Annotated in this window: 50 protein-coding genes and 2 tRNA genes (2 of these 52 running past the window's edge); 18 read left to right on the top strand and 34 right to left on the bottom strand. The window is 71.7% G+C overall.

The annotated features are described in order from the left end of the window. Window positions 1–681, bottom strand: the 5' portion of a protein-coding gene (locus tag ACFYTT_RS24710) for an ABC transporter ATP-binding protein (RefSeq protein ID WP_387262651.1). The gene continues 231 nt to the left of window position 1, outside the view; only the first 681 of its 912 coding nucleotides appear in the window; it begins with the start codon at window positions 679–681; its stop codon lies off the left edge, out of view. After that, window positions 678–1,049 (bottom strand): GntR family transcriptional regulator, encoded by a 372-nt coding sequence (locus ACFYTT_RS24715; RefSeq protein ID WP_236145711.1) that lies wholly within the window; start codon window positions 1,047–1,049, stop codon window positions 678–680. Before ACFYTT_RS24715 ends, ACFYTT_RS24710 begins: the two co-directional genes overlap by 4 nt. A gap of 130 nt (window positions 1,050–1,179) precedes the next feature. Here ACFYTT_RS24715 and ACFYTT_RS24720 point away from each other — a divergent pair, with 130 nt between their 5' ends. Further along, a complete protein-coding gene (locus ACFYTT_RS24720; RefSeq protein WP_176095005.1) occupies window positions 1,180–1,704 on the top strand; it encodes a SigE family RNA polymerase sigma factor in 525 nt (174 codons plus the stop codon). Continuing rightward, complete coding sequence (locus ACFYTT_RS24725; protein ID WP_387262655.1) at window positions 1,701–2,864, top strand: hypothetical protein; 1,164 nt, start codon at window positions 1,701–1,703, stop codon at window positions 2,862–2,864. Before ACFYTT_RS24720 ends, ACFYTT_RS24725 begins: the two co-directional genes overlap by 4 nt. A gap of 3 nt (window positions 2,865–2,867) precedes the next feature. On the opposite strand, the gene ACFYTT_RS24730 is transcribed toward ACFYTT_RS24725, so the two are convergent. After that, a complete protein-coding gene (locus tag ACFYTT_RS24730) occupies window positions 2,868–3,905 on the bottom strand; it encodes a hypothetical protein (RefSeq protein WP_387262657.1) in 1,038 nt (345 codons plus the stop codon). Beyond that, entirely contained in the window at window positions 3,905–4,174 is a 270-nt protein-coding gene (locus ACFYTT_RS24735) for a hypothetical protein (RefSeq protein WP_131053009.1), read from the bottom strand. The genes ACFYTT_RS24730 and ACFYTT_RS24735 overlap by 1 nt, the downstream gene beginning before the upstream one ends. A gap of 284 nt (window positions 4,175–4,458) precedes the next feature. Between ACFYTT_RS24735 and ACFYTT_RS24740 the strand changes: the two genes are divergently transcribed. The 4 genes from ACFYTT_RS24740 (at window position 4,459) to ACFYTT_RS24755 (ending at window position 8,999) form a co-directional block, all read left to right on the top strand. Continuing rightward, window positions 4,459–4,827 carry a YciI family protein gene (locus tag ACFYTT_RS24740; protein ID WP_176095007.1) on the top strand — a complete coding sequence of 123 codons (369 nt, stop codon included), beginning with the start codon at window positions 4,459–4,461 and terminating at the stop codon, window positions 4,825–4,827. A 2-nt stretch (window positions 4,828–4,829) separates the two neighbouring features. Then, the gene (locus ACFYTT_RS24745) at window positions 4,830–6,086 is read left to right on the top strand and encodes an RNA polymerase sigma factor (protein ID WP_387262744.1); all 1,257 of its coding nucleotides are present in this window, start codon (window positions 4,830–4,832) and stop codon (window positions 6,084–6,086) included. Window positions 6,087–6,155: 69 nt separating this feature from the next. Next, window positions 6,156–6,851 carry a dihydrofolate reductase family protein gene (locus tag ACFYTT_RS24750; RefSeq protein ID WP_387262660.1) on the top strand — a complete coding sequence of 232 codons (696 nt, stop codon included), beginning with the start codon at window positions 6,156–6,158 and terminating at the stop codon, window positions 6,849–6,851. 99 nt (window positions 6,852–6,950) lie between these two features. Beyond that, a complete protein-coding gene (locus ACFYTT_RS24755; RefSeq protein WP_387262663.1) occupies window positions 6,951–8,999 on the top strand; it encodes a DUF4153 domain-containing protein in 2,049 nt (682 codons plus the stop codon). Between the two features lie 69 nt (window positions 9,000–9,068). On the opposite strand, the gene ACFYTT_RS24760 is transcribed toward ACFYTT_RS24755, so the two are convergent. Together ACFYTT_RS24760 and ACFYTT_RS24765 are read right to left on the bottom strand one after the other, a co-directional pair. Further along, a complete protein-coding gene (locus ACFYTT_RS24760) occupies window positions 9,069–9,875 on the bottom strand; it encodes a hypothetical protein (protein WP_131053930.1) in 807 nt (268 codons plus the stop codon). A gap of 159 nt (window positions 9,876–10,034) precedes the next feature. Beyond that, a complete protein-coding gene (locus ACFYTT_RS24765) occupies window positions 10,035–10,763 on the bottom strand; it encodes an EcsC family protein (protein ID WP_387262666.1) in 729 nt (242 codons plus the stop codon). A 211-nt stretch (window positions 10,764–10,974) separates the two neighbouring features. On the opposite strand from ACFYTT_RS24765, the gene ACFYTT_RS24770 reads away from it, so the two are divergent. The 4 genes from ACFYTT_RS24770 to ACFYTT_RS24785 all read left to right on the top strand — a co-directional run bounded on the left by ACFYTT_RS24770 (window position 10,975) and on the right by ACFYTT_RS24785 (window position 15,714). Next, window positions 10,975–11,352, top strand: coding sequence for a hypothetical protein (locus ACFYTT_RS24770; RefSeq protein ID WP_387262670.1), 378 nt, complete (start codon window positions 10,975–10,977; stop codon window positions 11,350–11,352). Next, complete coding sequence (locus ACFYTT_RS24775; RefSeq protein WP_387262671.1) at window positions 11,352–14,939, top strand: AAA domain-containing protein; 3,588 nt, start codon at window positions 11,352–11,354, stop codon at window positions 14,937–14,939. Before ACFYTT_RS24770 ends, ACFYTT_RS24775 begins: the two co-directional genes overlap by 1 nt. 89 nt (window positions 14,940–15,028) lie before the next feature. Further along, complete coding sequence (locus ACFYTT_RS24780) at window positions 15,029–15,307, top strand: type II toxin-antitoxin system Phd/YefM family antitoxin (RefSeq protein ID WP_176095009.1); 279 nt, start codon at window positions 15,029–15,031, stop codon at window positions 15,305–15,307. Beyond that, window positions 15,304–15,714, top strand: coding sequence for a type II toxin-antitoxin system VapC family toxin (locus ACFYTT_RS24785; protein ID WP_131053927.1), 411 nt, complete (start codon window positions 15,304–15,306; stop codon window positions 15,712–15,714). The genes ACFYTT_RS24780 and ACFYTT_RS24785 overlap by 4 nt, the downstream gene beginning before the upstream one ends. A 106-nt stretch (window positions 15,715–15,820) precedes the next feature. On the opposite strand, the gene ACFYTT_RS24790 is transcribed toward ACFYTT_RS24785, so the two are convergent. From ACFYTT_RS24790 to ACFYTT_RS24805, 4 genes are all read right to left on the bottom strand, one after another. Continuing rightward, window positions 15,821–15,897 (bottom strand) — tRNA-Ile (locus ACFYTT_RS24790). A 59-nt stretch (window positions 15,898–15,956) separates the two neighbouring features. Beyond that, window positions 15,957–17,651, bottom strand: a complete 1,695-nt coding sequence (locus ACFYTT_RS24795) for a M16 family metallopeptidase (protein ID WP_387262674.1) — start codon at window positions 17,649–17,651, stop codon at window positions 15,957–15,959. Then, window positions 17,648–18,598: a tetratricopeptide repeat protein gene (locus ACFYTT_RS24800; protein WP_387262677.1), complete on the bottom strand. Its 951-nt coding sequence runs from the start codon at window positions 18,596–18,598 to the stop codon at window positions 17,648–17,650. Before ACFYTT_RS24800 ends, ACFYTT_RS24795 begins: the two co-directional genes overlap by 4 nt. Before the next feature lie 164 nt (window positions 18,599–18,762). Beyond that, window positions 18,763–18,835: transfer RNA gene (locus tag ACFYTT_RS24805), tRNA-Asn, on the bottom strand. A gap of 273 nt (window positions 18,836–19,108) precedes the next feature. Between ACFYTT_RS24805 and ACFYTT_RS24810 the strand changes: the two genes are divergently transcribed. Next, window positions 19,109–19,486 carry a hypothetical protein gene (locus tag ACFYTT_RS24810; RefSeq protein WP_131053924.1) on the top strand — a complete coding sequence of 126 codons (378 nt, stop codon included), beginning with the start codon at window positions 19,109–19,111 and terminating at the stop codon, window positions 19,484–19,486. 428 nt (window positions 19,487–19,914) lie between these two features. Next, window positions 19,915–21,093, top strand: a complete 1,179-nt coding sequence (locus ACFYTT_RS24815) for an ROK family transcriptional regulator (RefSeq protein WP_387262680.1) — start codon at window positions 19,915–19,917, stop codon at window positions 21,091–21,093. 90 nt (window positions 21,094–21,183) lie between these two features. Here the strand turns inward: ACFYTT_RS24815 and ACFYTT_RS24820 are convergent, their stop codons facing one another. The 18 genes from ACFYTT_RS24820 to ACFYTT_RS24905 form a co-directional block, all read right to left on the bottom strand. Continuing rightward, the gene (locus ACFYTT_RS24820; protein WP_131054505.1) at window positions 21,184–22,191 is read right to left on the bottom strand and encodes a sugar phosphate isomerase/epimerase; all 1,008 of its coding nucleotides are present in this window, start codon (window positions 22,189–22,191) and stop codon (window positions 21,184–21,186) included. Window positions 22,192–22,509: 318 nt separating this feature from the next. Next, window positions 22,510–24,225: a ThuA domain-containing protein gene (locus ACFYTT_RS24825; RefSeq protein WP_387262684.1), complete on the bottom strand. Its 1,716-nt coding sequence runs from the start codon at window positions 24,223–24,225 to the stop codon at window positions 22,510–22,512. Between the two features lie 79 nt (window positions 24,226–24,304). After that, window positions 24,305–27,172 carry a PQQ-dependent sugar dehydrogenase gene (locus ACFYTT_RS24830; protein WP_131054506.1) on the bottom strand — a complete coding sequence of 956 codons (2,868 nt, stop codon included), beginning with the start codon at window positions 27,170–27,172 and terminating at the stop codon, window positions 24,305–24,307. A gap of 238 nt (window positions 27,173–27,410) precedes the next feature. After that, the gene (locus tag ACFYTT_RS24835; protein ID WP_176095015.1) at window positions 27,411–28,478 is read right to left on the bottom strand and encodes a polyprenyl synthetase family protein; all 1,068 of its coding nucleotides are present in this window, start codon (window positions 28,476–28,478) and stop codon (window positions 27,411–27,413) included. Then, window positions 28,475–29,863: an alkaline phosphatase family protein gene (locus ACFYTT_RS24840; RefSeq protein ID WP_387262688.1), complete on the bottom strand. Its 1,389-nt coding sequence runs from the start codon at window positions 29,861–29,863 to the stop codon at window positions 28,475–28,477. Before ACFYTT_RS24840 ends, ACFYTT_RS24835 begins: the two co-directional genes overlap by 4 nt. A gap of 19 nt (window positions 29,864–29,882) precedes the next feature. Further along, on the bottom strand, window positions 29,883–31,100 hold the full coding sequence (gene eboE, locus ACFYTT_RS24845; RefSeq protein WP_357216194.1) for a metabolite traffic protein EboE: 1,218 nt from the start codon (window positions 31,098–31,100) through the stop codon (window positions 29,883–29,885). Continuing rightward, complete coding sequence (locus ACFYTT_RS24850) at window positions 31,100–31,948, bottom strand: TatD family hydrolase (protein WP_387262692.1); 849 nt, start codon at window positions 31,946–31,948, stop codon at window positions 31,100–31,102. The genes eboE and ACFYTT_RS24850 overlap by 1 nt, the downstream gene beginning before the upstream one ends. Further along, on the bottom strand, window positions 31,948–32,553 hold the full coding sequence (locus tag ACFYTT_RS24855; RefSeq protein WP_131057563.1) for an EboA domain-containing protein: 606 nt from the start codon (window positions 32,551–32,553) through the stop codon (window positions 31,948–31,950). Before ACFYTT_RS24855 ends, ACFYTT_RS24850 begins: the two co-directional genes overlap by 1 nt. A gap of 130 nt (window positions 32,554–32,683) precedes the next feature. Then, window positions 32,684–33,712, bottom strand: a complete 1,029-nt coding sequence (locus ACFYTT_RS24860; RefSeq protein ID WP_387262695.1) for a sugar phosphate isomerase/epimerase family protein — start codon at window positions 33,710–33,712, stop codon at window positions 32,684–32,686. Next, window positions 33,709–34,587 (bottom strand): SCO3242 family prenyltransferase, encoded by an 879-nt coding sequence (locus ACFYTT_RS24865; RefSeq protein WP_387262697.1) that lies wholly within the window; start codon window positions 34,585–34,587, stop codon window positions 33,709–33,711. Before ACFYTT_RS24865 ends, ACFYTT_RS24860 begins: the two co-directional genes overlap by 4 nt. Continuing rightward, entirely contained in the window at window positions 34,571–35,731 is a 1,161-nt protein-coding gene (locus tag ACFYTT_RS24870; protein WP_387262700.1) for an inositol-3-phosphate synthase, read from the bottom strand. The genes ACFYTT_RS24865 and ACFYTT_RS24870 overlap by 17 nt, the downstream gene beginning before the upstream one ends. A gap of 60 nt (window positions 35,732–35,791) precedes the next feature. Beyond that, window positions 35,792–35,947 (bottom strand): hypothetical protein, encoded by a 156-nt coding sequence (locus ACFYTT_RS24875; protein WP_176095021.1) that lies wholly within the window; start codon window positions 35,945–35,947, stop codon window positions 35,792–35,794. 253 nt (window positions 35,948–36,200) lie between these two features. Continuing rightward, window positions 36,201–37,373 (bottom strand): Gfo/Idh/MocA family protein, encoded by a 1,173-nt coding sequence (locus tag ACFYTT_RS24880; RefSeq protein WP_387262748.1) that lies wholly within the window; start codon window positions 37,371–37,373, stop codon window positions 36,201–36,203. Window positions 37,374–37,427: 54 nt separating this feature from the next. Further along, window positions 37,428–38,483, bottom strand: coding sequence for a substrate-binding domain-containing protein (locus tag ACFYTT_RS24885; protein ID WP_131053886.1), 1,056 nt, complete (start codon window positions 38,481–38,483; stop codon window positions 37,428–37,430). Between the two features lie 104 nt (window positions 38,484–38,587). Further along, window positions 38,588–39,703: an ABC transporter permease gene (locus ACFYTT_RS24890; RefSeq protein WP_387262702.1), complete on the bottom strand. Its 1,116-nt coding sequence runs from the start codon at window positions 39,701–39,703 to the stop codon at window positions 38,588–38,590. A gap of 156 nt (window positions 39,704–39,859) precedes the next feature. Next, window positions 39,860–41,371, bottom strand: a complete 1,512-nt coding sequence (locus tag ACFYTT_RS24895) for a sugar ABC transporter ATP-binding protein (RefSeq protein ID WP_176095977.1) — start codon at window positions 41,369–41,371, stop codon at window positions 39,860–39,862. 65 nt (window positions 41,372–41,436) lie between these two features. Beyond that, window positions 41,437–42,615 (bottom strand): ROK family protein, encoded by a 1,179-nt coding sequence (locus tag ACFYTT_RS24900; protein ID WP_131053884.1) that lies wholly within the window; start codon window positions 42,613–42,615, stop codon window positions 41,437–41,439. A 345-nt stretch (window positions 42,616–42,960) separates the two neighbouring features. Then, window positions 42,961–44,007, bottom strand: coding sequence for a YihY/virulence factor BrkB family protein (locus ACFYTT_RS24905; protein ID WP_176095023.1), 1,047 nt, complete (start codon window positions 44,005–44,007; stop codon window positions 42,961–42,963). 669 nt (window positions 44,008–44,676) lie between these two features. Here ACFYTT_RS24905 and ACFYTT_RS24910 point away from each other — a divergent pair. The 5 genes from ACFYTT_RS24910 to ACFYTT_RS24930 all read left to right on the top strand — a co-directional run bounded on the left by ACFYTT_RS24910 (window position 44,677) and on the right by ACFYTT_RS24930 (window position 51,880). Beyond that, complete coding sequence (locus ACFYTT_RS24910) at window positions 44,677–46,902, top strand: TRAP transporter permease (RefSeq protein WP_387262705.1); 2,226 nt, start codon at window positions 44,677–44,679, stop codon at window positions 46,900–46,902. A 17-nt stretch (window positions 46,903–46,919) separates the two neighbouring features. Continuing rightward, complete coding sequence (locus ACFYTT_RS24915) at window positions 46,920–47,939, top strand: TAXI family TRAP transporter solute-binding subunit (RefSeq protein ID WP_387262706.1); 1,020 nt, start codon at window positions 46,920–46,922, stop codon at window positions 47,937–47,939. Window positions 47,940–48,078: 139 nt separating this feature from the next. After that, entirely contained in the window at window positions 48,079–50,433 is a 2,355-nt protein-coding gene (locus ACFYTT_RS24920) for a nitrate- and nitrite sensing domain-containing protein (RefSeq protein ID WP_387262708.1), read from the top strand. After that, a complete protein-coding gene (locus tag ACFYTT_RS24925; RefSeq protein ID WP_131057271.1) occupies window positions 50,430–50,849 on the top strand; it encodes a roadblock/LC7 domain-containing protein in 420 nt (139 codons plus the stop codon). The genes ACFYTT_RS24920 and ACFYTT_RS24925 overlap by 4 nt, the downstream gene beginning before the upstream one ends. A gap of 59 nt (window positions 50,850–50,908) precedes the next feature. After that, complete coding sequence (locus ACFYTT_RS24930) at window positions 50,909–51,880, top strand: TAXI family TRAP transporter solute-binding subunit (protein ID WP_387262711.1); 972 nt, start codon at window positions 50,909–50,911, stop codon at window positions 51,878–51,880. A gap of 59 nt (window positions 51,881–51,939) precedes the next feature. Here the strand turns inward: ACFYTT_RS24930 and ACFYTT_RS24935 are convergent, their stop codons facing one another. The 3 genes from ACFYTT_RS24935 to ACFYTT_RS24945 form a co-directional block, all read right to left on the bottom strand. Beyond that, on the bottom strand, window positions 51,940–52,131 hold the full coding sequence (locus tag ACFYTT_RS24935) for a DUF397 domain-containing protein (protein WP_357216165.1): 192 nt from the start codon (window positions 52,129–52,131) through the stop codon (window positions 51,940–51,942). A 140-nt stretch (window positions 52,132–52,271) separates the two neighbouring features. Next, window positions 52,272–52,463, bottom strand: coding sequence for a DUF397 domain-containing protein (locus ACFYTT_RS24940; RefSeq protein ID WP_387262715.1), 192 nt, complete (start codon window positions 52,461–52,463; stop codon window positions 52,272–52,274). Next, window positions 52,454–53,257: a Scr1 family TA system antitoxin-like transcriptional regulator gene (locus tag ACFYTT_RS24945; RefSeq protein ID WP_387262717.1), complete on the bottom strand. Its 804-nt coding sequence runs from the start codon at window positions 53,255–53,257 to the stop codon at window positions 52,454–52,456. Before ACFYTT_RS24945 ends, ACFYTT_RS24940 begins: the two co-directional genes overlap by 10 nt. A 228-nt stretch (window positions 53,258–53,485) precedes the next feature. Between ACFYTT_RS24945 and ACFYTT_RS24950 the strand changes: the two genes are divergently transcribed. Further along, window positions 53,486–53,773 carry a flavin reductase gene (locus ACFYTT_RS24950; protein ID WP_176095027.1) on the top strand — a complete coding sequence of 96 codons (288 nt, stop codon included), beginning with the start codon at window positions 53,486–53,488 and terminating at the stop codon, window positions 53,771–53,773. 232 nt (window positions 53,774–54,005) lie between these two features. Here ACFYTT_RS24950 and ACFYTT_RS24955 read toward each other — a convergent pair whose 3' ends face one another. The 3 genes from ACFYTT_RS24955 to ACFYTT_RS24965 form a co-directional block, all read right to left on the bottom strand. Continuing rightward, window positions 54,006–54,542, bottom strand: a complete 537-nt coding sequence (locus ACFYTT_RS24955; RefSeq protein ID WP_131054891.1) for a hypothetical protein — start codon at window positions 54,540–54,542, stop codon at window positions 54,006–54,008. A 2-nt stretch (window positions 54,543–54,544) separates the two neighbouring features. Further along, on the bottom strand, window positions 54,545–56,404 hold the full coding sequence (dnaG, locus tag ACFYTT_RS24960; protein ID WP_176095028.1) for a DNA primase: 1,860 nt from the start codon (window positions 56,402–56,404) through the stop codon (window positions 54,545–54,547). 111 nt (window positions 56,405–56,515) lie between these two features. After that, window positions 56,516–57,115: the 3' portion of a BCCT family transporter gene (locus ACFYTT_RS24965; RefSeq protein WP_387262722.1), read on the bottom strand. Its footprint extends 1,041 nt past the window's final position; only the last 600 of its 1,641 coding nucleotides appear in the window; its start codon lies off the right edge, out of view; its stop codon occupies window positions 56,516–56,518.

Genomic DNA, 57,115 nt, shown 5'->3' on the forward strand with positions numbered 1-57,115 from the left:
CGGGCCGGCGACGGTGAGCACCTGGCCGCGCAGGGCCTCCGCCTCCTCGTCGAGCAGCAGCCGTCCGGCGTCGATCAGCAGCACGTGCTCGATCAGGTCGCTGACCTCGTCGATGAGGTGGGTCGAGAGCACGATCGTGCGGGGGTGTTCGGTGTAGTCGGCCAGCAGCCGGTCGTAGAAGATCTGCCGGGCCACCGCGTCCAGGCCGAGGTAGGGCTCGTCGAAGAAGGTCAACGGTGCCCGCGTGGCCAGCCCGACGATGATGCCCAGCGCCGAGAGCATGCCCCGGGAGAGCTTGCGGACGTTGCGTCGCGGCGGCAGCCGGAAGTCCTCGACCAACTGCTGCGCGAACGCCTCGTCCCACCCGGGGTGGACCAGGGCGGCGGCCCGCAGCACGTGCCGCACCTGGAGGTTCGACGGGTAGGTCTGGCTCTCCTTGATGAACGAGATCCGGGACAGCACGCCCTCGTTCTCGTACGGGTGCTGCCCGAAGACCGCGACCTCGCCGGAGGTGGCGAAGTTCTGCGCGGTGAGGATCTGCATCAGCGTGGTCTTGCCGGCACCGTTGCGTCCCAGCAGGCCGTAGATCCGGTTTCCGGCGAGCGAGAAGCTGACCCGGTCCAGCGCCGTGACGCCGCGGTACTTCTTGGTGAGGTCGGTGACGGTGACGACGGGGCTCATCGCTCCCCCTCCCAGGTGTCGATCATGCTCTTGAGTTCCGCCGGGTCGATGCCGAGCTTGCGTGCCTCGGCGACCAGCGGTTGCACGTACTGCCGGGCGAACTCGTCACGGCGTCGACCGCGCAGCGTGGCGCGGGCACCGGAGGAGACGAACATCCCGATTCCTCGTTTCTTGTAGAGCGTTCCGTCGTCGACGAGCTTGTTGACCCCCTTGGCGGCGGTCGCCGGGTTGATCCGGTGGAAGGCCGCCAACTCGTTCGTGGACGGCACCTGCGCCTCCTCGGCCAGCGTCCCGTCCAGGATCGAGTTCTCCAGCAGCTCGGCGATCTGGAGAAAGATCGGCCGACCGTCCTCCATCACGCCCGCCACCCGCCACCCTGGTTGGCCGGTTCACTACTCATGTAACTAACCATGCAACCTCGGTGCGTCGCTGTCAAGTCGCGGTGCGGTCCGTTAACCTTCCGACCCGGCGTGCGCGTCTACGTACCGGGAGGTGCGCATGACCGACGGACACCCGGCTCCGCCGGAGGGCTTCGCCGAGTTCGTGACAGCCCGGTCCCCCGCGTTGCTCCGGTCGGCCTGGCTGCTGACCGGCGACGTCGGGCGGGCGGAGGACCTGTTGCAGACCGTGCTCGCCGCCGCATGGCAGCGCTGGTCGACGGTGTCCACCGGACATCCCGAGGCGTACCTGCGACGCGCCCTGTTCACCACGTACGTCTCGTGGTGGCGACGCCGGTGGCGGGCCGAGGTCCCGGCCGCCGCACCGCCCGAACAGTCCGGCCCGAGCGACCTGGCTCGCGAGTCGGCCGACCGGGACGCGCTTCGCCGCGCGCTGGCCCGCCTCAGCCGCCAGCAACGGGCGATCGTGGTGCTGCGCTACGCCGAGGACCTCTCCGTGGAGCGCACCGCCGAGGTGCTGGGCTGCTCGACCAACACCGTGAAGGTGCAGTCCTCCCGTGCCCTACGCAGCCTGCGTACCGATCCGAACCTGGACCTGTTCACCCAACGGAAGGTCGTGTCGTGAGCCGTGACGACGAGGACATCCGCCACCTGTTCGCCGACGCCGTCCCCCCGCTGCCCACCCCGCACGACCGCATCGCCGAGGTCGGGATCCGGGTACGCCGACACCGTCGCCGGGTGGTCACCGGCACGGCGGCGGCCGTCACCCTGGTCGTGGCGCTCGGCGTCGGCCTGCCGGCGCTGCGGGGGCCGGACCGGACCGCCCCACCGGTGCAGACCACCGACCCGATCGGCGAGGTCGTCTGCCCGACCAGCCTCGCCGGAGAGCCCGACCTGGACGCCGTGCGCTACGGCGACGACGAACCACTCGTCCCGCCCGGAGCCGTCGAGATCACCACCTGCGAGGTGCAGGTCGGGACCGCTGGTGTGGTCCACGAGCGCCCTGGCCCGCGTACCCTCACCGCCGGGGTGGACGAGATCGTCCGCCTGCTCAACGCCCAGCCGCCTCAACCGGTCGACGGAGGGGGGCGAGCGACACCCGACGGCAGGCCGATGTGCAACGCCGCAGCGCGCAACGAGGTGACCGTCCTGGTGTTGCGCTACCCCGACCGCGAGCCGGTGACCGTCTGGACGAACGCGAACTGCCGGGTGTCGATCACTGCCACGCACGGGCGGGCGCTGGACTCCGAGGTCTTCTCGACGTTCCTCGACCGGTACCGGGCACAACTCGTCGCCACCACCGACCCGGCCACGATCACCAGCCCGGACTGCCCGGCCACGATCCCCGCCGACCGGGTACGGAACAAGCCGTCCAACCCGGGGCCACCGGACCGGATCCGGCTCGACAACAGCGACCCCTACGACACGGTCCTGCCGACCCCGCTGGTCGAGGTCACCGCCTGTCGGTACGAGGTGGACGACGGCACCGCCGAACTGGTCCGGCAGGAGCGGCGGCGCGCGGGAGCCGACGACCTGCGCCCGGTACTCAACGGCACGTTCGACCGAAAGGCCATGAGCAGCGACTGCGGCGGGTGGCCGGGCTATCCCGCGCCCACCGCGTTCGACACGCTGACCGTGGCCGACGCGACCGGTGCCACGGCCGAGTTCTGGGTCCGGCACATCCCCTGCCGCAGCGCCCGGCACTTCTACGGCGCCAACAAGCAGGTCACCGCACCGTTGCTCGACGCGCTCACCGACCTGCTCGGCCCGCCGCCCGCCCCGTAGCGGTCAGGCGTACGGGGGGCGGGCGTACGCGGCCCGGAGGGCGGCCAGTCCGGGTGCCTTCGGGCTGAGCGTGCCCCAGCCGGAGTTGAAGTAGTTGGTGCGGGCGATGATCGGACCGCGCTCGGCGTTGAGCCGGGCGATGGCGGCCGGCACGGTGGCGATCCAGGCCGGCTGGTCGGGGATCTCGGCGACGCGTACCCCCCACTCGGCGATGAGCACCGGGCGGGACAGGGCCACCGGGCCGAGGTCGGCCACGGCCCAGTCCTTCGTCCGGCGGAACCGGTCCAGTGCGGTGTGCGAGGCGCTGGTGGCGTAGACGTTCCATTGGAGGAAGTCCAGCCGCGACATCAGCGACTCCGGGTGGGTGCGCTGGAAGCAGGGCCGGTCGAAGCCGCCGAGACCGACCGAGAAGGTGGTCCCCTGCGGCAGCGCCTTGGCCCGGAACCAGTTCACGATGTACGTCATCGCCTGCACTGCACGGGCGTCCGACTCCGCCCAGGTGTACGCCCGGCCGGACTCGGTGGTGCCGAACTCGTGGTCGGTGTCCAGCTCGGAGGCGAGCTGGATGTTCACCCCAAACCCCATCGTGCGGTACTGCGACAGCGCCCGGGCGAAGAGTCCGTCGCACTGCCCGGCGAGCACCTGGCCGTAGCCGTACGCCTTCGGCCAGACCGCACCGGGACGCTGCTGGATGGTCATCGCCGGAGCGGGCACGACGTAGCGCACCCCGTCGACGGTGAAGGTCTGCGCCCCGGTGTCGGTCGCCCCGTAGTGCTTGAGCTCCAGCACCATGTTGATCTGGATCCCACCCCGGCCGAGGGTGACCAGCCACGGGCGGTTGTAGCCGGGGAAGACGTAGCTGTCGGCGAAGCTGCGGTACTGGGTCAGCGACCGGAAGTTGCCCCCGGCCATGTCGGCGGTCGGGTCGGCGTTCCCGGACAGGTAGTAGCCGCCGAGCACCGGCGGCGTGATCGCGTAGTCGACGGCGGCGGTGGCGGCCTGCCCGGTGGAGTCGCGCACGGTGACGGTGACCCGGGCCATCACGCCACCGCCCGGTACACGGCCACCGCGCCGTTGTCCGACACCCGCGTCCAGGTACGGCCCGAGCTGTCGGTGACGGCGACGGTGAGTGGGTCGATGACGGCGGTGACCTTGGCCGGCGCGCTGCTGTTGCCCTGCGCGTCGGTGACCACGACGGTGACGGTGAGCGTCTTGGTGTCCGGGTCGCCGTAGGTGACGGTGAGCAGCATCTGCGCCCCGGGGGCGTAGGTGCTCGCGTTGAGGGCGGCGGTGACGGTGGGAGCGGCCATGGCTGCGCCTTCCTGGCTCGATCGCCGTGACCGGCGGAGTGCCCCGTCGGCCCGGCGGGAGATGCGGCGGCGGCCGGAGCGGGCAGGTGTCCGCTCCGGTGGAGGATCCGGCGTGATGACGGTGGCGACGTCGCTGTCGGGCGGGGGGCGTCCGCCCGACCCGCAGGCGGCCCGTCGGACGTGGCCCGCCGTCCGCAGCCGCTTCACCTGCTACAACAGTGCGTCAGGAGAGGACCTGTCGTCCTGTCTATTTACGGACATATCGATTCTTATAAGGATGGCACATGAAGTACCTGATGCTGATCTACGGCAACGACGAGGTCTGGGGCAGCCTGCCGGACGGCGACCTGGCCACGCTGATCGGCGAGGTGGACGCCTTCAACCAGGCGCTACGCGACTCCGGCGAACTGGTCGACTCGCAGGGCCTGGAGACCCGCCCCCGCGCGGTCCGCATGGTCGACGCCGCGCCGGTCGTCACCGACGGGCCGTACCTGGAGGCCAAGGAGTACGTCGGGTCGTACTTCGTGGTCGACGTGGACAGTGAGCAGCGTGCGCTGGAGATCGCCCGGTCGTACCCGGGGCTGCGGATGGGCACCGGGATCGGCGGCGGTCTGGAGGTCTGGCCGCTGATGACCCACGGAGCCGGGAACTGAGCCTGGACGAGGCCACCGCCGACCTGCTGCGCCGGCTCGCCCCGCAGGTGCTGGGCACCCTGGTACGCCGCTACGGCGACTTCGCCACCGCCGAGGACGCGGTGCAGGAGGCGCTGGTCGCCGCCGTCGAGGCGTGGCCGCGCGAGGGCGTACCGGAACATCCCTCGGGCTGGCTGCACACCGTGGCCGCCCGACGCTACGTCGACCAGGTCCGCACCGAGGCGGCTCGGACCCGCCGGGAACGGAACGCCCACGACGCCCTGCCACGGGACGCGCTCGTCGCCCCACCGCCGGACGCCACCACACCGCCCCGCGACGACCTGCTGGAGCTGTTCCTGCTCTGCTGCCATCCGGCACTGCCCGCACCGGCGCAACTCGCGCTCACCCTGCGGGCGGTCGGTGGGCTCACCACCGCCGAGGTGGCCGCCGCCTTCCTGGTGCCGGAGAAGACCATGGGGCAGCGGATCGTGCGGGCCAAACAGCGGTTGCGCGAGGCGGGCGCACGGTTCGCCCCGCCGCAGGCGGCGGACCGGGGCCGTCGGCTGGCCGTGGTCCGGCAGGTGCTGTATCTGATGTTCAACGAGGGTTACAGCGCCAGCAGCGGCCCCGAGCTGCGTCGCGCCGACCTGACCCGGCAGGCGCTACGGCTGACCCGCCGGTTGCACGAGCGGCTGCCGGACGACGGGGAGACCGCCGGGCTGCTCGCGTTGATGATGCTGACGGAGGCACGGGCGGCGGCCCGGGTCGGCCCGGACGGCGACCTGGTGCCGCTGGCCGACCAGGACCGTCGGTGGTGGGACCGGGCGGCGATCGCCGAGGGCTGCGCGCTGGTCGCGCGGAGCCTCGCCAGCTCGCCGCCGGGCCCGTACCAGGTGCAGGCCGCCATCGCCGCCGTGCACGCCGAGGCGCCGAACACCGAGGAGACCGACTGGCCGCAGATCCTCGCCCTCTACGAGGTGCTGGAGCGGCTGGCGCCCAACCCGGTGGCAACGCTGAACCGGGCGGTGGCGGTGGGCATGGTGCACGGGCCGCAGGCCGGGTTGGCGCTGCTGGGCGAGGTGGAGTCGGGCCTGCTCGCCGACCACCACCGCCGGCACGCGGTCCGCGCCCACCTGCTGGAGTCTGCCGGCGACCGCGCCGCTGCGGCGGTCGCCTGGCGTCGGGCGGCCGACCTCGCCGGAAACGATCCCGAGCGGCGGCACCTGCTGCGTCGCGCGGCCCGCTGCGAGAGTGACCCGGATCACAGCACCGATCGGTAGAAGCGGCCGGTCCGGCTCCGATCCACCGGTGAGCGGCGGGTGCCCGCCGCAGACTGTGGAGGTACGGAGATGACCAAGGTGACCGCGCAACTGTCGGTGTCGCTGGACGGCTGCTACGCCGGCCCACGGCACGACGGGACCGGCGACTGGATGCACTCGACGGAGAGCCACGGCTTCTTCCGGGTCACCCGCTGGGTCACCGCCGCGTCGTCGTGGCGCGAACGGCAGGGGTTCGCCGGTGGCGAGCACGACGTCAACTCGGAGATCGTCGCCGAGTCGTTCGGCGCCGCCGGCGCGTACGTGATGGGCCGCCGGATGGCCGACGGCGGTGAGGTGCCGTGGGGCGACGAGCCGCCGTTCCGGGCGCCGGTCTTCGTGGTGACCCACCGTCCCCGCCCGACGCTGCGGCGCCAGGGCGGCACCAGCTTCACCTACGTCACCGACGGGGTGGCCGCCGCCGTGGCACAGGCCCGCGCGGCGGCCGGCGGCAGGAACGTGGCGGTGGCCGGCGGCGGCAGCCTGGTCCGGCAGGTCCTGCGGGCCGGCCTGCTGGACGAGGTGGAACTGCACGTGGTGCCGGTGGTACTCGGCGACGGTCTGCGCCTGTTCACCCCCGACCTGGGCCTGGACGACTTCGAGGCGATCGAGATGTCCCCCACCCGGGTGGTGCCCACCCCCGAGGTCACCCACATCCGGTACGCCGTACGCGGCCGTGCCCCGCTGGTCCTGGACGACCGGGGCCGGGGCACCGGCACGCCCGGCTGAACCGGGTCGACCGGGTTGCCGCGTCCCGGGCAGAGGGGACAACGCGCAGAGGTGTACCGCGCTTAGAGTGACGGCAATTCGTCCATCGAGGAGGGCGCGGTGTCCGAGCCGCCACCCGCCGAGCGTTCCCCGACCGAGGAACCCGGCGACATCCCTGTGCCATCCGACGCCGGTCCCACCGGGACGCCACCCCGGCTGCTGGTCCTGCCGCCCACCGACGGCTTGTCGCCCATCGTCTGGCCCGGTGCCGCCGACCAGCCCGCCTGGGCGATCCCGGTGACCGTGCCGCCGGGCACCCGGGGGTACGCGATCTTCCTCCCGCTGGTGGCGGCCGACGACGACCCGGCCGCCACCGGCCCGGACACCTCGACGGTGGCCGCCCCGGCGACCCCGTCCCCGGCCGTGTCCACCCCGGTCGGCTCCACGCTCCCGACCGGGACTCCCCCGGTCTCCCCGGCTCCGGCGGTGACCGCGCCGGTCTCGACAGCGGCATCACCACCAGCGCAGCGGATCCCGGAGACGGCAGCGCCGGGCCAGGTAGCTCCCGGTCCGGCACTCTCGGCGGCACCGCCCGGCGTTCCCGGGCCGCCAGTGCCCGGCTACCGGACCACCGGCTCGCCATACGAATTCCGGCCACGGCCACTGCAACCGTCGTTCCTGGACCGGGCGTGGCCCGGCCCCGCACCGGCCCGTGATCGGGCCACCCCGCTGGCGGTCCTGGCCGGGGCGTTCGGGGTGGCCGCGTTCGTGCCGTTGGGGCGTACCGGCGTCGGTTGGTTCCTCGGCTGGCTGGTGCTGACCGCCGCAGTGCTGGTCGCGGTCCGCCGGCACACCGCCGACCTGCCGAAGGCAGAGCGGTGGGTCCGGGCCGGATGGGCCGGTGCCGCCCTGGCGCTGCTCGCGGTGCTGGCCTTCCGCAACGCCTGGTGGCTGGTGACGTTCTGCGTGCTCGCGGCGCTGTGCTGCGCGGCCCTGGCGATAGTCGGCGGACGGCGGATGCGCTCGATCCTGTTCAGCCTGGGCGCCGCCCCGCTCGCCGCGCTGCGCGGACTGCCGTGGGTGCGCGCCCATGTCCGGGCGCCCGGCGGCGACGGCACCACCCGCCGTGTCGTCGGCTCGGTCGCCGCCACCGTGGCCGTCCTGGTCGTCTTCGGTGCGTTGCTCTCCTCCGCCGACGCCGCCTTCTCCCAGGCACTCGGCGTCCTCGTCCCCGAGGTCAGTGCCGGCGGGGTGGTCCGGTGGCTGTTCCTGGCCGCCGTCGGTGGCCTGATCGCGGTGGCCGCGCTCTTCACACTCGCGGCGCCACCGGACCTGTCCCTGGTGGACCGGCCGACCGACCGCCGGCTCGGGCCGGTCGAGTGGGCCCCGCCGATCGCCGCTCTCACCACTCTCTTCGCCGGCTTCGTGCTGGTGCAGTTCACCGTTCTCTTCGGCGGGCAACGGCACGTGCTGTCGACCACCGGCCTCAGCTACGCCGAGTACGCCCGCAGCGGCTTCTGGCAGTTGGTCGCGGTGACCGTGCTGACGTTGGCGGTCCTCGGCGGGGTGACCCGCTGGGCCCGCCGGGACACCCCGCGCGACCGGGTACTCCTGCGGATCCTGCTCGGCCTGCTCAGCGCGTTGAGCGTGGTGATCGTGGTGTCGGCGCTGTCGCGGATGTGGACGTACCAGAAGGTCTACAGCTTCACCGGCGAGCGCGTCTTCGTGATGGCGTTCGAGGTGCTGCTCGGAGCCGTCTTCCTGATGGTCCTGGTGGCCGGCGTCCGGTGGCGCGGCGGCTGGATCCCCCGGCTCACCACGGCGCTCGCGGTGGTGATGCTGCTGGGGCTGGCGGCGCTCAACCCCGAGGACTACGTGGCCCGCCGCAACATCGACCGCTACCAGGAGACCGGCCGGATCGACGCCTGGTATCTGCGGGCGCTCTCCGCCGACGCCACGCCCGCCCTGGCCGCCCTGCCCGACCCGGTACGCCGGTGCACCCTGAGCTGGATCGCCGACGACCTGGCCGAACCGGATCCGTGGTACGCCTGGAACCGGGGCCGCGACCGGGCCCGGGCGGTCCTCGACCGGTTGGGTCCCGAGGCGATCGGCAACCAGCGGGACTGCCGCCGCGCCGACCAGTTCGACCTGCCGAAGACCCGCCGCTGACCCCGTCGACCGGGCCGACCCGAGTCGGCCCGGCCCGGTCGAGGCGAGGTGGTGGCGGGACGGCCGGTGTCACCAGGGCTCGGGGATGTTCACCGCCAGGCAGCGCTGGGTGCCGGCGGTCGGCTGGTAGCAGGCGGACGCCTCCAGGTTGTAGCTGTGGTCGAACCGGTGGAACGAGGCCGTACCGCCGTTGACGCAGGTGCTGCCGCTGACCGTCGTACCGCCGGTGACCTTGCCGGAGGCGCAGCCCGCCGTGCCGGCGGTCTTCTGCACGGTGCTCACCGAGGAGCGCAGGTCACCGGACTGGTGTGCGCCGTAGCCCACCGAGCTGACGCCGTCGCGGGTGATCGCGTACTGGAAGGCGGTCGAGGTGTAGTACGACCAGCTCGCGCCGGTGCCGACCGTCCGCAGCCCGGAGTCCGTGGCCGAGGCCGGGATGAACAGATGGAACCCCTTGTCGTACGTGGTGGTGCCGTCGATCATCCGATAGACGACCACCAGCAGACCCTGGCTGTAGGTGCCGGTGTTGTAGGTCAGGTAGGTGCCGTTGCCGCAGGCCGTGCGGTCGGCGATGTAGCCGACGCCGGCGGCGTAGAGCAGCACCCGGGCACAACGCCCGTCCGCCGCGATGTCCTCGATGGTCCCGACGGTGGACGAGATGCCGGCGTTGTCGGTGGCGTACCCGGTCAGGCGCACCCCGGGCAGCGTGCCGGAGTACTGGTAGGCGGTGGGGTGGTAGTAGTTCCACGAAGCCGACCAGCCGGTGCCCGAGGGCAGCGCGAGAGCCGGCGCAGCCGGCAGCAGGGCGGCGGTGAGCGTGGCGACGAGGGCGGCGGCCAGTGTGGCGATGGACCGCAGTCGGGGTTGCGTCCGCATCGTTTCTCCGTTCAGACGCGAGTCGTGCGAGGGGTGGATATCGACGATGATGACGTCATCGTCGGCCACCCGGACGCGCTCTGTCCCGACCCGGACACCGGTGGTCCGTTACAGCACTCGCTCTGCCAGCCTGACTCCCTGGCGGGTGTGGCCGGAGCATTAGATGGATGCCGGAAAGTTCGCCTTGGCTGCGCGACCAACCAGAGCGGTGAGAGCGGCATCCACCCCGGCTCCGACGATGCCCCCCGCGATCGGGATGCCCTTGGCCAGGGTGACTACGGACCGTTGCGTGCCGTACTTGGCGAGAAGCATGAAGCCGACCTGGGCGTTGATTTTCCGAATGACGGCGATCGGGATCGCCTTGATCATTTGCGCAGTCAACTTAGTCCCGATCTTGACGCCAACCCCGTGGAGCGTGCTCGCCAGCGTCCCGCCTGCCGTCGTGAGAGTGACGAATGTCTGTACGTGTGGATCCGAGATGTCGTAACCCCGAAGGTAGGCGATCGCCCCGACGAGTCGCGCGTTGATCACCAGCGAACCCGCGATGTTCGCGGGGATCGTAATGGGCATGGTGACGAATCCACCCAGGCCGGTGACGAACCCATTCGTCGAAGACGCCGCCACCGCCTCCATGATCAGTCGATCGATCACCCGCTCGATCGCCGCCTCGCTCGTGTGGTCACGCAGCAGCACGCCGTCGGGCTCGATGATCGGGCCACCCAGGTCCGTCGTGGCCTTGCCGAGACGGTCCACCGCATAGGGGATGGAACCGGTTATCGGACCGACGCCATCCTCGATGACCTTCACGGTGAGGTCCTGGAAATAGCGGACGATCACGTTGGAGGGACCATCGCCCCTTTCGCCCGCATCGGCTTCGCTCGCGTCCACAGTGCTCCGTTCCTGCGTCAGCTATCGGAGGGGTGCATCCCATACGGTAAGCGTGAAGGCTAGTACATGAGTCCACATAGGAGCACTTCATGCTCGGCCCAGGAGTGCAGACCCCTTTCCGGTAGGGGACTTCGATCAAATAGCTGACAGAAGCACATGTCGGCGGCACCTCCTCCGTAGGTTGGTCAGCGCCACACAGTCAGGAGGTTGGATGTCCCGCGTCCGCATCCAGATCGCCTTCACGCCGATCGCCGACGACGACGAGTTCGTCCTCGGTGAGCTGACCGACGAGCTAGCGGACGACCTCCGGGAGATCGGTGACGCGCGGCGCGTCGAACGCGCTGCCGTTCCAGGTGCGAAGGGCGTCGCGGAGCTGGCGCTCGGCGTCGTCACTGTGCTGGCGGGCACCGAGACCGGCTATGTGCAGGCGCTTGTCGACGTCGTCCTGGCTTTCCTGCAACGCCACACCGGCCGCCGAGTCCAACTGCGAGTGGGTGACATCGAGTTGATCATCGATCAGCCCACCCACGAACAGACCGACGAACTGATCAGCACGGTGCGGGCCGCGATCGAACGGGCCGGCCCCTGATGGGCCGACACGCCCTGCTGCTCGGCACCGCTACCTGCCACGCCGACCGCGAGCTTGCGCCCCTGCCCTCAGTACGGCAGGACGTCGCTCAGCTCAAGGCGCTGCTGGACAGCGCCGGCGAGTTCGACGCCGTTCGGGCCGAACTGGATCTGCCATCGGCGCACCTCCGCCAGATCGTCGAGGAGTTCTACGGGGCACGGCGCACCGGCGACCTGGCCCTGCTCTACTACTCGGGCCATGGGGTGTTGCACGGAGATGGCCAGTCGCTGTTCCTCGCAGCGACCGACACGGTCAGCGGGCAGTTGCACGCCACCGCCTTCGACACCGATGGCATGCTGCGTCACCTGCTCAACGACTCCAAGGCCAGCCAGAAGGTCGTTCTCCTCGATTGCTGTTTCTCCGGCGCGTTCACGGCCCGGCATCGCTTCCGGGGCGGTGTGCGCGAAGAGCCACGCCGTCTCAAACGACAGCGCGGTACCTTCATCCTGACCTCGAGCACACACCAGAAGGCGTCGAAGGCACAGGGTCCCGACCGCCCGTCGGTCTTCACCGAGGTGCTGCTCGACGGGTTGCGCGGTGCCGCTGAAGGGCCTTCCGACGATGGGTGGATCACCACCAACGACCTTTCCCGGTACGTCCCGACCGAGATGGCCCGACGCCGCCAGCACACTCCGGTCGAGTCGAGTGAGGGCGTCACCGAGCCGATCCGGCTGATAGCAGCTCCGGGGTCCGTTGCCGCAGCACGGCAGGTCACGGTCGTCACGACGAGCCCAGCGGACGAGGCACCGTTCGATGCGGACCAGTGGCGCCGTCTGGTGACCTACTACATCAACTGCATGCAGCGGTCGACCGTGCTGCAGTCGTTCATCGACCCGCAAGCAAGCAACACGTACGTCGCGGCACCGCCCGGCTCCGAGGCCGTCTTCACCTCGGAAACGCCCGTCCAACTGGGCGGCGCGGCGGCGAAACTCGCCGCGCGGGCTCGCGCCGACGGCAGGGAGATGCAGTATGGCTATCCCGTCGTCGCAGTTCGGCCGGCCCGGCAGAAGCCACTCCGGCTCGCTCCGCTGCTGGTCTGTGATGTCACTGTCGGCGAGGACCACGTCCTGCACGCCTCGTTTCCGCCCCGCCCCAGCGCCGCACTCGTCGACCTGTTCCAACTGTCCGAGGTGGAGGCCGACGAACTACGGCTCCGCGTCGAGCAGGCGTTCGCACCGGGCGACCCCGCCTCCCTCGCCGCCACCGTCGACGTGCTCGTGAAGACATTCGGGTTGAGCCCGGTGACCGAGTTGAACCCGGCCACGCTCGGCGGCACCATCCGGCCGGGGCCCGTGAACGGGGTGCAGAACGCCGCGATCCTGTACACCGTCGACGCCGCCGAGTCGCCGCAACGGCAGCTCGTCGAGGATCTGCGGGGCATGATCAAAAATCCTCGACTCATCGAGAGGACAGCGCTGGCTGCGTTGGCAGTCCGCCCGGACGAGGCAGCGGCGGCACAGGTCACCACGGTCGCGATGAGCGCAACGAACGAAGCACAGGAAGAGATCATCCAGGCGGCGATGTCGCAGCCATTGACCGTGGCCCAGGGGCCGCCGGGCACCGGCAAGAGTCAGCTCGTCACGGCGCTGCTGGCCACCGCCACCGCCGCCGGCCAGAGCGTGCTGATCGGCTCCACCAGCAACCAGGCCGTCAACTCGGTGCTTGAGAAGGTGACCGAGCTGATCGGCCCGGGTCTGCTGCTGCGTACGGGCAACAAGGACCACCGTATGCAGGAGCCGAAGCATCTCGCCGACATCCTGGCGGCGTATCCACCGGTCGAGCGGCCCACCCCGGAAGACCAGACGCCCCGCCATGAGCTGCGACTCGTGAACGAAGAGGCAGCCAGCCTCCGTAAGGAGTTGGACGAACGTCGGCTGCTCGAACGTGACCTCGCGGAGCTGGCCGCTGAGCGGGGGGTCGACCCCGGCGTCGGTGCGGCACCGCTTCCCGCCGACGACACGACGCTGGCGCAGCTCGTCCAGCTGACCGATCGGGCCCTCGCCAGCAGGTGGTTCGGTTGGTGGTACCGGTGGCGGCTACGGTCGTATCAGGTGGTGGATCGGAACGCTGTCCGGGCGCTCGCCGATCGGGCGGTGGTCGAGCTGCGCTGGCGTGACGGTCGACGGCGCCTCGCTGAGCTGCCCGACGCCGACCTTTCCTGGCAGCGCCTGGTCCACCTGATCGGCACTGAACGGCCCGCGCTGAGCATCGACGTGCTGCGGGCCCAGATCGCCCGGCGGGTGGCTGCGGGAGCGCGTCTGCTCCAGGACCGGGCCGATGAGATGGCCAAGCCTCAGTCAGACAGCTGGGCCTACTTCCCGGAGTTGCTCCGAGTGCTGCCAGGCTGGGCCGTGACCGCCCTCTCCGCCCGAAGACTGAAGAGAAGCCCCGCGATGTACGACCTCGTGGTGATCGACGAGGCGGCACAGTGCACGATTCCCGCGATCCTGCCCATGCTCTACCGCGCCAAACGTGCCCTGCTCATCGGCGACCCTCGTCAGCTCGCACCCGTCGTGGACCTGCCGGAGAGCGACGACGTCACCGAACGCGCCCGAGCCGAACTGAGCACGGGTTGGCTCACCACCCGCCGGCTGATCTACACGGCCCACTCCGCGTACGACGCGCTCGCCACCGCTGCGGGTACGGCGCAGCTCCTAGACGAGCACTACCGGTGCCACCCGGACATCGTGAAGGTGCCGAACCGGGAGGTCTATCAGGGTCGGCTCACTGTGTTGACGGATCCGAACCGGCTGGCCGCTGCGGCCGATCCGGCAGTCCGTTGGCGCGACGTGCCCGGGCAGTTCAGCCGTGGCGCAACCGGGTCCGGACTCAACCAGATCGAGATCGACGCGGTCGTCGCCGAGGTGACGGGACTGCGGGCCGCGTACCCCGACGTCTCGATCGGGGTGGTCACGCCGCTTGCCGCACACCAGCGTCGCCTGGCTGCGGCCCTGCGCGACGCCGGCCTCACCGACAACCTGCTCTGCGCGACGATCCACAAGTTTCAGGGCAGCGAACGAGACATCATGGTCGTCTCGCCGGTCGGGGCGCACGGCATTCCGGACCGCACCCGGGGCTGGCTGGTTCACCAGACCAATCTGTGGAACGTCGCCATCACCCGGGCAAAGTCCCAGCTCGTCGTGGTCGGTGATCGGTCGTGGTGGTCGGGTCAACGCGGCCTGCTGACCGCCTTGGCGCTGGTTCATGATGTCGCCGACGCCCAACCGGACGCCCCGGCGGTGCCAGCGGACCGACTGCACCTCGCCCTACGGGGCGCCGGTCTCACCGCACGCCGTGACGTTGCCGTGGCCGGGCAGGCCGTCGACTTCATGGTGGGGCGCGGAGATGCCGAACTGGCCGTCGTCGTCGACGATCCGATGGGCGATCCCGACGGCCGGGGACTGCGCCGGGTGCTCGCCCGACTCGATGTGACACGTACTTCCACACCTGTCCGCCGGGTACCCGCCTGGCGCTGCCTCTCGGAGCCGGAGCAGGTGGCGGCAGAGTTGGCTGACTACGTAGCCCGCCGGCCAGCCGCCACGGCCTAGATCTCGTGGATCTCCCTGGTCAGCGAAGAGAAAGCCCGGATTGCGCCAGGAGCTAGCTCCGTAGAACATCGGGTTCTACACTCGGGTCCATGGAACGCATCGGTGTCCGGGAGCTGAACCAGAACACGAGCCAGGTGTTGGCTCGGGTGAGTGGTGGGGAGACCCTCGAAATCACCGATCGTGGACACCCGATCGCCCGACTTGTTCCGGTAGGTGACGACAGGTCGATTCTGGCCAAGCTGGTAGCGGCAGGGCGGGCAGTCGCCCCCACCGGTGGGGGCTCTGTTCCACTTCCTCCGCAGCTCGGCGACGAGAGTGTGGACGTGGCCGCCTCGCTCACGGCGATGCGTGACGAGGAGCGCTGGTGATCTATCTCGACTCCGCCGCCGTCATCAAGCTGGTGCGGCAGGAAGCATGCAGCACCGACCTCGTCTCCTGGCTCAACGAGCACGACGACGTGCCGCTGGTCTCCTCCGCGCTCGTCGAGGTGGAAGTACCCAGAGCGCTCCGCCGATCGGCTCCGCAGGCGTTGATCGGAGTGCCGGCTGCTGTCGGACGACTGTTCCGACTGGAGATCGACAGCACGATCCGTGCCACCGCGGCCGCCTTCGCCGAGCCGACGCTCCGCAGCCTCGACGCCATCCACCTGGCCACCGCCCAGGTGCTGACCAACGAGTCCGGCACGGCACTGACCGCCTTCGTCACCTACGACCGGCGGCTGCTCGCTTGTGCCAAGGAAGCAGGGCTGCCCGTAGCAAGCCCCGGCCAGAACTGACCCACGAATCCATCACCCCGCACGAAGTCCGGCCACCGGGTTGGCGCGACGTCGGCCCGTAGCCCGCGTTCTGCGACCTTGCACCCTCTGTTGGGGTATCCGTAGCTGGTGGGGCGGACGGGACTCGAACCCGTGACCGAGGGATTATGAGTCCCCTGCTCTAACCGGCTGAGCTACCGCCCCGGCACCGCGCGGATCTTATCCCGCCCAGTCGATCACCGGCCAGCATCGGTGGCCGCTTCTCACCGGCGTCGCCCCCGCGCCAACAGCACGATGGGCAACGCGAGGATAACAGTGAGCAGCCAGCCTCGGACGGCCGCACCCCACCGCCCGCCGACGTCTCCCGTGGGGGGTTCGAGGACCACGTCGATGGTGAGCAGCAGGGCCCGGCCGCCGAGCCCGAGGACGACCAGGCCGCCGAGCAGCAGGAGCAACGTCTCCCGCCGGGCACGCCGGGAGCGGGGAACGTGGTCGCGGTCGTCGCGTACGCCGCCGGGTTGTGGGATCTGCTCAGGGTCGCGGGGCGGCATGGCGACCTGCCGGTCGGCGGGTACGGCGGCGTCCAACACGCCCAGGCCGGGTGGGCGCAGGTCGTACAGGGTCGGCTCGACGTGCAGCACGATCGCGTCGTGGCCGATGAGTTGGCGGGCGCCGTCGGGCCAGGCGAGCATGGCGGCGCAGTCGGCGTACCGGACGGTCAGCGGGCCGCCGTCACCGAGGTAGCTGATGCCGTCGGGGCCGACGCGGAGCTGGCCGTCGTCGTCGCGGGAACGGTGGGCGGTGCCGGCGGGGATCGCCTCGGAGATGGTGGGGGCGGCGACGAAACCGGCCCAGTCGGCACGGGTGCCCTCGGGCACCATCAGCAGGGCCGAGGCGTGCACCTCGTGGGCGACCTCGTGCAGGTCGGCCACGGTGACCGCCCTCAGTGCGGCGCGGTGCTCGTCGAGGCTGAGGTTGGGCTCGCCGGTGAGCAGGTTGAAGGCGTACCCGGTCAGTCTGGCGGCGTCGGCCTCGGCGGTGGCCAGCATCTCGATGCGCTTGGCCACGGCGGCGTCGAGGTCGGCCTGGTCTATCCGGCCGACCCGGAGCGTGGCCAGCACGTCGACGAAGCCGCCGAGGACGGCGTCCTGCTTCTCGGCCAGCGCGTCGGCGAGGGCGCGCAGGACGGCGTGGCCGTCACCGCGCGGCTCGTAGCCGCCGGCGATCGTGTAGGAGAGGCCGGCGTCCTGGCGCAACGCGCGGAACAGTTCGCGTTCCAGCACGTCGGCGAAGAGTCCGGCGGCGTGCCCGCGCCGCACCACCGCGTCGAGCACCACGGCCTGGTTGCCGCGCACGAAGTACGCCGGCGTGGCGGGCAGTGCCGACGACGCGGCCGGCACGGGCTGCCGGGTGCCGCTGGGCAGCTTCAGGGTCAGCTTGTCGGGGACGCTGCCACCGGCGATCCAGAGCACCGCGTTCTCGCGGGTGAACCAGCGCGCCGCCCACTGACGCAGGTCGTCGGCGGTGAGCGCGGCGAGTCCCCACTCGGGGTAGCTGCCCAGCCCGAAGTCGCGGGCACCGTGCCGCCACAGTGGGATGTCGTCGATGGCCGCGCTGCCCCGGCTGCTCCACTCGGTCCGCAGGATGTCCTTCTCCACCTCCAGCCGCCCGGTGGGCAGGTCGGCGAGGTGGGCGCAGACGGCGGTCAGGAAGGTGGCGACGTCCTGCTCGGAGCCCTGCATGTGGAAGGTGGTGAAGACCGGTCCGGTGGCGCCGTTGAAGTGGTGGTCGGCGCTGCCCAGCGGGGCGAGGGCGAGGTGTTCGAGCAGGTGCGTGATGCCGTGCCGGGCGAGGGTCTCGTCGGCGGTGCCGACCCGGAAGGTCAGCCCGGCCCGCATCGGCCCGCCGGTCGGCGCGAGCAGCGTGGGGACCCCGTCGGTGTCCAGGTGCGCGATCACGACTGGCCGGCCTTCGCGTACGCCTTCGCGCGCAACCGCAGGAACTCGGTCGCCCCGTCGCCGAGGTAGCCGAACATCGACTCGTCGCCGACACCGCCGAGTGCGGCGAACTCCCGTGCCGCCGGGTGCCACTCCTGCATCAGGCAGAACGCGAGGGCGAAGGTGCTGCGTACCCACACCCCACCCCAGCCGTCGCGGTAGTCGGGGTGCCAGACGGAGCGTTCCGCCGCCGCGCGGATCCGGGCGGCCACCGCCGGGTCGCGCAGGAACTCGCTCGCGGCGGAGACCCGGTCATGGTCGAGGGCCTGTTCCAGGTACGCCTCGACGACGAGTACCGCGTTGGCGGCCCCGGGTGGTGCGGCCTCGGCGCACTCGTGGGCGAACGCGTGCGCCTTCTCCCAGGTGCCGCTCCACTTGGGGCAGAGCTGTTGGAGCAACGACGCCTGTGCCGGCAGGTGATGTGGGTGGTGGGCGGCGAGCCGGTCGTACCGGCGGCGGGCCTCGGCCTGCCCCACCTGGAGTCCCCGGCCGCTGGTGATCCGCTGGGTCCATGCTGCCGCGTCCTGCGGGTGGCGGGCGGTGACCTCGATCAGGATCTGCTCGGCCCGGCGCAGGTGGTCGAAGAAGTCGGCGAACTGCTTGCGGCTGACATGCTGGGCCCGTTGGGCGGTGCGGATGCGCCAGCCGGCCCGGATCAGGTGTGCGCCGAGCATCGCCCCGGCCACCGGGTCCTCGGGATGTTCGGCGAACACCTCGTGCAGGAACCTCTCCGCGTCGGGGACGTCGCCGATCTCGCCGACCAGGACTGTCCGGCCGTGTGCGTCCTGGGCGTCGACGAGCGCGCGCAGGGTCGGCCAGTCACCGGCAGCCAGAGCATCCCGACCGGTCGCGACCTGCGGATATGCCGCAGCGACGTCGAAGGTCACCGGCGGGAGGGGTGCGGGCACAGCGAGGATCATAAGTGATCATCTTCGGCTCCGGTGTCCCCGTTTTCGCTGCCCGCCGCCGCCGTGCGGCCAGGCCCGGCTCGACCGGGGCCGAGGTTGGGGCCGGGGTCGGAGACGACGAACGCCCACCGGGTGCCGGTGGGCGTTGCGGGGAGTAAGGAGAGCTCCCCCGTTTGGACTCGAACCAAAAACCTGCCGGTTAACAGCCGGCTGCTCTGCCAATTGAGCTACGGGGGACCGAGCACCGCTTGGTGCGGATCTCTCCGCGCCGCGCGACCGGCACAAGAGTACAGGATTCCGGGGGGTCGTGGGCTAGGGGGTTATCCATCCACAGGACAGGACGCCAACCGGACGCAGACGGATAAATCGTCATCGCGGCCCAAGGAGGTATGAGCGGAGAGGAGGATGGGTAGATAACTGCCGACGACATGACGCAGGCGCGAGTTCGATCGACCACCGCCCGGCCTCCGGGAGGCGGAAGACAGCGCGCCAGGTACGAAAGGAGCCGCCATGCGCGGAAAGATCATGTTCCTTGGCGGGCTGGCTGCGGGGTTCGTCCTGGGCGCCCGTGCCGGCCGTGAGAAGTACGAGGAGCTGGTGATCCAGGGCCGCAAGGTCCTCGACCACCCGACGGTCCAGGAGGCGGCCGGGGTCGCGCAGGCCCAGGCCAACCGCCTCTACCAGGAGGGCAAGGACAAGCTCGAGCACTCCAAGCTGGGCGAGAAGCTGCACAGCAACGGCAAGCACGGGCTGACCCCGGCGGACGACACCTACGCCGGCACTCCGGCGACGGCGGGCAGCAAGGCGGGCGGCAGCTCGTCGAGCGCGACCAGTTCGACGTCGGCCACCCCCCGCAAGCCGACCGGCACCAACGGCAGCACTCTCTAGAGCCGTACGCGAACGGGCCCGGCCGCCACCTCGGCGGCCGGGCCCGTCGCTGTGTATCCGCCGATCGACGCAGGCTCCGGGCGCGACGTCCGGCCGCACTCGGCTGAGCCGAGCGACGAGGTGGGGAGATTTCTTGTCGCTGGAGCGACAAGAAATCTCCCCACCTCACGATCGCCCCGTCCCCACAGCACCTCCCGCCCTCGCCGCCCACTCGTCGCGCCCGGACAGGTGCCGGTCGCGCCAGGTCGGGGCACACGGGCCAAGGCAGGAGGTGCCGGCCGAAGGTCGAGAACCAGGGCGGGCGGGACCGGGCGCAGCGGGACAGAGCAGGGCGCGCCCAGGACCGGACAGCGCAGGCACTGGGCGGACGATTCCGGCCACAGTGCCGAAACACCGTCGTGGAAGACTCCGGACCGGAGGTGGTGGGGATGGCCCTTCTCCGGCCGGAGAACCCGCAGCAGGCGCGACTCGTCCGGTTGCTGCGCGACGAGGGCCCGCGTTCCCGGGTCGAGCTGGGTGACCTGCTCGGCCTGTCGCGTACCACTCTCACCACCGAACTGGATCGCCTCGTCGCCCGCGGCCTGATCGAGACCGCTGGCCCGGCCGCGTCCCGGGGCGGACGGCGCTCGTCCCTGCTCCGGCTCGCCGCCGGGGTGCGGTTCGTCGGCGTGCTCGTCGGGGCCGACCGGATCAGCGTGGCGGTCACCGACGGTGAGTTGAACGTGCTGGCCGAGGCGAGCGAGCCGGCCGACGTCCGCCAGGGACCCGAGCCGGTGATCGGGCGGTGCGTCGAACTGGCCGGCAAGCTCCGCGCCGAGTCGGGAGGCGCCGAACCCACCGGTGTCGGTGTCGCGTTGCCCGGGCCGGTCGACGACGGCGCCTCCATCGCGCCGACCGCGCTGCCCGGCTGGCAGCGCTTCCCGGTCCGGGACGCCTTCGCCGCCGAGCTGGGCTGCCCGGCGCTGGTCGACAACGACGCGAACGTGCTGGCGCTGGGCGAGCAGCACGCCGGCATCGGCCGCACCTTCGACGACTTCCTCTATCTGAAGCTGGGCACGTCGATCGGCTGCGGACTGGTGCTCGGCGGCACGCTGTACCGCGGATCGACCAGCAGCGCCGGCGACATCGCGCACCTGCCGCTCTCCGAGGACGGGCCGATCTGCGCCTGCGGGGAGGTCGGCTGCCTGGAGGCGTACTGCGGCGACGCCGGGCTGACCCGGGCCGCGACGGCCGCGGCACGGACCGGCCGCTGCGCGCCGCTGGCCGCGCGGTTGGCCGACGCCGGCACGCTGACCGTGTCGGACGTGGCCGCCGCCGCGCTCGCCGGGGACCCGACGGCCCAGGCACTGGTACGCGACGCCGCACGCCGCCTCGGCCAGGTGCTCGTCGGCCTGGTCAGCTTCTTCAACCCGGGGATCGTGGTGATCGGCGGCGCGCCGGAAGGGCTCGGGCACATCCTGCTCGCCGAGGTACGCGGCGTGGTCTACCGCCGGTCGGCACCGACGGCCACCGGCACCATGCCGGTGGTCCTCTCCGACCTGGCCGACCGGGCCGGCCTGGTGGGCGCGGCCCGGCTGGCCAGCGAACACGTCTTCGCCGTCGACTGACCGGGATGTGTCGACCGGGGGCCGGGGCGGTCGGCCCCCGGTCGGCGGGATCGATCCTTGCTGCTGAACGCGCCGTCGAAGGCGGCGGGATCAGTCCTTGCTGCTGAACGCGGCGTCGAAGGCGGCGGACGGGGCGTCGAAGGCGAGGCGACGGACGAACTGGAGTGCCTCGGGAGCACCGACCAGCCGGTCCATGCCGGCGTCCTCCCACTCGATCGAGATCGGCCCGTCGTAGCCGATCGCGTTGAGGGCGCGGAAGCAGTCCTCCCACGGCACGTCGCCATGCCCGGTGGAGACGAAGTCCCAGCCGCGCCGCAGGTCCGCCCAGGGCAGGTGCGAGGCCAGCCGGCCGCGCCGACCGTCGCCGGTGCGTACCTTCGCGTCCTTGCAGTCGACGTGGTAGATCCGGTCGGCGAAGTCGAAGATGAAGTTGACCGGGTCCAGCTCCTGCCAGACGAAGTGCGACGGGTCCCAGTTCAGCCCGAACGCCTCCCGGTGCCCGATCGCCTCCAGGGTGCGCCTGGTGGTGTAGTAGTCGTACGCGATCTCGCTCGGGTGCACCTCGTGGGCGAACCGGACCCCGACGGAGTCGAAGACGTCCAGGATCGGGTTCCACCGGTCGGCGAAGTCCTGGTAGCCACGCTCGATCATCGACGGCGGCACGGGCGGGAACATCGCCAGGGTGTGCCAGATCGACGAGCCGGTGAAGCCGACGACGGTGTTGACGCCGAGCTTCGCCGCCGCGCGGGCGGTGTCCTTGATCTCCTCGGCGGCCCGCTGGCGTACGCCCTCGGGTTCGCCGTCGCCCCAGATCCTGGCCGGCAGGATGCCCTGGTGCCGTTCGTCGATCGGGTGGTCGCAGACCGCCTGGCCGACGAGGTGGTTGGAGATCGTGAAGACCTGGAGGTTGTGCTTGGCCAGCGTCTCCCGTTTGCGGTCGACGTACGAGTCGTCGGCCAGTGCCTTGTCGACCTCGAAGTGGTCGCCCCAGCAGGCGATCTCCAGCCCGTCGTAGCCCCACTCGGCGGCGAGCCGGCACACCTCGTCGAACGGAAGGTCGGCCCACTGGCCGGTGAACAGCGTGATCGGTCGCGCCATAGTTCTTCTCCCCTGTGCGTGTGGTGGGGATTCCGTACCTGCGTGACCGGGGCGAGGGCGGCCGGACGTGGCGGCCTGCGAGGGGATGGACCGGTGGGCGCGCTAGCACCTGGGACCGACGGGTTGCGCCTCCCGTCGGTGCACCGGCCACCTCGCGGTCGCCGCCTTCACTCTAGGCGCGTGCCGCACCGTTGCGGAAGGTGTCGCGCGGCCGCAGAAGGTGCCGCGCGGTTGTGCAAGGTGCCGCGCAGCGCGCGGTGGGTGTAAGGAGGGGTCCCCTGTACAACGCCAGGCGTTAGCAGGGGACCCCTGCTTTCATCAGGGCAGGACCCAGCGCTGGTTGGCGTTGGTGTGACAGGTCCAGAGGTGGACCGCCTGACCGTCGGCCGAACTGTTGTTCGACACGTCCAGGCACTTGCCCGTCTGCGGATTGCGCAGCGTCCCGTTCGACTGCGCCGACCAGTTCTGCGCGCCGGAACCGTTACACGTCCAGAGCTGGATCTTCGTACCGTCGGCCGAGGCGCCACCGTTCACGTCCAGGCACTTGCCCAACGCCCGGATCGTCGAGTTCGGCGTCACCGACCAGGTCTGCGCCGTACCGCCGTTGCAGGTCCAGATCTGGATCTGCGTACCGTCGGCCGTGGCCGCGTTCCGCACGTCCAGGCACTTGCCCGCCAGACCGGTGATCCGGCCGGTTCCGGTGGGCGGCGGGTTCGTGCCGCCCAACTCCTTGATCCGGATGTTGCGGAAGAACGCGTCGTCACCCGTACCGTGGTTCTGGATGCCGATGTGGCCGGCGAGCGACCGTACCGGATCGGTGTTGGTGAAGTCGTTGATCTTCGACCCGTTCAGGAAGACCTGGAGCCGCTCCCCCTCCACCAGCAGTTCGTAGGTGTTCCACTCCCCCGCCGGGTTCAGCGCGGCGTCGCGGGCGGCGAGGTCGGCGGACTTGAAGCCGTAGACCGCGCCGGTGGTCCGGTCGGCGGTGTCGGTGGGGTCGATCTGCACCTCGTAGCCGTTGTTGATGGCCGAGTTCGGATCGCTCGACGGCGGGAAGCCGATGAAGACGCCCGAGTTGTCGTCCCCGGCGAGCCGCCAGTCCAGCTTGAGCGAGTAGTTCGTGAACTGCTTCGCGCTGTACCAGTACAGGCCCATCCCGCCGACCGAGGTCAGCGTGGCGTCCGAGTTGGTGAAGCTGCCCGGTCCGGCCTGGGACCAGCCGGTGGTCGAGCCGTTGTAGAGGGCGGTGTAGCCGGTCTCCGGGCGGCAGTCGGCCTTGGTGCGACCGGCCGCGTACCGGATGCCGCCGAGCAGGTGCGCCCGGAACGCCGACTCGGCGTACGAGGCCTGGGTGTGGCCGCCGCCGGTGTAGAAGGACCGCCCGGCGCTGACCGTCTTGCACCAGGCGATCGGGTGGTCGGCACCCATCACCCCACCCGAGTACGTCGACTCGTTCAGGTTCGCCAGCACGCGCGCGCCGGAGCGGGGGTTGGTCTGGAAGTCGTACCACTCGTCGGTGCGTACCCAGTTCTGCGGCAGGTGTGCGGTGGCCGCGTGGGCGCGGTTCTCGACCCGTACGGTGGCCTGCTGGATCGCCGGGTGCGAGCGGAAGTACGCGCCGACCAGGTTGCCGTAGAAGGACCAGCCGTACTCGGTGTCGGCGGCGGCGTGCACGCCGACGAATCCACCGCCTGCGTTGATGTACGACTCGAAGGCGGTCTGCTGGGTGGCGTTGAGCACGTCACCGGTGGTGTTGAGGAAGACGACCGCCTCGTACTGGGCGAGGTTGCCGGTGGTGAACGCGGCGGCGTCCTCGGTGGCGGTGACGGTGAAGCTGTTCGCCGCGCCCAGGTCGCGGATGGCCTGGGTGCCGACCGCGATGGAGTCGTGCCGGAAGCCGGCGGTCTTGGAGAAGACCAGCACGTCGTACGGGGCGTCGGCGGCGCTGGCCGGGGTGGCCGGTGCGGTGCAGGCGAGGACGGCGAGGACCGCGGTGGCCAGGCCGGCGGCGGGTCTTCTGAGGAGTGTGCGCATGTCGCTCTCCTTACGGTTCGTGGTGTGAGCAGGGGTCCCCTGTACAACGCCAGGCGTTAGCAGGGGACCCCTGCTTTCATCAGGGCAGGACCCAGCGCTGGTTGGCGTTGGTGTGACAGGTCCAGAGGTGGACCGCCTGACCGTCGGCCGAACTGTTGTTCGACACGTCCAGGCACTTGCCCGTCTGCGGATTGCGCAGCGTCCCGTTCGACTGCGCCGACCAGTTCTGCGCGCCGGAACCGTTACACGTCCAGAGCTGGATCTTCGTACCGTCGGCCGAGGCGCCACCGTTCACGTCCAGGCACTTGCCCAACGCCCGGATCGTCGAGTTCGGCGTCACCGACCAGGTCTGCGCGGTGCTGCCGTTGCAGGTGTAGATCTGGATCTGCGTACCGTCGGCCGTGGCCGCGTTCCGCACGTCCAGGCACTTGCCCGCCAGTCCGGTGATCGGGCCGGTGCCGCCGGTGTTCCCGCTGCCCGTGGTGAAGGTGAACGAGTCCAGGTCGTACAGCGTTCCGGTGCCGGTGCCGGCGAACGTGAGATAGAGCGTGGTGGTGCCGCTCGGCGGGTTGGTGATCGCGCCGCTCACGGTCGTGAACGTCTCCCAACCGCCGGTCACCGGGACGGTGGCCGAGCCGAGCACGGTGCCGGTGGCCGAACCGGCGCGGACCTGGAGGGTGCCGCCGGAGCCGGCCGAGGAGACCCGGGCGCTGAACGACGTCACGTTGTTGATCCGGTACGGCTCGAACGCGATCCAGTCGCCGTTGTTGATGTTGCCGACCGTCTTGCCGCCCTCGGCCGGGGTCTTGTCGAAGACCGTGATGCCCGACGAGGTCTTGTAGTGCTCGGCCTGCCGGCTGCGCGGCTGGAGGGTGTGCTGGGTGTGGGTGGTGAGCCCGCCGGTGTCGGTGTACTCGGCGTCGAAGATCGCGAAGATGTTCGCCGCGTAGTCGTGTTCACCGTCGACCGGGATGGTGATGGAGCCGGAGCAGCCGGTCTGCGAGGTGATCTGGTGGCCGTGGCTGTCGTGGCCCAGCACGTAGGTCATCCGGACCTTGGTGCAGTCGATCGTGCCGTCCTCCGGGTCGGTGACGGTGATGCTGAACGGCACGGTGTCGCCGAAGGAGAACAGCGAGCCGTTGACCGGGCCGTTGATGGTGACCGTTGGCGCGGTGTTGCCGACCCGGATCTGCACGCTGGCGTTGCCGGTGGCGCCCTGCGGGTCGCGGACGGTCAGCGTGGCGTTGTACGTGCCGTTGGCGGTGTACGTCTTGCTCGGGTTGGCGGCCGTCGAGGTGGTGCCGTCACCGAACGCCCACGAGTAGGTCAACGCCCCACCCTCCGGGTCCGACGACCCGGCCGAGGAGAAGTTGACGGTCAACGGGGCAATTCCGGAGGTCCGGTTCGCCGACGCCACCGCCGTCGGGGCGCGGTTGCCGCCGCCGACGTAGTCGTAGCGGTAGAGCGCGGAGTTGGCGTCGCCGTTGTAGTACCCGGTGCCGTAGTCGAGCACGTAGAGCGCGCCGTCCGGCCCGAAGGCCATGTCCATGACCTGCTTGCCGTTCCACGGGAAGGACGCGTCGATGGTGCCCACCGAGCCGTCGCTGTTGACGTGGATCGGCTTGATCCAGCCGCGTCCGAACTCACCGGCGAAGAACTGGCCGTCGAAGCTCTGCGGCCACTTGGTGGTGGACGTGGACGCGGCGTCGTAGCGGTAGACCGGGCCGGCGGCGGGCGACTCGGAGCCGCTGCCGAACTCCGGCGGGCTGCCGGCGTCTCCGGCGTACCGGATCCAGGAGGGTTTGGCAGCCGGCAGGGTGGTCAGGCCGGTGTTACGGAACGAGTTGTTGGTCGCTCCGCCGGTGCAGTTGTACTTCGGGCCGGCGGTGCCGTTGGAGAAGTTCCACTCGGCGTACGTCTCGTTCGAGGTGTTGGTGCCGGTGCAGTACGGCCAACCGTAGAAGCCGGGCGCGGTGATCCGGTTGAACTCGACCTGGCCGCTGGGGCCCCGGCTGGTGGTGGAGCCGGCGTCCGGCCCGTAGTCGCCGACGTAGACGATGCCGGTGGCCTTGTCGACGCTCATCCGGAACGGGTTGCGCAGGCCCATGGCGTAGATCTCGGGGCGGGTGCCGGCCGTGCCGGGGGCGAACAGGTTGCCGGCCGGGATCGAGTACGTCCCATTGGCGTTGACCTTGATCCGCAGGATCTTGCCACGCAGGTCGTTGGTGTTGGCCGCGCTGCGTTGCGCGTCGTACGCCGGGTTGCGGTTGGTCCGTTCGTCGATCGGGGAGTACCCGGCGGAGTCGAACGGGTTGGTGTCGTCGCCGGTGGAGAGGTACAGGTTGCCGGCGGCGTCGAAGTCGATGTCGCCGCCGACGTGGCAGCACATGCCCCGGTCGGCGGCCACGTCCAGCACGTCGACCTTGCTGGACTGGTTGAGCGTGAAGTCGGCGTTGAGGGTGAACCGGGACAGCCGGTTGACGCCGCGCCAGGCGGAGAAGTCGCTGGCGGTCGCCGGTGCGTCGCCGGACGGGGTGGACAGCGGCGGGGCGTAGTAGAGGAAGACGTGCCGGTTGCTGGTGAAGTTGGGGTCGACGCCGACGCCCTGCAACCCTTCCTCGTCATGGGTGTAGACGGGGATGGTGCCGATCACGGTGGTGGTGCCGGCCGCGTCGGTGCGGCGCAGCGTGCCGTTGCGGGCGGTGTGCAGGACCGAGCGGTCGGGCAGCACCGCGAGGGTCATCGGCTCGCCGACCTCGGCCACGCCCTTGGCGAGGGTGACCTGCTGGAAGTCGGTGGCGACGATGGGGTGGGCCTGGGCCGGGGTGGGGCCGCCGAGGGCGGCCGGTCCGGCGCCGAGGGCCACCGTGCCGGCCGTGAGGGCCAGCATCAGCGCCGAGGCGCCGGTGAGCCACCGTGCGGGGTGGCGGTGGTGGTGGGTGGACATGCGTGTCCTGTCCCTTCCTGACGAGTGACTGCCAGGGCGGGGCGCGCGCCGTCGCGCCGGATGCCGTAGCGGGAGGGGTGCGGTGGTGCTGTCGTGGGTTCCCGCGCCGCCGGTTCACCTCGACGAAACAATCCGGTGCTGGCGCCAACACTAAGCGACATAAGTCGATGTGTCTATATCTTCCGCCGAACCGGCATCGACTTTCGTCAGTTTGATCGAAAGTCGCCCGCGCTACGGGTCAGTGCCGACGGTCGATTGCCTGTGTGGCCAGCGCACTCAGTGCGGCGCGGCTCTCCGGGGTCACCGGAACGTGCGCCAGCACGGCCAGCGCGGCCTCGGCACACCGTCGGATCATCCGCTCGATCTCGTCCCGGGCACCGGTGCTCTCGATGATCTTCCGCAGCTCTGCGGCACCGTCACCGTCCAGGTCCGGGTTGCCGAACAACTCGCGCAGCCGGGTGCTCTGCGACCGGTCGGCGGCGGCGCGGGCGAGTGCCATCATCACCGTCGGCTTCCCCTCACGCAGGTCGTCCAGGACGGACTTGCCGGTGACCGCCGGGTCACCGAACACCCCGAGCACGTCGTCGCGGAGCTGGAAGGCGTCCCCCAGCGGGTCGCCGAACTCGACCAGCGCGGCGAGCAGTTCGGGTGGCGCGCCGGCCAGGGTGGCACCGATCTGCAGGGGCCGGGTCACCGTGTAGCGGGCCGCCTTCATCCGGATCACCGTGAGCGCGCTGGCCACCGACCCGTCACCGACGCCGGACACCAGGTCGAGGTACTCCCCCGCGATCACCTCGGTCCGCATCAGCGCGAAGACGCCGTACCCCCGGTGAACCGCCTCGGCGGCCAGCCCGCACTCGTGGAACATCTGGTCCGACCAGGCCGCGCAGAGATCGCCGCAGAGCAGGGCGGTGTTGCGCCCGTACGCCTCGGGGTCGCCCCGCCACGACGAGCGGGCGTGCAGGTCGGCGAAGATCCGGTGCACCGAGGGTTCACCCCGGCGGCGGTCGCTGCCGTCCAGGATGTCGTCGTGGATCAGCGCGAACGCGTGGAACAGCTCCAGCGCCGCGGCGGCGGTCACGATAGGGGTGCCGTCCGGACCACCGGCCCCCCGCCAGCCCCAGTAACAGAAGAGCGGTCGGAGCCGCTTGCCGCCGGCCAGCACGAACCGGTGCAGGGTGGTGAAGACGCCCCGGGGCGCGCCGTCCGGCCAGTCCGGGTCCTGCCGGTCGAGGAAGCCGGTCAGCTCGGCGTCGAACCGGGCCCGTAACGCGTCCGCGTCGGCGGACGGCACCTCGACGGTCACCGCACCGGGAGCCCGGCCAGATGCAGCAGCAGCCCCTTCACCTCCGTGGCAGCGATCCGGTCCCGCGCCGCCGAGAGATCGGAGCAGAGCAGCACCGGCCCGTCGGCGGGGTCGGCGGGCAGTCGGCCGTGCGAACCCCGCACCGCGGCGGCCCCGGCGTCCAGGCCGACCACGCTCATCAGATACCGCATGCCGAGCTTCTTGCGGGCCAGGGCCACCCCGGCCCGTCGCTTCGCCGCACCGGGCGCGGCCGGGTCGAAGAACAGCTCCGCCGGGTCGTACCCGGGTTTGCGGTGGATCTCGACCAGCCGGGCGAAGTCCGGCGCGCGGGCGTCGTCGTGCCAGTAGTAGTAGGTGAACCAGGCATCCGGCTCGGCGACCAGCACCAGTTCACCGGCGCGCGGATGGTCCAGCCCGTACGCCGCCTTGCCGTCGGCGTCGAGCACCTCGGCCACCCCGGGCAGCCCGGCGCAGAGTCTCGCCACCGCCGGGACGTCGGCCGGGTCCCGCACGTACACGTGGGCGACCTGGTGGTCGGCGACCGCGAAGGCCCGCGACGTCCACGGGTCCAGGTACTCCATCCCGGCCTGCGTGTAGACGCGCAGCAGCCCCTCGGCCCGCACCAGCCGGTTGACGTCGACCGGCCGGGAGACGTCGGTGATGCCGTACTCCGACAGCACCACCACGGTCGCTCCCCGGTCCCGCGCGGCGTCCAGCAGCGGCCCGAGTACGCCGTCCAGCTCGGCCGCCGCCTCGGCGGCCCGGGTCGAGGCGGGGCCGAAGCGTTGCAGGTCGTAGTCGAGGTGCGGGACGTAGACCAGGGTCAGGTCCGGGGCCTCTTCCTCGACGATCTGCTGGGCGGCCCGGCAGATCCACTGTGACGAGGGCAGTCCGGCACCCGGGCCCCAGTAGGTGAACAGCGGGAACGTGCCCAGCCGGGCGGTGAGCCGGTCGTGCAGCTCGGGCGGGTCGGTGTAGCAGTCCGGTTCCTTGCGGCCGTCGGCGTGGTAGACCGGCCGGGGCGTGACCGTCCAGTTCACGTCCGCGCCCATCGCGTACCACCAGCAGACGTTCGCCACGGTGTAGCCGGGCTCGGCCCGGCGGGCCGCCTGCCACAGCTTCTCCCCGCCGACCAGCGCGTGGTGCTGCCGCCACAGCAGCACCTCGCCGAGGTCCCGGAAGTACCACCCGTTGCCGACGATCCCGTGCTCGGCCGGGAACGCCCCGGTCAGGAACGTCGACTGCGCCGAGCAGGTCACCGCCGGCAGCACCGTGCCCAGTTCGGCCTGGAAACCGGCGTCGGCGACCGCTCGGAGCCGGGGCATGTGCGCCAGCAGCCGGGGGGTCAGTCCCACCACGTCCAGCACCACCAGGGGTCGGCTCACGACGCTCCTCCAGGCTCGGTCACGGCGTCACCACCGCTTCGGTCGGGGTCAGCCCGAGGGCGACCAGTTCGTCGCGGGTGAAGGCCAGTTCGGCGGCGATCCCGGCGGCCAACTCCGCGTGGGTGCGCGGGCGCCGCCGGACCGGCAGCACCCCCCAGGTGTACGTCTCGACGTCGAGATGGTCACAGCCCGCGTCGACGCCACCGAGCAGCCCGGCCAGCGCGGCGCGCAGCACCGGCAGCGTCGAGCCCAGCGGCGGCTCGGGCGGGGCGTGCAGCGGCACGTGGTAGTGCACCCGCCACGGGCCGGGCAGCCCGGCGTCGAGCGCCGCGTCCAGGTCGTCGGCCGCCCACGCCGGGTCGGCCGGGTCCCCCGCCGCCGACGACAAGCCCGCCGGGCTGGCGGTGGCGCAGCTCGCGGAGCGGGTCTGGTGCAGGAAGCGCGGTTCGACCCAGCGGCGCAGCGCGGCGGCGTCGCCGACCGGGTCGGCCGCCTCCAACGCGGCGGACACCTGCACCTTCACCACCGGCAGCCCGGCGGCGGCCAGCCGGTCGAGGGCGGCGGCCGGGTCCTCCCAGGCACAGGCGAGGTGGGCGAGGTCCAGGCAGACGCCGAGGCGCTCGGTGTCCATGCCGGACAGTGCGGTGACCGCCTGGGCGCTGCTCTCCACGACACATCCGGGCTCCGGCTCGAAGCCGACCCGCACCGTCCGGCCGGTCTCCCGCTCCACCGTGGCGAGCCCGGCGGCGAGCTGGTCCAGCCGGTGCCGGGCCGCGTCGGCACGGGCGGTGTCCCAGGGGGTACGCCAGGCCAGCGGCAGGGTGGAGACGGAGCCCCGCACGGCGTCGTCGGGCAGCAGGTCGGCCAGCACCCGGGCCAGGTCCAGGGTGTACCGCAGTCGCTGCGCGTCGGTCCAGTCGGGCAGGTACACCGCGCCCTTGACCACGGGTGCCTGGAACGCCGCGTACGGGAAGCCGTTGAGGGTGACCACCTCCAGCCCGCGCACGGTCAGCTCGGTGCGCAGGCGACGGCGGGCGTCCGGGTCGGCGGCGAGTTCGGCGGCGACCGGGGCGGCCAGCCACAGGCCGAGGCCGAGCAGGTCGCTGCCGAGCGTCTCCCGGATCGGCAGCGCGTAGCGGTCGAGTTGGGCGACGATGCCGGCGAGATCCTCGGCGGCGTGCACGTTGGTGCAGTACCCGAGGTGCACGGTGCGCCCGCCCGGATGACGGAACCGCATCAGCCGCCGCCGCGCAGGATCGAGTTGCCGGCGAAGGTCGGCTCGGCGTCCACGTCGCTGAGGTCGAGTCGGCCGGACTGGCCGTAGAACTCGACCGGGTTGCGCCACAGCACCAGGTCCACGTCGTCGTCGCTGAACCCGGCCGCCAGCATCGCCTCACCGGTGGCCCGGGTCAGCAGCGGATCCGAGCGCCCCCAGTCGGCCGCCGAGTTGACCAGCACCCGCTCGGTCCCGTACGCCCTGAGCAGCTCGACCATCCGGGGCGGCGACATCTTCGTGTCGGGGTAGATGGAGAACCCGAGCCAGCAGTCGCTGTCCCGCACGGCACGGACGGTCACCTCGTTGAGGTGGTCGACCACCACCCGCCCCGCCCCGATCCCCGACTCGGCGACCACCGCGAGGGTACGTTCGACGCCCCGTGCCTTGTCCCGGTGCGGGGTGTGCACCAGCGCCGGCAGCCCGTGCGCCACGGCCAGCGCGAGCTGGGCGGCGAACACCTCGTCCTCCTCCGGCGTCATCGAGTCGTACCCGATCTCGCCGACCGCCACCACGCCGTCCTTCTCCAGGTAGCGGGGCAGCACGTCGAGCACCTCCCGGCAACGCGGGTCGTTGGCCTCCTTCGGGTTGAGCGCGATCGTGGCATGGTGACGTACGCCGAACTGCCCGGCCCGGAACGGCTCCCAGCCGACCAGCGAGTCGAAGTAGTCGGTGAACGAACCGACGCTGGTCCGTGGCTGGCCGAGCCAGAACGCCGGCTCGACCACCGCCCGGACCCCCGCGGCGGCCATCCGCTCGTAGTCGTCGGTGGTGCGGGACGTCATGTGGATGTGCGGGTCGAAGATCCGCATCACACCTCCCTGTGGTGGGTGGTCAGCCGGTCCAGCAGCGCGACGGAGTCGGCGGGCATCTCCCGCCCGGCGGCCCGCCGCTCGTCGGCCAGCGCGCCGAGCATCTGCGCCAGTTCCCCGTCGGCGCGGGCGTCGAGGTCGGCCACCACGGCCAGCGGTACGCCGCTGAAGACGCACTTGAGCACCGCCTGCCGCCAGGCCGGCGCGTCGAGGTGGCGGGCGTACGGGCCGAGTGCGGCGGCGACGAGTCGGGTGTCGTTGGTGCGGATCGCGTCGTGTAGCAGCGGCACCCCGGCCGTACCGATCGGCAGCAGCGGCAACGCCTTGAGCACCGCCCGTTTCTCGGCGGCGTCACCGGTCCGGTACAGCGTCTCGGCCCGCTCGGCGTGCCCGGTCGCCAGGGCGGTCAGCAACAGCGCCCGGGCCGCCTCGTCGGCGGTCCAACCGGGCAGGTCGGGCAGCTCGGCCCGGCCGCAGTGCCGACCGGCGGCGGGAAAGAGCCGCGCGATCGTGGCCGGCTCGGCCGCGACGCGCCGCAGCGCCGTCGCCAGCCACTCCGGATCGGGTACGCCCCGCAGGGCCGCCCGCAGTTCGTCCGGTGTCATCGCCGTCCGCACCCCTTCCGCTCCTGCCGTTCGGCACTTCCGGTGCTCTGCTGTTCGCTGCCCTGCCGTTCGGCGCTTCCGGTGCTCTCGCGCCGCCCGCGCTACTGCCGTGCGGCCCCTTTGCTCTGCTTCACCCCACGCAACGGTCGCTGTCCGGATATCGGACGCCGGGCGTTGCGTCCGTTGAAGCAGAGCAAAGGGCGCCCACCGAGGTGTGCTCGGTCGCCTGCGGCGCTGGCGCCGCCACCATCCCGGCCACACCCACGGTCGCCCCGCCCGCACCGGCGGGCGACGCGGCGGCGGGCGACGCGGCGGCGCGCAGGAAGTCCAGGGAGCGGGCGGCGACGCTGGGGGCGGCGTGCGAGTGCCGGGGCAGCTCGACCGCGACCAGGCCCCGGTAGCCGACCTCGCGCAGGGCGGCCAGCACCGGCGGGAAGTCGATCTCGCCGGTACCGAACTCCAGGTGTTCGTGCACGCCTCGCCGCATGTCGTCGATCTGCACGTTGACCAGATGCGCGGCGACCGCGCGGACGCAGTCGGGCACCGGTATCGGCTCCAGGCAGCGACAGTGTCCGATGTCGAGGGTGATGCCCAGTGGGGGCGGGGCGCCGAGGGCCGCGTACAGGCGTTGCCAGTCGGCGATGTCCTCGACCAGCATGCCCGGCTCGGGCTCGAAGCCGAGAGTCACCCCGGCGGCGTCGGCCGCCGCGACCACCGGCGCGCAGCCGGCGACCAGGCGGTCCCAGGCGACCGCAGGTGGGACCGACTCCGGTCGGACACCGGCCCAGAACGAGACCGCCTCGGCGTCCAGGTCCGCGCCGATCGCCACCGCGCGGCGCAGGAACTCGATCCGCAGCGCGGGGTCGTCGTGCAGCAGCGTCGGCGCGTGTTTGTGCCAGGGGTCGAGCAGGTACCGCGCCCCGGTCTCGATCACCAGGCCGAGACCGAGGTCGGCCAGTCGGCGGCCGACGGCGTCGACCCGGCGGGCCAGCCCCGGCGCGAACGGGTCGAGGTGGTCGTGGTCGAGGGTGAGTGCCACGCCGGTGTAGCCGAGGTCGGCGATGACCGCCAGCGCGTCGTCCAGCCGATGGTTGGCGAAGCCGTTGGTGCCGTACCCGAAACGCAGCCCGCCCGGGTTCGCGGAGCCGGCGGCGGTCATGTCGGTGAGACCTTCCGGGCCAGTCGCCGGCCCAGCGGCGCGGCGGCGGCGACCGCCAGCCCGAGCAGGCCGGCACCGGCCCGCGCGGTCAGCGCGCCCTGCAACGCGGGCAGCCCGGTGATGCCGGCGCCGACCGCCGCGCGGACCCGGCCGGCGCTCGGGTCGGCGGCGACCCGCGCCTGTGCGGTGCCGTACCGGACGGCGTACCAACCGGCGAGTACCCCGGGCAGCGCCGCCGCCACCCGGCCGGCGACCGTCGGCCCGCCCCGACGGGACGGCAACGCGGCGCTCGCGGCGACCAGCGCGGTGCCGGCGAGGGTACGTCTCGGCAGCGCCCGGTCGGCGCCGGTGACCTCGCGGCGGGACAGAGCGGTGACGGTCCAGGTGTGCGCGGCGACGGTCAGTGCCGCCGGCAACGCCCGGGCCGGTCGGCCACCGGCGGCACCGAGCAGGACGTCCAGTCCCCGGCAGGTGGCCATCACCGCGGGCCCGGCGGCGGTGTTCTTGGCCGCCAGGTCGTACGCCCAGACGGCGGCGGCCAACGGCACCGCGACGGCGGTGGCGCGACGGCCGCCGCCCAGCGCGGCGAGCCCGACACCGGCCACGGTCAGCCCGGCGGCCAGACCGACCGCGAGACCGGGGTGGACCCGGCCGCTGGGGATCGGCCGCTCGGGGCGCTCGACCGCGTCCAGCCGCCGGTCCGCCCAGTCGTTGGCGGCCATCCCGGCCCAGTAGAGCAGCACCGACGCGGTGGCCAGCACGGGCGTACCCGGGCCGAGCGCACCGGCCGCCGCGGCACCGGCCACCACGTCCCCGGGCACCGAGAGCGCGGCCGGTGCCCGGACCAGCTCGGCGAGGTCAGCCACGCGCGGCATCGTGACCTCCGGCGTGCAGACGACGGGTGAACGCGACGAGTCGGGTCCACTGGTCGCCGAGCGAGTGGGTGGCGATGCCGAGCGGGTCCTTGAAGAAGAAGGCGAGATCGGTCAGCGGCCCGGTGACCCCGGCGGCGTGTGCGGCGGCGGTGAGCCGGGCCAGGTCGAGCACGAGCGGGGCGGCCAGCGCCGAGTCGCAGCCCTGCCAGGTGAACTCCAGGCGCATGCCGGTGCCCAGGAAGCCGGCGAAGGTGATCAGGTCCCAGGCGGTCTTGAAGTCGCCCAGTTCCTCGACGTACTCGATGCGGGTGTCGCCCTGCGGCAGGTAGCCGAGCGTCTCGCCGAGTACCCGCTGCTTGCTGCGGACCTTGGCGGCGTTGGCGGCCGGGTCGGAGAGGGTCGCGCCGTCGCCGCCGCCGAGCAGGTTGAGCCCGGACCAGGACCGTACGGTGAGGTGGCGCATCGCGAACATCGGGGCGAGCACCGACTTGAGCAGCGTCTCCCCGGTCTTGCCGTCGTGTCCGGCGTACGGCACCCGGTGCGTGTCGGCGAGCGTGGTCAACGCTGGCAGCCGGAGCCCGGTCGACGGGGTGAAGTCGACGTACGGGCAGCCGGCCGTCACCGCCGCGTACGCGTACAGGGAGCTGGGGGGCAGCACCTCGTCGGGGCCGGCGAGAGCGGCACTCAGCGCCTCCGGGTCAGCGTGGCCGGGGTGGGGTCGGGGCGTCGGCTCGGTGGCCGCGACGTTGACCACCACCACCCGGTCCAGCCCGTGCCACTCGCGGAAGTCGACGAGGTCGCGGACGGTCGCGGCGGCCCGGTCGGCCTGACTGCCGCCGATCGGCGCGGGCCGCAGATCGCGTTCCACGGTGGCCAGTTCCTCGGTCAACGCGGCGACCAGGCGGGCCGGCAGCACCCCGGCGGTGGCGAGCGCCTCGGCGCGCTTGGCGAGCGGTGTGGTGACCACGTCGTGCCCGCCGAACACCAGCTCGGCGAAGGTCGGCAGGGCCGGTCCGCGCAGCTCGGGCAGCTCGGTGACGCACCCGGTGGGCCCGGTCAGACCGGCCCGCAGGGCGAGCGCCCCGACGATGCTGGTGGTCGCGACCGAGCCGCGCGCCCCCACCAGCCAGACACCCGTACGCATAGCGCTCCTTCGGATCACTTCGGGCGGATGCGCCCCGTCCGCCGCGCCGCCCGATGAAGCTCACCGGCTGGCGTCGAGGTCGGCGGCGACGACGCCGGCCGGCATTCGGGCGGTGCGGACGGACGGGGCTAGCAGGCAGGGGCGGTCGGCGTCGCGCCCCTGCCTCCCCCGCAACCGGTCGGCCACCGGCGTCGGTGACCGGGCCGGAGGACTCATGGCGAACAGGTCCGCCCAGAGGCGGGGAAGATCGGGTGGTGCGTACCCGGCGGGATCTCCTGACCGGCGGCGACGTTGCCGCCGGTGGCGGTGCTCCGGTGCGGCCGGGGAATCCCGGTCCGGCCGCACCGGAGGCACCGCATTACGGGTGTCACCGGGCCGGGTGGCCGGTGACACGACCTCCGGTACCGACCCCGTTCCGGCCGCGGGGCGCAACCGCGGCCGGCCCTCGCCGGTCGGTACCGGAGGCGGTTCAGGCGGCGACCGTCGCCAACGTCGGCTCCACCTCGGTCCAGGCGGATCCCAGATCGGCCGAGCGGACCACCGCGTCCAACACCAGTTGCACCTGCAACGCCTCGACGAACGAGGGCGACGGGTCGACGCCGGTCGCCACCGCCTCGATGAAGTCACGCATCTGGTGGGTGAAGGAGTGCTCGTACCCGATGATGTGGCCCGGCGGCCACCAGGCCGACAGGTACGGGTGCTCGCTCTCGGTCACCAGGATCCGGCTGAAGCCCTGCTCGGCCGTGGGGCGCGTGGCGTCGTAGAACTCCAGCTCGTTGAGGCGTTCCAGGTCGAAGACCACCGAGCCGAGCGACCCGTTGATCTCCACCCGGAGGGCGTTCTTGCGGCCGGTGGCGAACCGGGTCGCCTCGTACGTGGCCAGCGCGCCGCCGTCGAGTCGGGCCACGAAGATCGCGGCGTCGTCGACGGTCACCGGTCCGGTGGCGGCGGCACCGTCGGCCTGCGCCGCCAGCCCGCTCGAACCGGTCGGCAACGGCCGCTCCTTGACGAACGTCTCGGTGACCGCGCTGACCCCGGCGATCCGCTGGCCGGTGACGTGCTGGGTCAGGTCGATGATGTGCGCACCGATGTCACCCAGCGCGCCGGAGCCCGCCTGGTCCTTCTGCAACCGCCAGACCAGCGGGAACTGCGGGTCCACGATCCAGTCCTGCAGGTAGCTGGCCCGGACGTGCCGGATCACCCCCAGCCGCCCGTCGGCGACCAGCTGACGCATCAGCGCCACCGCGGGTACGCGCCGGTAGTTGAACCCGCACATCGAGCGGGCCCCGCCGGCTCGGGCGGTGGCTGCCGCAGCGGCCATCTCCCGTGCCTCGGCGACGGTGTTGGCCAGCGGCTTCTCGCACAGCACGTGCTTGCCGGCGGCCAGCGCCGCGAGGGCGATCTCGGCGTGGCTGTCACCCGGTGTGCAGATGTCGACCACGTCGATGTCCGGGCGGGTCACCAGTTCCCGCCAGTCCGTGGTGTGCTCCTCCCAGCCGAGCCGGTCGGCGGCGTCGGCCACCTTTCCCGGATCACGCCCGCAGACGGCCACCATCCGGGCCCGCGCCGGCAGGTCGAACACTCGATTCACGGTCCGCCATGCCTGCGAGTGCGCGGCGCCCATGAACGCGTAGCCGACCATGCCGACCCGCAGTTGGTTGTCAGTCGTGGACAAGGTGGGTCTCCCCCCGTGGTGTCAGAACCCGAGCTTGAGGTAGTCGCTCGCGTTCTCCTTCGTGATCGTCTCGGAGGCGAGGACGATCTCCTTGGGCACCTGAAGCTCGACCAGGTCCGACATGCCCCGGTTCTGGCCGATCAGCCGGGCCAGCGAGATGGCCGACGAGGCCATCGACGGGCTGTAGGTCACCGTGGCCTTCAGCACCGTGTTGTCGGCCTGGATGTCCTCCATCGCCTTCTTCGACCCGGCGCCGCCGACCATGAAGAACTCGTTGCGGTTGGCCTGGCTGATCGCGGCCAGCACGCCGATGCCCTGGTCGTCGTCGTGGTTCCAGATCGCGTCGATCTTCGGCAGGGCCTGGAGCAACTGGCTCGCCTCGCGCTGACCGGAGTCGACGGTGAACTCCGCGGCCCGCCGGTTGGCCACCCGCAGGCCGCCCTGGGCCAGAGTGTCCGCGAAGCCCTTCGACCGCTCCTGGGTCAGCTCCAGCGAGTCGATGCCGGCGATCTCGGCGATCACCGGGTTGCTCACGCCCTTGGCCTTGAGCTGTTCGATGATGAAGGTGGCCGCCGCCACACCCATGCCGTAGTTGTCACCCTTGATCTGCAACCGGTACGCCTTCGCGTCCGGGAAGGCCCGGTCCAGGTTGACCACCGGGATGCCGGCCGCCATCGCCTCCAGGCCGAACGAGTTCAGCTCCTTGCCGTCGTGCGGCAGCAGCACGATCACGTCCGGCTTCTGCGAGACCAGGGTGGACAGCGCCGCCCGCTGGGCCGCCGCGTCCGCACCCGCCTCGACCGTCTTGAACTCCACGTCGGAGTACGCGCCGGCCTGCGCCCGGGCGTTGTTGGTGATCGCGGCGATCCAGCCGTGGTCGGCGGCCGGTGCGGAGAATCCGATCGTGACCCGCTCGCCCGGTTCGGCGTTGCCGCCGCCTTCGGCCGCCTTGGTCTGTGCCTCGGTGGGCGTGCCCTGCTCGTTGCTGGTGCAGGCGGAGAGCAGTACGCCGGCACCGACGGCCGCCCCGCCGAAGAGCATCCGGCGCCGCGACATGTCGCGACTGTGCTGGGTCATGACGACCTCCTGATGTCATGTGGTGGAGGAAAATTGGGTGTGCGCGACCCGACCACCGTCGTCTGCTCGGGTGGTCCGGTCTGGTGCGGAGGGTGCGAAGAGGGTTAGTTGGTGGTGACCCGGTTGTTGCGGCGGAGGAACTGGGTGAGGGTGCCGAACTGCACCTGCTGGATCAGGACGGCGGCGACGATGATGCCGCCCTTGACCATGTTCTGTGCCTCGGTGGAGAGTCCGTTGATCGCGAAGAGGTTGGTGATGGTGGCGAAGATGATCACACCGAGCAGGGAACCGATGATGGTGCCCCGCCCGCCGCTGAGCAGCGTGCCACCGATGATCACGGCGGCGATCGCGTCCAGCTCGTAGAGGTTGGCCATCGCCGCCTGGGCCGAGGTGGCCTGGGCGGTGAGCATGATCGCGGCGATGCCGCAGCAGAGGCCGGAGAGCGCGTAGAGCAGCAGGGTGTGCAGCCGGACGTTGATGCCGGCCAGCCGGGCCGCCTCCGGGTTGCCGCCGACGGCGACCGTACGCCGGCCGAAGGTGGTGCGGTTGAGCAGCACCCACCCGGCGGCGACCACGGCGGCCAGAATGTAGACCAGCAGCGGGATACCGAGCAGGTCGTTGCTGGCGATCCCGTTGATGACGCCGTTCTGCGAGATCTGCGTCTGCTTGTCGGAGATCTCGGCGGCCAGTCCCCGGGCCGCCACCAGCATGGCCAGCGTGGCGATGAACGGCACCAGCCGCCCGTACGCGATGAGCGTCCCGTTGACCAGGCCGACCGCCACCCCGACCACGATCGCGGTGAAGATCATGCCGGCGGCGCCGAAGCTCTGCGTGGCGACCGTGGTGCACCAGACCCCGGCCAGCGCGACGATCGCGCCGACGGAGAGATCGATGCCGCCACCGATGATCACGAAGGTCATCCCGACGGTGACCACGCCGACCACCGAGGCGAGCTTGAGGATGCTGAGCATGTTGGCCCAGACCCAGTCCGGGTTGGAGTACAGGTCGGAGCGGGTGGCCGCGCCGATCACGAAGAGCACCAGCAGCACCCCGATCAGAGCCAGGTTCCGCTTGGCGCCCTCACCGCCCTCGCCGTTCCAGAAGGAGAGCCCGCGCCGCGACCCGCCGGACGGGTCGTGCTTGGTCACCCCGGTCGGTGCCGGCTCCACCGGCGGCGACTGTGCCGGCAACTGTGTCGTCGAGGGCCCTCGCTCGCTCATGCCGGCGCTCCGCTTCGCTCCGCGCCGCCATGAGGCACCTTCACGCTGTATCGATGATTCGCTCGCTGACGCTCACTCATGCCGGCGCTCCGCTTCGCTCCGCGCCGCCATGAGACACCTTCACGCTGTATCGATGATTCGCTCGCTGACGCTCACTCATGCCGGTGCGCCTTCCATCAGGGACCCCGCCATCACGAGGTCGAGCACGGTGTTCTCGTCGAGTTCGCCCGCCGGGGCGGTACGCACGACCCGGCCCTCCCGCATGACCAGCACCCGATCGGCCAGACCGAGCACCTCGGGCACCTCGCTGGAGACCAGCAGCACCCCGACACCCTCGGCGGCGAGTTGCCGGATCACCTGGTACAGCTCGGCGCGGGCGCCCACGTCCACGCCCCGGGTCGGTTCGTCGAGCAGCAGCAGTCTGGTGTCGCCGAGCAGCCAGCGCCCGACCACCACCTTCTGCTGGTTGCCGCCGGAGAGCGTACGCACCGCCCGGCGTACGTCGCGCGGGCGCATCTCCAGCTTCTCCGCGATCCGGTCCGCCTCGGCGCGTTCCTTCCCGACGTCGGTGAACCCGAGTCGGGCGTACCTGCTGAAGGTCGCCAGCGTGACGTTGCGGTAGATCGGCTCGCCGAGCAGCAGGGCCTGGCTCTTGCGTTCCTCCGGGGCCATGCCCATGCCGGCCCGGACCGCCGCGCCGACGCTGCCCGACCGCAGGGCCCGACCGGACATCCGCACCGAGCCGGACTCGGCCCGCCGGGCGCCGTAGATCGTCTCCAGCAGCTCGGACCGGCCGGAACCGACCAGCCCGGCGATGCCGACGATCTCCCCGGCCCGGACCGAGAGCGAGACGTCGGCGAACTCCCCGGCCCGGGTCAACCCGTCGACCTGGAGCAGTTCGTCGCCGACACCGGTGCTGTCGGGGCGATCCGGGAAGACGTACTCGATGGTCCGGCCGGTCATCCGGGAGACCAGGTCACGCGTCGGGGTGTCCCGGGCCGCCAGGTTCGAGGCCGTGGTCCGGCCGTCCTTGAGGACCGTCACCCGGTCACCGATCTCGCGGATCTCCTCCAGCCGGTGCGAGATGTAGATGACCGCGATCCCCTGCGCGGTCAGCTCGCGGATGATCCGGAAGAGGTTCTCCACCTCGTCGTGGGCGAGCACCGCACTCGGTTCGTCCATGATGATCAGCCGGGCTTCGTGGGAGAGCGCGCGGGCCATGCTGACCACCTGCTTGCCGGCTGCCGGCAGCGCTCGCACCACCCGGCCCGGCGGGATCTCCGCGTGCCCGAGCCGACCGAGGATCTGCCGGGTACGCCGGGCCATCTGCCCCCGGCGGACGAAGCCGATCCGACGCGGCTCGTGCCCGAGGAAGGCGTTCTCCGCCACCGACAGGTCGTCGACCAGGTCGAGTTCCTGATAGATGGTGGCGATCCCGGCTCGCATGGCGGCCTGCGGGTTGGCGAAGGTGACCGGCTCGCCGCGCCATTCGACCAGCCCCGAGTCCGGTCGATGCACTCCGGCGAGCACCTTGATCAGGGTCGACTTGCCGGCGCCGTTCTGCCCGAGCAGGCAGTGCACCTCGCCGGCCCGGACCTCCAACTGCACGCCGTCCAGCGCGCGTACGCCCGGGAAGGTCTTGACCACGTCGGTCAGACGCAGGACCACCTCGCCGGCCACGGTGTCGTCCGGAGCTTCGACCAGTGGCGCGTCGCTCACGTCGCCGTCGGTGTTCACGCTGCCTCCAGGAAAGCCAGGTCGCTGGCGAGCACCGCGGCTCCGGCGACACCGGCGCGGGGTCCCAGTTCGGAGAGCACGACCGGCAGGTTGCCGGTGGCCAGCGGCAGGGAACGCCGGTAGACGACGCTGCGGATCTCGGCGAGCAGGACGTGCCCGAGTTGGGCGAGTCCACCGCCGATGACGATCATCGACGGGTTGGTGAAGCTGACCAGTCCGGCGAGGACGCTGCCGAGGCGTCGGCCGCCCTCGCGGATGAGCTGGATGCAGGCCACGTCGCCCTCGACGGCACCGGCGGCGACGTCCTGGGCGGTGACCGACCCCTGCACGCGCAGGCGTTCGGCCAGCGCGGGTGAGGCACCGGTACGCGCTGCGGCAGTGGCCTCCTTGGCCAGCGCGGCGCCGCTGAACAGCGCCTCCAGGCAGCCGGCGTTGCCGCACGAGCAGACCGGCCCGTGCCCGTCGACCTGGATGTGGCCGATGTCCCCGGCGCAGCCGTCGGTGCCCCGGTAGACCTCGCCACTCAGGTAGATCCCGCACCCGATCCCGGTGCCGATCTTGACGAAGAGGAAGTCGTCGACCGAGTGCGCCACCCCGCCGTGCCGTTCGCCGATCGCCATGATGTTCACGTCGTTGTCGACCACCGCCGGGCAGCCGTGCTCGCGGGTGAGCAGCTCACGGACCGGAAAGCGGTCCCATCCCGGCATGATCGGCGGGGACACCGGCACTCCGTCGCGGAAGCTGACCGGACCGGGCACCCCGATGCCGACCGCGTTCAGCCGGTCGTAGACGCCGTCCACACGGGCCTTGGCGAGCAGTTCGTTCACGCGGTGCAGGGTCACCTTGGGACCGGAGCGGATGTCGGCCGTCTCCGCGTACGCCGCCACGGGCTCCAGGCGGCCGTTGACGACTTCGACGTCGATGGAGCTGGCTCCGAGGTCGACGGCCGCGAACCGCAGGTCCGGGCTCAGTTCGACGAGCGTGGAGCGTCGGCCGCCCCGGGAGGCGGCCATGCCGGCCTCGGCGACGTAGCCATGGCTCACCAGTCGTTCCAGCTCGGCCAGCAGTCGGGGACGGGGGATCTCCAGGCGGTCCGCCAGCTCCGCCCGGGAGACGGCCCCCTGGTCGCGGAGCAACCGCAACAGGCGCACGTGCAGGGGTTCGACGGTCCGCATCGGGACCCCTTTCATCGATGCGATTCACATCGACGCAACGCCGATGTGTTGTGTCCGACACAGTAAGCGCCTTCCGAGCTGCCTGTCCAGATCTTCGGCCGACATTCCACCAACTTTTGTCCGAGCAGACAAAAGCTTCGAGTGGATCAAGGAAAGGGTTGCTCATCCGGTCCGCGCCGTGGCAGATGGTGGCCGCCGGCCTGCCGATGCCGCCCGAGGGCGGGAGGTGGCCGAACCGGCCGGAGCCTGACGACGCGCATCCGACCGGGCAGAACGAGCCTGGGTCCGAGCGCCGATGACCGGCGCTCGGACCCAGGGTGTCTCTGATCGGCTAAGAGGCCGAACTCACTCCGTCTCGTCCTCCTGCCGCAGCTTGCGGTCGTCGCGCAGTTCGACGTACGGCTCCCGGTCGACCGGACGCAGGCCACCCGCGATGGCCCGGCCGCGCGCCAGCTCGGCGTCGAACTCGGCGCCGAAGAGGATCGCGACGTTGCTCAGCCAGAGCCAGACCAAGAAGATGATCACACCGGCGAGCGCACCGTAGGTCTTGTTGTACGAGCCGAAGTTGGCCACGTAGAGCGCGAAGACGCCGGAGACCAGCAGCCACATCACCACCGCGAGGACCCCGCCCGGGCTGACCCAGCGGAAGCCGCCCTGCCGGGCGTTCGGAGAAGCCCAGTAGAGGATGGCGAACATCAGGCTGACCAGGATCAGCAGCACCGGCCACTTGGCGAGGTCCCAGACCGTCACCGCCGTACTGCCGACCCCGATCGCGTCACCCACCTGCTCGGCGAACCGGCCGGTGAACACCACGATCACCGCACTGGCCAGCAGCAGCACCCCGATCACGGCGGTCACGCCCACCCGGATCGGCAGGGTCTTCCAGATCGGGCGTCCCTCCGGCACGTCGTAGATGATGTTGGAGGCGCGCATGAAGGCGGCGACGTAGCCGGAGGCCGACCAGAAGGCAGCCAGCAGACCGATCACGGCGGCGAGGCCGGCGAGACCGCCGTTCTGCTGCGCCTGGTCGATGGCCGCGTCGATGATCTGGCGGATGTTCTGCTCCGGCACCGCCTGGCCGACGGTGTCGCGCACGCCCTGGGTGGCGCTCGGGCCGAGCAGACCGAGCAGCGAGACCAGCACCAGCAGGCCGGGGAAGATGGAGAGCACACCGTAGTAGGTGAGGGCGGCGGCCCAGTCGGTCAGGCCGTCGGAGCTGAACTCCCGGACGGTCCGCCGCGCCGCCGCCACCCACTCGTCGCGGGACAGCCGGGTCGGCCCGTCGGGGGTGTCCCGGTCGGCCGGCAGGCGCTCCGCACCGCTGTGGGGATCGTCGGCGGGCTGCCGCACCGCGTCGGCCCGGTCTGGACGGGAAGACTTCTCGGAGGCCATCGCCCCTCCCCTCACCTCGATGTTCTCGCCCGAGACATGCCCCGCCAGTGCGCTCGGGTAACCACCCGCCGGCCCTCCGCGTGGACCGCGGACACGGCGTGCCGCCGACCACACCGTCGTGCCGCCGACCGCACCGTCGCGCCACCGGTGCCGCGCGTCCGGCCCGGGCCATGGCGGAAAGGCGATCGGGAATGGCGCGTGCACCGGCGCAGAGCGCGACTCGTCGGGGATCCGCTGTCAACCGTGACGCGCCGACCGGATCAGGTCGGGCACCCGCACCGGTAGCCGCCGAACCACCGCCCCGGCCCGGACGACCGACCCGATCGACGCCGCCACCCTCCGTCAGCATCTATACGGAGAGTAATGGATTCGCTGGCATTTCGACGCCGACATGTGACAGCCCAATGCACCAGAAGGTGAAAAACGGACGCAGTTACGCGTGCTCGCGTCGCGCATCCGGCAGACTAACGCGCACGTCCCGCGCCGGTCGCGAAACTGATTCTGAAACAAGCGCAGCGGGGAGTGACTGAAACAAAATGAAAGTCACTCAGGGAAACGACGATCGACAATGTTCCCATCGATGTGTCAATTCGCGTATCGTCCCCCCTCGTGTCGGCTATCCGATTCACCGATGATTCCGGACCCGAGGGCAATCGCGCCCGTGCCCGCGTGGCGGAGGCCGACCCCGAGGCCGATCCGCGCGCCGTCGGGACCGTTCCGGCCACCATCCCCCGGCAACGACCCGGCCCCGAGCCCGCCACCGGCCCGAACACGCCACCCGGTGACCGACCCACCGGTGCCGGGGACACCGACGCGCCGCCGGAGGTGGACGCGCGGGAACTGGCCGCCCAGTTCGAGGACGAGAAGCCCGGCCGTACGCTCACCGGGCCGGTCGCCGTCCTGCTGACCGCCGCGACCCTGGCCGTCGCGCTGCTCGCCCTCTGGCAGGTGTTCCGGCCACTGGCCCAGGGCAGCAAGTACTACCTGATCTTCTTCCTGGCCGGCGTACTCCCACTGGCCTTCCTCGCGTACCCGGCCGACCTGCGGCTGCCCCGGCTGCGCCGCGACCGTGACGCGAACACCGACGGACGTGCCACGCCCCCGGCGCGGGCCCGCCCGCCACGCACCGGGCCGAGCGGGGTCGACTGGGCACTGGCAGTCGCCGCGCTCGCCGCCTGTCTCTACCCGGTGCTGCCGGTCGCGCTGGCCGGCGGTGGCGGCGGCTACGACGCCTTCCTCGACCGGCAGGGCCTGCTCGTCGGCACCGACGTGGCGATGGGCACCGTCCTGCTGCTCCTGCTGCTGGAGGCGTGCCGACGCACCACCGGCTGGATCCTGCCCGTGGTGTGTCTGGTCTTCCTCGGCTACGGCTACTACGGCGGACTGCTGCCGCAGACCTGGGCGGTGGCCCACGCCGGGCTCGACTTCGGGCAGATCGTGGACGCCTTCTACAACTCCGACAGCGGGTTCTACGGCACCCCGTTGGACGTGGCCGCCACCTACATCGTGCTGTTCACCATCTACGGTGCGGTGCTGGACCGCTCCGGCGCCGGCCGGTTCTTCGTCGACCTCTCCGCCGCCGCGTTCCGCCGGTCCCGCACCGCCGCCGGTCGTACCGCGGTCGCCTCCGGCTTCCTGCTCGGCACCGTCTCCGGCTCGGGCGCCGCCACCACCGTCAGCATCGGTGCGGTCACCTGGCCGATCCTGCGCCGCGCCGGCTACCCGGCGGAACGGGCCGGCGGCATGCTCGCGGCGGCCGGTGTCGGCGCCATCCTCTCCCCGCCCACGCTCGGCGCGGCGGCGTTCATCATCGCCGAGTACCTGGGCGTCTCCTACCTCCAGGTGCTCGGCTGGGCGATGGTGCCGACCGTGCTCTACTACCTCGGCATCGTGCTCTCGGTGGAGATCGACGCGCGCCGCTCCGGGGTACGCGCGGCAGCCATGCCGGCCACCTCCGCCTGGCGGCTGCTGGCCCGCTCCGGCTATCACTTCGCCTCACTGTTCGCGATCGTCGGCCTGCTCGCCGTCGGCGTCTCGGCCACCCGCGCGGTGGTGCTGGCCACCCTGCTGGCGATCGTGCTGTCCTACCTGGACCGCAGGCACCGGCTCACCCCGCCCCGGCTGCTCGACGCGTTCTCCGGCGGCGCACGCGGGGTCCTCGCCGTCACGGTGGTCTGCGCGGCGGCCGGGATCATCACCGCCACCACCACGAAGACCGGGCTCGGGCCACAGGCCGCGGCGCTGCTGATCGACGCCGCCGGCATGGTCAGCTCGAATCCGGCTGTGGTGCTGGCGCTCACCGCGCTGCTCGCCGCCGTCGCGCTGAGCCTGCTCGGCCTGGCCATCCCGGTCACCGCGTCCTTCGTGATCGGCTGGGTGATCATCGGTCCGGCCCTGCTCGACCTCGGCGTCAGCGCCCCCGCCGCGGCGATGTTCGTCTTCTACTTCGCGGTGCTGTCCGAGGTGTCGCCGCCGACCGCGCTCGCCGCGGTCGCCGCCGCCGCGGTCACCGGCGGCCGCGTCGTACCGACCATGTGGCACACCCTGCGGTACGCGCTGCCGGCCTACCTCATCCCGCTCGCCTTCGTGGCCACCCCGACCGGGCTCGGCCTGCTCGGCATGGGCGGTCCACAACGGATCCTGGTCGCCGGCACGGTCACCGCGCTCAGCGTGGCGGTGCTGGCCGTGGCGGCGGGCGGCTGGCTGCCCGGGGTCGGCCCGGCGGGCGTACCGGAGCGGATGCTCGGCGCGATCGCCGGGCTCACGCTGCTCTGGCTGGAACCCGTACCCGTCGCGATCGGTGCCGTACTGGCCGGCGCCATGGCGGTGGGCGTTTTCGTACGACGCGGATCCGCCGGCTCCTCCGGCGGGACGCGAGCCGGATCACCGGCATGAACGCGGAAGGAGCAAGAGTGGGACGGATCAACGTGCGGCTCGTGGCGGGAGTGGGAGCACTCGCCCTCGTCGCGGCCGGCACCGCAGGTTGCGGCGGCCGTCAGGGCGCCGCCGCCACGGACGACACCGCGAACGCCGTCACCTGCGAGGTGGCCGAGAACACCCGGGTGGGCATCGCCACCGGCAACGCCACCGGCGTCTACTACGTGGTCGGCAACGCCCTGGCCGGGCAGCTCTCGAACAGCACCGCCGGCCGGCTCACCGGCACGGCGGCCGAGACCGGCGCGTCGGTGCAGAACATCGAACAGCTCGTCGGCGGCCAGTACGACGTGGCGTTCTCGCTCTTCGACACCGCCGTCAACGCGGTGCAGGGCAAGGGCACCTTCACCACTCCGCAGCCGGTCGAGGCGCTGGCCCGGATCTACGACAACTACACCCAGGTGGTCGTCCGGGCCGACGCGGGAATCAACTCCGTGGCCGACATGAAGGGCAAGAAGATCTCCACCGGCTCCCCCAAGTCCGGCACCGAGGTCATCGCGAACCGCCTGCTGGAGGCCGCCGGACTCGATCCGGCCGCCGACATCCAGGCCCAGCGTCTGGACCTGACCAAGACGGTCGAGGGCGTCAAGGACGGCAGCCTCGACGGCTTCTTCTGGTCCGGCGGCGTACCCACCGGCGGTGTGACGGATCTCTTCACCACTGCCGGGGACAAGGTCAAGTTCATCGACATCACGCCGTTGTTGCCTAAGATGAGCGAGCTGAACCCCGCGTACCAGGCCGGCACGATCGGCAGGGACGTGTACTCCACTGTGGCGGACACCCCGACCATCGTGGTTCCCAACGTGCTGCTCGTCCGCAAGGACCTGGACGCCAACGTGGCCTGTGCGATCACCCGGACGGTGTTCGAGAAGAAGGACGCGCTGGCCCAGGCCAACCCCGCCGCCAAGGGCATCGCTCTGGACACCGCCCGCAAGACCGACCCGGTCGGTCTGCACCGGGGTGCGGACAAGGCGTTGCAGGACCTCGGCGCGAGCTGACCGACCCGGCCGGGCCGGTGCCTCCCGTGGGGGCCCGGCCCGGCCACCACTACCTCGGGAGACCCCCGTGCCGCTGCCCTCACTGGCGCGCGTACGCCGGCACAACCGTCCGTCCGATCACACCGGTCGACTGTGGTCGGTGCGTACGCAGCTCCTCGCGCCGATCCTCGTCGCCACCGCCGGACTACTCGCCCTCGGCGCGATCCAGACCGGCAACGCCCTCTCCGCCACCACCGACGCCGAACGCGCCCGGGTACTGGCCGGCACCGCCACCGCCACCGTGTCGCTGGTGCACGAGGTGGAACGGGAACTCGGCGAGACGGCCGCCCTGCGCCAGCGCGGCGGGACCTCCGGCCGGCAACTGGTCGACGCCCAGCGGCAGCGGGTCGACGAGGCCGTGGCGCGGTACCGGTCGGCCAGCGGCGACGCCCGACGGGCCGCTCCCGACCTGGGCCGCTCCCTGGACGGCGTGGACGAACACCTCGTCCAGCTCGACGAGGCACGGGTGGCCGCACTGGGCTCCGCGACCGCCGACCCGACCTACGTGGCGCTGGTGGAGTCGCTGCTCACGGTGGCCGACGCGCTGCCCGCCCAGGTACGCGACCCGGAGCTGGCCAACCGGGCCCGGGAGGTGGCCGCCGTCGCCGCCCAGGAGCACCTGGCGTCGCTGGAACGTGACCTGCTGCGGACCGTCTTCGTCCGGGGCGAGCTGGCCGAGGGTGAACTGGTCCGGCTGGGCCGGCTGCGGGGCGCCGCCGAACAACGCCAGGCCGAGTTCTCCCGCATCGCCGGGGCGGACGCTACGGCCGCGTACACCCGGTTGCTGGCCGGCAGTGACGTCTCCACTGCCCGGCGGATGCGCGACAGCGCGCTGAACGCGGACCGCGAGCCGGCCGCGCTCGGCACCGACGGCGACGCCTGGTTCGTGGCGCAGAGCGGCACCATCCGCCGGTTCAACCTGCTGGGCCGCGAACTCTCCGACGACCTCGACCGCCGGTCCGCCGCGCTGGCCGCCGACGCCCGCCAGCGGGCATTGGTCACCGGCGGCTCCGCCGGCGGGCTGGCGCTGGCCTCGCTGGTCGCCGCCGCGATGCTGGCGGTACGCACCAGCCGCCGGCTCCGGCGGCTGCGGGTGGCCGCGTTGGCCATGGCGCACCGGGAACTGCCCGAGCGGATCACCGCGATCTCGGCCGGCGACAGCAGTTCCGGTGCCGGTCCGGCCTCCCAGATCACCGCCGGGATCAGTCGCGGACGCGACGAGATCGCCCAGGTGGCGGAGGCGTTCGACACGGTCAACCGGGCCGCCCTGCGGCTCGCCGGTGAGCAGGCCGAGCTGCGCATGGACGTGACCCGGATGGTCGAGGCGCTGGCCCGACGGATCCGGACGCTGATCACCCGGCAGTTGCGCCTGCTCGACGAGTTCGAGCAGGAGGAGACCGATCCCGACGCGCTGGCCCGGCTGTTCGCGCTCGACCACCTGGCCGCCCGCATGCGGCGTAACGGCGAGAACCTGCTGGTCCTCGCCGGTGGCGAACCGGGCCGCTCGCACGAGGGCCCGCACCTGCTGGCCGACGTGGTCCGGGGCGCCGCGTCGGAGATCGAGGAGTACGCCCGGGTCGAGATCGACGTACCGGCCGCCGCGGTGCACGGCTCGGCGGTGGGCAACCTCGTCCACCTCCTCGCCGAACTGTTGGAGAACGCCACCGCCTACTCCCCGCCGCACGCCCCGGTGCACGTGGACGGTCGACGGACAGTCGACGGGCTGACGCTGCGCGTACACGACCAGGGCATCGGCATCGGCGAAGGCCGCCTGGCCGAGATCAACGAGCGGCTGCGCGCGCCGGCCGTCCTGTCCAGCGCGGCGGCCGGCAGCATGGGCCTGCACGTGGTGGCCCACCTGGCCGCGCGGCACGGCGTGCAGGTGCGACTGCACAGCGCCGGTGCCGGCACGGTCGCCCAGGTGGAGGTCCCGGAGGAGATCCTCACCCGGGTCGAGGAGGTCAAGGGGCGGCCGCCCGCCGCGCCACGCGCCACGCCCCCCGGTGCCGCCTGGTTCCGCTCGCACGACGGCGAGCCCGGCGGCCGCCGGATACCGCGGCCCCGGGCGGAGATGGGCACCGCGCCGGAGCAGTTCACCGTCCACCGGGCCCCGACGATGACGCTGCCGGTGGTCCGCACCGCCGTCAACGGATCGTCCGGCCGGTCGGGCGCCGGAGCCGGGGCGGGCCAGGCACCGCCGAGTTGGTCGGGTGCCGGGGCGGGCCAGGCACCGCCGAGCTGGTCGGGTGCCGGCGCGGCGACCGCCAGCGGACTGCCCCGGCGGACCCGTGGCGGCGGCCTGCAGTCCGAACTGCACGACACCCCACCCCCACCGGCCGGCACCGACCTGCTCGACCCCGAGGTCGTCCGGGCCCGACTCACCGCCCTGTCGGCCGGGGTGGCCCAGGCGATGCGACGCAACCAGCAGACCAGACACAGCGGGAGACCCGAATGATGCCCAACGTCAGCGCCGGCCTGGACTGGCTCCTGGCGAACTTCGCCGAGCAGGTCCCGGACGTGTCGCACGCCCTCGCCGTCTCCGGCGACGGGCTGCGACTGGCCGCCTCGCCCCACCTCTCCACCGACCAGGCGGACCAGCTCGCCGCCGTGATCAGCGGGCTGGCCAGCCTGACCGTCGGCGCGGCGCGGCTGATGTCCGCCGGCCGGGTACGCCAGCAGATCGTCGACATGGACGGCGGGGTGCTGCTGGTGATGGCGGTCGGCGACCGCGCCCTGATCGGGGTCCTCGCCTCCGCCGGCTGCGACCTGGGCCAGATCGGCTACGAGACGGCCACCCTGGTCCAGCGGGTGGCCGAGGCCCTCGAACCGGCCATGCGCACCTGGGCGGAACAGGGCGGGGTGCCGGCGTGACCGGCCGGAGTGCCGGCGTCGATGGACGAAGCTCGGCGGTTCGCGCGCGAGGTGTCGGCGTGGCCGGGCGGGGTCGGCGTCTGATGGCGGCCGTGCTGGCGGTCGCGCTGGTCGCCGGTTGTGGCGCCAAGGCCAGCCCGGAGCCGCGCCCGTGGCACGACGGACGCATCTTCCTCGCCACCGGCAACACCACCGGCGTCTACTACCAGCTCGGCGGCGGGTACGCCGACATCATCAGCCGGCACCTGCCCGGCTACGAGGCCCGCGCCGAACCCACCGGAGCCTCCGGCGAGAACATCACCCGCCTGGTCGAGGGCGACATGGAGATCGCGTTCAGCCTGGCCGACACCGCCGCCGACGCCAGCGCCGGCCGTGGCGCGTTCGCCGGCCGACCCCAACCGGTCCGGGCCCTGGCCCGGGTCTACAGCAACTACACCCACGTCATCGTCCGAGCCGACGCCCAGTTCACCGGCCTCGCGGCACTACGCGGCAAGCGGGTTTCCACCGGTTCCCCCAAGTCCGGCACCGACGTCATCGCCGCCCGGCTGCTCACCGCCGCCGGGCTGGACCCCGAACGGGACGTACGCCGGGCCCGGCTGTCGCTGCCGGAGACGGTGGCCCGGATGCGCGCCGGGACGCTCGACGCCATGTTCTTCTCCGGCGGCCTGCCCACCCCCGGCATCGCCGACATGCTCAGCGGCGCACCGGGCCGGTTCGCCCTGCTGCCGATCGCCGAGTTGGTCGAGTCGCTCAACGCCGAACACGGCTCGGTCTACACCACCGCCGAGCTGCCCAAGGACGCCTACGACACGCCGATCGGCACTCCCACGGTCACGGTGGCCAACGTGATCCTGGTCAACGCCGACATGCCCGATCAGCTGGCGTACGACCTGACCCGGCTCCTCTTCACGTACCAGACCGACCTGGCCGTGGCACACCCCGAGGCCCGCAACTTCGACCGCCAGAGCGCCGCCTCCACCGACCCCATCCCCCTGCACCCCGGCGCTGCCCGCTACTACCAGGGCGGCTGACCGCCGCTGCGCTGCCTCGACGTCGGACGGCACCGGCCACGGGTCGCGGCCGGCGTCCGCTACGGGCGCTCGGAGAGCCGGGTGACGAACGCACGCCAGGAGCCGGGACCGAAGACCAACACCGGCCCAGCCGGATCCTTGGAATCACGTACGGCCACCACACCCGACAGGTTGTCGGCCACCTCCACGCAGTTGCCACCCTGCCCGTTACTGCGGATGCTCTTGCGCCACCGGACGCCGGTCAATTCCATGTCTCCGCCACTTCCGTCATCGGGACGCCATCCGCCCACCGCCCCGCACCTGAATCTTGGACAGTTGCCGTCAGGAGCTGACAGTCAGGAGCTGACGGCAACTGTCCAAGATCGACGCGGACTCCACATGCCGAGGGCCGCTATGGACGCTCGGAGAGCCGGGTGACGAACGCACGCCAGGAGCCGGGACCGAAGACCAACACCGGCCCAGCCGGATCCTTGGAATCGCGTACCGCCACCACACCCGACAGGTTGTCGGCCACCTCCACGCAGTTGCCGCCATCGGGGCCACTGCGGGTGCTCTTGCGCCACCGGACGCCGGTCAGCTCCATGTCTCCGCCAACTCCGCTATCAGATCGAGGGACTGCTGCTGCGATAGTGCCTCACCCCGGATCGACTCCCAAACCTCGACCATCTGCTGAACGTAGTCGGGACGGTCGATCACCTGCCCGTGGCGTTGGCCCTCCAGGTAGACGACATCGTCTCCGTTGGGCGAGGTGGCGATCACGAAGGGGCCGCCGAGCCCTGCATATGCTCCGGCTGCCAGCGGCACGACCTGAATCCGAACCCGGGGCATGGCTGAACCCGTCTTCCCCAGGTGTCGCAGTTGCTCCCGCATCACCTCCTGCCCGCCGATCCGGCGGCGCAGGACATACTCGTCGACGACCACGGTGAAGAGGGGCGGCCGGTCACGGGTCAGCGCCGCCTGGCGATCCAACCGGTTGGTCACCTGCTGCTCGACCTCGTCGTCAGCGAACAATCCACCACCCGACAGCAGCGCGCGGGCGTATGCCTCAGTTTGCAGCAGCCCCGGCACACACAGCGGCTCGAACGAACGCAGCGCGGTGGCCTCGGCTTCGATGCCTGCCCAGTCACGGAACCACGGCACCACCGACTCCCGGCTGAGTCGGCGTTGGATGCGCTCGAAACGGCCGTCGGCGGCGAACACCGTGTCGCAGCGGCGGGCGAAGTCCAGGCTCGGCTTCCGCTCGCAGGTCTCCACCTTCGCCACCAGCGCGGCCGAGTAGCTGAGCGCCTCGGCCAGCGCGGTCTGCGACATGTCGGCAGCGGACCGGACCAGCCGCAGTTCCTCCGCGAAGTGCTCCAGCATGGACGAGCGGTCCACGGACACCCTCCGTACATCGTCGTACCGCCTGAGATCGGCCCGGGACGCGCGCGTCGTCACCGCGCCAAGCCTCCCACCGTAGTCGCGTCCTCACCAGACTGTCACGCAGCGGGACCGCTCACGGGATCGGACGGCGGGCGGAACCAGGCCGGGGCGTCGGCGTACCCGACTCGGCCGGCGCCCCATTCACCTCGACGGAGGCCCACCCATGCGATTCCCGTTCCGGCGATGTCCGTCCCCGGCCACCCCCATCCCGCTCCCCGGGGACCGGGACTGGTGACGGCCCGTTACCGCCCCCACGTCGCGGCCCGACCGTCCTGGCGGTGCCGGGTGTGCGGTGCCCGTTGGCCGTGCTCGGCGGCCCGGCTGGCGTTGTTGGGCGAATACCGGGAGAACCGTACCGGCCTGCTCGTCTATCTCGGCTCGATGATGTACGACGCCGCCGACGACCTGGCCGGCACCTGCCCACCCGAAACGCTGGCCGCCCGCTTCCTCACCTGGGCCCGCCCCCGCTGACCCACCCCGCCCCGCCCGACCCCCACATCACCCACCCCCGCGCACCACCCGACCCGCACGTCGATCATGGAGTTGTGGCACCCGGAAGGATGTGTTTTGCCCTCGTTCGTCCTCGCCACAAGTCCATGATCGGCGTGACGGGCGCCCTCGGCGGACGGCGAGGCGGACGGCGAGGCGGACGGCGAGGCGGACGGCGAGGCGGACGGCCGCCGGAGTAGGGCGGCCGGGCGGGTCAGAGGTCGGTGGGGGTGGTGGCGGCGCGGGCGGCGGCGACGAGGTGATCGGTCTCGGCGAGCACGGCCGGGTCGTCGCTGGGGGTGCCGGGGTCGTAGCGGACCATCCAGGACAGGCCGTCGACGCCGGACACCCGCCGGCCGACGATCCGACCAGCGCCGCCGGGCACGGCGTGGTGCTGGGTGTACGCCACCGACTTGGTGACCCGGGCCCGGATCTGGTGCGGCAGCTCACCGGGGTCGAGCAGCAGGTAGCGCTCGGCCGGACAGTCGGCGACCACCACGTACCCGTCCCGTTCGGCGACCTGCTCGCCGGGGGTGACGGTCAACTCCCGGCCCGACCAGACCGCCTTGACGATGTCGTGCCAACCGACCCGGTGGCCGCGTCCGGGCAGCCAGAGCCCGAGGTTGGTGGCCACCACCACGCCGTCTCCCTCGCCGTTGCCGGCGGCAGACCAGGCCAGCACCCGCTCGTCGCGCTCCAGCGGTGGCCGGTCGGCCGGTGGCAGCTTCGGTCGGCGGCGGAACAGTCCCATCTCTACAGCCCTCCTGCCGCCTGCTCGCGCAGCGCGCGGGCGTGCTGTTCCAGCGACAGCAACTCACCGAAGGTGGCGAAGTACTCGTCCTTGTTGTTGACCGGGTTGATCCGCTGGATCCGCGACTTGAGGTCCCGGATGCGGGCGGTCACCGAGCCCCACTGGAGGCGGGCCATGGTGATCGAGACGTACCTCGGGTCGGGCTCGCCGTCGATCCGCAACGGCTCCACGGCCAGCTCACCGACGAGGGCCTGGGCCGCCAGGTCGGTGCAGGCGTCCCGGACCGACTCGATCCACACCGCGCCACCGGCCGCCGACGCGGCTCCGCCGGCCGCCGACACCGCCTCCCGGACCACCACGTGCACCGGGTGCCGGTAGTCGCTCGCCTCGACCGCGTCGAACATCGGCCCGGCCAGCGCCGGCTCCTGGAGGGCGAGCTTGAGCGCCTCGCGCTCGACCATCGACTGCGGGCTGTCCACCGTCGGCTCGGCACGGGCGGTACGCGTCGGCGCCTCCGCCGGACGCCCCGAGGCGGCGGCCAGCACCGCCCGCTGCACCGGCTCGATCTCCATGCCGAGGTCCCCGGCGAGCTTGCGCACGTACTCGGGACGTTTCTCCTGGTCCTTGAGCTTCGCCACCAGCGGGGCGGCGCGGCGCATCGCCTCCACCCGACCGTCCACAGTGTCCAGGTCGAAGCGGTTGAGCATGTGCCGCAGCGCGAAGTCGACGAGCGGCTCGCGGCGGGCCACCAGGTCGCGTACGGCCAGGTCGCCCTTTGCCAGGCGCAGCTCGCACGGGTCCATGTTGTCCGGACTGACCGCGATGAAGGTACGCCCGACGAACCGCTGGTCGTCCTCGAAGGCCCGCAGCGCCGCCTTCTGGCCGGCGGCGTCCCCGTCGAAGGTGAAGATGATCTCGCCCGCCACCGCGTCGGTGTCCAGCAGCAGCCGACGCAGGACGCCGATGTGGTCGGCGCCGAACGCGGTGCCGCAGGTCGCCACGGCGGTCGGCACGTCGGCCAGGTGGCAGGCCATCACGTCGGTGTACCCCTCGACCACCACCACCCGGCCCTGCTTGGCGATCTCCCGTTTGGCCTGGTCGATGCCGTAGAGCACGTGCGACTTCTTGTAGATCGGCGTCTCGGGGGTGTTCAGGTACTTCGGGCCGTCGTCGTCCTCGAACAGCTTGCGGGCACCGAAGCCGATCACGTCGCCGGTGAGGTCGCGGATCGGCCAGAGCAGCCGACGCCGGAAGCGGTCGATCAGGCTGCCCGAGCGGGCCGGTCGGGACAGCCCGGCGGTGACCAGTTCGTCGTGGGTGAACCCGCGCTGGCGCAGGTGCTTGGTGAGCGGGTCCCAGCCCTCCGGGGCGAAGCCGCAGCCGTACCGCTCGGCGGCGGCGCGGTCGAACCCCCGCTCGGCCAGGAACTCCCGTGCGGTACGCGCCCCGGCGGTGGTGAGCTGCGCGGTGTAGAACTCCACTGCGGCGGCGTGCGCGGCGACGAGCCGCTGCCGCTGGCCCTGCTGCGGGCGGGTACGCGGGGTGGAGCGGTCGTCCTCGACATACCGCAGTTGCACACCGGCCCGTTCGGCGAGCCGCTCCACCGACTCGACGAAACTGAGGTGCTCGGCGTCCATCAGGAACTTGATCGCGTCGCCGCCCGCGCCGCAGCCGAAGCAGTACCAGACGTTACGGGCGGGTGAGACGTTGAACGAGGGGGACTTCTCGTCGTGGAACGGGCAGAGCCCCTTGAGGTTGCCGCCGCCGGCCGATCGGAGCGTCACCGTGTCGGAGATGACCTCGGCGATGGAGGTCCGCTCGCGGACCAACGCGATGTCCTCGTCCCGGATCCGCCCCGCCATGTCGCCACCCCCTCGGGCTACATCCTGCCCTGCCCCACCGACGGTGTAAGGAAGGGCCCCCTGCTAACGCCTGCGGTATAGCAGGGGTCCCCTCCTCACACCCACCAAGCGTCAGCGGGGACGACGGCGGAGGTAGCGCCGGACGGGCGGCGGGTCCTCCTCCTCGTACGAACGGGCGGTGCGCACGGCGGCCGCCAGGCCGGATCGCGGGGTGCGGAACGGCGGCGCGAGCAGCGGATCGTCGGACATGTCCTTGACCAGCGCGGCGGCCAGTCCGAGCATCACCACCACGAACGGCAACGCGATCATGATGGTGGCCTGTTGCAGGGCGTCCAGTCCACCGGCGAGCAGCAGCACGGCGGCGACCGCGCCGATCAGCACACCCCAGGAGACCACCAGCACCCGGTGCGGCCGTAGCGAGCCCCGCGAGGTCAGCGAGCCGAGCACCAACGAGGCCGAGTCGGCACTGGTGACGAAGTACAGCGCGATGAGCACCATGGCCAGGACGCTGGTCAACGCTGCCAGGGGAAGCGCGTCGAGCAGGCCGAACAGCGCCTGTTCGCTGCTCGCGGCGACGTCGGCCACCAGGTCACGGGTGCCGGTGCTCTGGATCCGCAGCGCGCTGCCGCCCATGATCGCGAACCATACGGCGCTGGCGCCGCTGGGCACCAGCAGGACGCCGATCAGGAACTGCCGGACCGTACGGCCCCG

The sequence above is a fragment of the Micromonospora sp. NPDC003816 genome (assembly GCF_042874705.1).
GTDB lineage: Bacteria > Actinomycetota > Actinomycetes > Mycobacteriales > Micromonosporaceae > Micromonospora.

Bases quoted from the DNA above. Each gene is read 5' to 3' on its own strand.
- ACFYTT_RS24720 (WP_176095005.1), top strand. From the start codon at position 1,180: ATGACCGACGGACACCCGGCTCCGCCGGAGGGCTTCGCCGAGTTCGTG.
- ACFYTT_RS24730 (WP_387262657.1), bottom strand. From the start codon at position 3,905: ATGGCCCGGGTCACCGTCACCGTGCGCGACTCCACCGGGCAGGCCGCC.
- ACFYTT_RS24735 (WP_131053009.1), bottom strand. From the start codon at position 4,174: ATGGCCGCTCCCACCGTCACCGCCGCCCTCAACGCGAGCACCTACGCC.
- ACFYTT_RS24740 (WP_176095007.1), top strand. From the start codon at position 4,459: ATGAAGTACCTGATGCTGATCTACGGCAACGACGAGGTCTGGGGCAGC.
- ACFYTT_RS24750 (WP_387262660.1), top strand. From the start codon at position 6,156: ATGACCAAGGTGACCGCGCAACTGTCGGTGTCGCTGGACGGCTGCTAC.
- ACFYTT_RS24760 (WP_131053930.1), bottom strand. From the start codon at position 9,875: ATGCGGACGCAACCCCGACTGCGGTCCATCGCCACACTGGCCGCCGCC.
- ACFYTT_RS24770 (WP_387262670.1), top strand. From the start codon at position 10,975: ATGTCCCGCGTCCGCATCCAGATCGCCTTCACGCCGATCGCCGACGAC.
- ACFYTT_RS24775 (WP_387262671.1), top strand. From the start codon at position 11,352: ATGGGCCGACACGCCCTGCTGCTCGGCACCGCTACCTGCCACGCCGAC.
- ACFYTT_RS24780 (WP_176095009.1), top strand. From the start codon at position 15,029: ATGGAACGCATCGGTGTCCGGGAGCTGAACCAGAACACGAGCCAGGTG.
- ACFYTT_RS24810 (WP_131053924.1), top strand. From the start codon at position 19,109: ATGCGCGGAAAGATCATGTTCCTTGGCGGGCTGGCTGCGGGGTTCGTC.
- ACFYTT_RS24815 (WP_387262680.1), top strand. From the start codon at position 19,915: ATGGCCCTTCTCCGGCCGGAGAACCCGCAGCAGGCGCGACTCGTCCGG.
- ACFYTT_RS24820 (WP_131054505.1), bottom strand. From the start codon at position 22,191: ATGGCGCGACCGATCACGCTGTTCACCGGCCAGTGGGCCGACCTTCCG.
- ACFYTT_RS24825 (WP_387262684.1), bottom strand. From the start codon at position 24,225: ATGCGCACACTCCTCAGAAGACCCGCCGCCGGCCTGGCCACCGCGGTC.
- ACFYTT_RS24830 (WP_131054506.1), bottom strand. From the start codon at position 27,172: ATGTCCACCCACCACCACCGCCACCCCGCACGGTGGCTCACCGGCGCC.
- eboE (WP_357216194.1), bottom strand. From the start codon at position 31,100: ATGCGGTTCCGTCATCCGGGCGGGCGCACCGTGCACCTCGGGTACTGC.
- ACFYTT_RS24850 (WP_387262692.1), bottom strand. From the start codon at position 31,948: ATGCGGATCTTCGACCCGCACATCCACATGACGTCCCGCACCACCGAC.
- ACFYTT_RS24855 (WP_131057563.1), bottom strand. From the start codon at position 32,553: ATGACACCGGACGAACTGCGGGCGGCCCTGCGGGGCGTACCCGATCCG.
- ACFYTT_RS24860 (WP_387262695.1), bottom strand. From the start codon at position 33,712: ATGACCGCCGCCGGCTCCGCGAACCCGGGCGGGCTGCGTTTCGGGTAC.
- ACFYTT_RS24865 (WP_387262697.1), bottom strand. From the start codon at position 34,587: ATGCCGCGCGTGGCTGACCTCGCCGAGCTGGTCCGGGCACCGGCCGCG.
- ACFYTT_RS24870 (WP_387262700.1), bottom strand. From the start codon at position 35,731: ATGCGTACGGGTGTCTGGCTGGTGGGGGCGCGCGGCTCGGTCGCGACC.
- ACFYTT_RS24875 (WP_176095021.1), bottom strand. From the start codon at position 35,947: ATGAGTCCTCCGGCCCGGTCACCGACGCCGGTGGCCGACCGGTTGCGG.
- ACFYTT_RS24880 (WP_387262748.1), bottom strand. From the start codon at position 37,373: ATGGTCGGCTACGCGTTCATGGGCGCCGCGCACTCGCAGGCATGGCGG.
- ACFYTT_RS24885 (WP_131053886.1), bottom strand. From the start codon at position 38,483: ATGACCCAGCACAGTCGCGACATGTCGCGGCGCCGGATGCTCTTCGGC.
- ACFYTT_RS24890 (WP_387262702.1), bottom strand. From the start codon at position 39,703: ATGAGCGAGCGAGGGCCCTCGACGACACAGTTGCCGGCACAGTCGCCG.
- ACFYTT_RS24900 (WP_131053884.1), bottom strand. From the start codon at position 42,615: ATGCGGACCGTCGAACCCCTGCACGTGCGCCTGTTGCGGTTGCTCCGC.
- ACFYTT_RS24905 (WP_176095023.1), bottom strand. From the start codon at position 44,007: ATGGCCTCCGAGAAGTCTTCCCGTCCAGACCGGGCCGACGCGGTGCGG.
- ACFYTT_RS24925 (WP_131057271.1), top strand. From the start codon at position 50,430: ATGATGCCCAACGTCAGCGCCGGCCTGGACTGGCTCCTGGCGAACTTC.
- ACFYTT_RS24935 (WP_357216165.1), bottom strand. From the start codon at position 52,131: ATGGAATTGACCGGCGTCCGGTGGCGCAAGAGCATCCGCAGTAACGGG.
- ACFYTT_RS24940 (WP_387262715.1), bottom strand. From the start codon at position 52,463: ATGGAGCTGACCGGCGTCCGGTGGCGCAAGAGCACCCGCAGTGGCCCC.
- ACFYTT_RS24950 (WP_176095027.1), top strand. From the start codon at position 53,486: ATGTCCGTCCCCGGCCACCCCCATCCCGCTCCCCGGGGACCGGGACTG.
- ACFYTT_RS24955 (WP_131054891.1), bottom strand. From the start codon at position 54,542: ATGGGACTGTTCCGCCGCCGACCGAAGCTGCCACCGGCCGACCGGCCA.
- dnaG (WP_176095028.1), bottom strand. From the start codon at position 56,404: ATGGCGGGGCGGATCCGGGACGAGGACATCGCGTTGGTCCGCGAGCGG.